Source organism: Ruegeria sp. CDSA221, from assembly GCF_059611825.1.
The window spans coordinates 224,987-280,877 of record NZ_JBXWPK010000005.1 but is presented as its reverse complement, the minus strand read 5'-3'; the positions used below and the strand labels follow the sequence as shown (position 1 = coordinate 280,877).

Here is a 55,891-nt window from a genome sequence, read left to right as displayed (position 1 = left end):
TGCGACTGGACCCCGGCCGCCAATGCGATTTCCGGCCGGTCCCTGTTTACCTTAGGTCGCGGTCCATCGCTGGCGATCTCGAATGAAGCGGCGCTGAAGATCAAAGAGACCTGCCAGATCCACGCCGAGAGCTATTCGACTGCCGAAGTTCTGCACGGGCCGGTCTCAATCGTTGAAGAAGGGTTTCCAACCATTGTGTTCGCCGCCGGTGATGCCGCTGAACAAACAACGGCAGAAGCGGCTGATGCTTTGGCGGCAAAAGGGGCTACCGTTTTTGCCGCAACCTCGGCGGTGAAACGGGCGCAGCCTCTGCCGGTCGTCAGAACGGACCATTGGCTGACCGATCCCATCAGCACCATCACATCGTTCTACAGCATGGTTGAATCGGTCGCCTGCAATCGCGGAATTGACCCAGATGCCCCGCGTCACCTTAAGAAAGTTACGGAAACTGTATGACCTCTGAGACGGTTGTATTCAGAAACGGCACCTATTTCGACGGCACACGCCTGCTGGAGGGGCAGGCGGTTGTGTTTCGCCAAGGTAATTTGTCCGAGATCACCCCGGCAGACGGAACCGAAATCGCCGGGCAGCAGGTCGATCTGAACGGTGATATTCTCTGCCCCGGATTTGTGGACCTACAGGTCAATGGCGGCGGTAGTGTCATGTTCAACGATGATCCTTCTGTCGAGACTATCCAGCGCATTTCTCAAGCGCATAGAAAGCTTGGCGTCGCATCCTTTTTGCCCACCCTGATTACCGACACTGCGGCTAAGACCCAGCAGGCAATAGAGGCCGCGATCAAGGCTGTGGATGTCGGTGTTCCCGGTGTCGCTGGATTGCATCTGGAGGGACCGCATCTTTCGTTGGCGCGAAAAGGGGCGCATGACGCGGCGCTGATCCGCCCGATGGATGAAGATGATCTGACCACCCTGATAGCCGCGGCCAGCCGATTGCCTTGCCTCAAAGTAACCCTGGCGCCAGAAGCTGTGTCTGAGCGACAGGTTACCTCTTTGGCTGAGGCCGGAATTCTGGTGTCTCTGGGTCATAGCAATGCGGATTTTGCGACCTGTCAACGTTATGCTGCGGCGGGCGCGCGCTGTGTCACACATCTGTTCAACGCCATGAGCCAGCTTGGAAACCGCGAGCCTGGACTTGTAGGGGCGGCGCTGGCCAATGCGGGTTTGTCTGCGGGTCTGATTGCCGACAGTATACACGTACACCCTGAGGTCATGAGGGCGGCATGGGCGGCAAAGACCGGGCCGGCCCGGATATTTCTGGTCAGCGATGCCATGGCTGTTGCCGGAACAGAGGATGCCGAATTCAACCTTGAAGGGCGCCGTATTACCAGAACGGATGGCCGCCTGACGCTTGAAAATGGAACGCTGGCAGGGGCTGATCTGGATTTGACGACGGCTGTTCGCATCCTTGTCAAAATTGTCGGTGTCCCGCTGAAGGATGCGCTGAGCGCCGCAACGACCTATCCTGCGAAGCTGATTGGCTTGGCCGAATCTTCCAGTATGAATCTGGCATCCATGATCCGTATTTCGGCGGATCTTGAATCTTGCGATTGGGCGAATACCGCGCGCTGAATAAGCCGCGCGCTGCCGAAACGACCCCGGGAATACCGATGCACCGGGGTCCGTCCCCGGGTGTCATATGATTTTGTATTTCACGTGCGAACTGTGCTTGACGACACCTTGGGCATGGCATAAACCAGCCACCGCTGAGCGGGCGTCGTATACTGGCTATTACCTCAGCCTTCCAAGCTGATGAAGCGGGTTCGATTCCCGCCGCCCGCTCCAAATCAGCCCCAAAAATCTGCGTCAAATAGCCTTTCGTTTGGGCCATTCGGCTGCACCGCTTGACCCGGCGGGTTGTAGACGCCAAGAAGCGGGATACCGGAATTCGAACACGAAGTAAGGGCCTGACATGGCAAAACCCGTCTCAGCCAGTCCAGCAGCAAAACCCGCACCCGGTGCGGCTGAGGAACGGGCCAGGTCCAGGAAGATCGGTGTTCTGGCTTCGCTCTGGCCATTCATGAAGCCTTATCGATTGCAAATGATTGGGGCCTCTTTGGCCTTGGTTCTGACCGCCAGCATGACGCTGACATTGCCTTTGGCTGTCCGCCGTGTGGTCGACAACTTTCGGATCGAAGACGGAGAGCTACTGGATTGGTACTTTCTGGCGGCGCTGGGCATCGCCGCGATTCTGGCCGTCGGAACAGGTATCCGCTACGCGCTTGTTACGCGCCTGGGCGAACGCGTTGTCGCCGATATCCGCAAAGCCGTTTTTGATCGCGTCATCGGGATGAGCCCCGAATTCTATGAACGTATCATGACGGGTGAGGTGCTGAGCCGGATCACGACCGACACCACGCTGATTCAATCCGTGCTGGGCTCGTCAGTCTCGATCGCTCTACGCAATATGTTGATGTTTCTGGGCGGGCTTGTGCTGATGCTGCTGACCTCGGCCAAGCTGACCGGGATGGTCTTGTTGCTGATTCCGCTGGTTGTGGTTCCGATACTGGTATTGGGGCGGCGCCTGCGGGTTATTAGCCGGGAAAACCAAGACTGGATCGCAGCCTCATCGGGCAACGCCGGTGAAGCGCTGAGCGCAGTTCAAACCGTTCAGGCCTTTACCCATGAGCAGGCCAGCCGAAATCAGTTCGGTGAGATGACCGAAACGTCCTATACTGTCTCGCTGCGCCGAATTCAGACCCGGGCCGTGTTGACCGTTATCGTTATATTCCTGGTGTTTTCCGGAATCGTCGGCGTGTTGTGGATGGGGGCGAATGATGTCCGCAACGGTGTCATGACCGAGGGCGTTCTGATCCAGTTCGTGATCTATTCGATCATCATGGCCGGTTCGGTCGCGGCCCTGTCCGAAATCTGGAGCGAATTGCAGCGTGCGGCCGGTGCGACCGAGCGGTTGGTCGAGTTGTTGAATGCTCAGGACACCGTGAACGATCCCGGCCAAGCGCAAGCTTTCCCCGCGCCCGTGCGCGGCGAGATTCAGTTCGACGATGTGACTTTCCGCTACCCGGCGCGTCCGGATGTCGTGGCATTGAATGAACTGTCGCTGACAGTCAACCCCGGGGAAACCGTCGCATTTGTCGGCCCCTCGGGGGCTGGAAAAACAACCGTGATCCAGATGATTCAGCGATTCTATGATCCTGACTCGGGACGCGTTTGTTTGGATGGCATTGACCTGCGAGATTTGGATCGTTCCAATTTCCGCCGTCATATGGCACTTGTGCCTCAGGATCCCACGATATTCGCAGCATCGGCGCGCGAAAATATCCGATTTGGGCGGCTCGATGCGACGGATGCCGAGGTTGAAGACGCAGCTCGCGCAGCTGCGGCCCACGAATTCATCTCGACGCTGCCCGAAGGCTATGACAGCTTTGTAGGAGAGCGAGGCGTCATGCTGTCCGGGGGACAAAAACAGCGGATCGCCATCGCCCGCGCCATTCTGCGCGATGCTCCGATCCTGTTGTTGGATGAGGCGACATCGGCATTGGACGCTGAAAGCGAGCGCGCTGTGCAAGGGGCTGTCGACAGGTTGCGTGCAGGGCGGACGACGCTGATTGTTGCGCACAGATTGGCAACCGTGAAAAAAGCCGACCGCATCATCGTCCTGGAGAACGGGCAGATCGTTGCGCAGGGAACGCATGACGATCTGGTATCGCAGGATGGGCTGTACGCGCGTTTGGCACGGTTGCAATTTACCGATGGTGTTGCAGCAGAGTAACCTGATGGCGAGATATTTTGTTTTGCGCCCCAGCGTCATTCTACATTCTAAGTTGTTCTGCCGTTAAGCCCTTACTTGCACATGAGCGGGTTTTACTTTCATCCTAGATGAGAGCCTGCGCGTGACGCAGTAAAAGTACAGGGAGGAACTAATGGCATTCGCGGGATTAGACGATAAGGCAAGAATAGAAAATGAAATGCCGTGGGAGGATCGAGACGTACCGGTAACCTTTCATCAGTTACTTTCTCGAACGGCGGCCAAGTTCCCCGACCACAAGGCCATTAGCTTTCAGCTGTTTTCCGGCCCAGCCGATAAGGCCGAGACACTGACGTGGTCTGATCTGCTGGGTAAGGTCAATCAGGCCGCCAATCTTTTCAGATCTCTGGGTATCGGTGAAAACGATGTGGTGGCCTATGTTCTGCCCAACTGCAACGAAACTCTGGTGACCCTTATGGGAGGGGCCGTCGCAGGGATCGTGAACCCGATCAACCCGTTGTTGGAGCCCGAGCAAATCGCAGCAATTTTGCGCGAGACGAAAGCCAAGGTTGTTGTGACGCTAAAGTCATTTCCCAAAGCCGATGTTGCACAGAAGGTGGAAGAGGCCGTACGCCACGCGCCCGGTGTGAACACAATTCTGGAAATCGACCTGAATCGCTATCTGACGCCTCCGAAATCGTGGATCGTGCCCCTTGTGCGTCCCAAAATGGGCGACAAGGCTAAATTGGCTCATGCGGATTATTTGAATTTCAGCAAAGAGCTGGCGAAACAGCCCAAGACACTGACATTCGAAGACAGTAAATCAGACCGTGTTGCGTGCTATTTCCATACTGGTGGTACAACCGGCATGCCCAAGGTTGCACAACACAAATATTCCGGCCTGATCTATAATGGCTGGTGTGGTGGCACCTTGTTGTTCGACGAAAACGATGTGGTCATGTGCCCACTGCCCATGTTCCACGTCTTTGCTGTGCATGTGATCGTCATGGCTGCGGTGAGTTCGGGTGCACATGTGGTCTTCCCGACGCCTCAAGGATATCGCGGGGATGGCGTTTTCGACAATTTCTGGAAACTGATCGAGCGTTGGAAAGTCAGCTTTATCATCACGGTTCCGACAGCGATCTCCGCCAAAATGCAGCGCCCTGTCGACGCTGATATCTCGTCAGTGAAAACAGCCTTCTCAGGCTCGGCTCCTTTGCCGGTTGAACTGTTCCGTCGCTTTGAAGAGGCCACCGGCGTCACTATAGTCGAAGGCTATGGCCTGACCGAAGCCACCTGCCTTGTGTCGTGCAATCCGGTGGATGGCGAAAAGAAGATCGGTTCGATTGGCGTTCCGTTCCCTTATACGGATGTGAAAATCCTGCAGGATGGACCCGACGGTCCGACCGAATGTGGAACTGATCAGATTGGTGAGATCTGTATCTCGAACCCCGGCGTATTTGCGGGCAACACGTATACAGAGGTCGAAAAGAACGTGGGCCTGTTCCACTATGACAAATATCTGCGCACCGGTGATTTGGGCCGGTTTGACGATGATGGCTATTTGTGGATCACCGGTCGTGCCAAGGATTTGATCATTCGCGGCGGGCACAATATCGACCCGGCCGAGATCGAAGAGGCGCTGTTGGGGCATGAGGCCGTGGCATTTGCCGGTGCGATCGGTCAACCAGACGCCCATGCGGGCGAAGTGCCCTGTGCCTTTGTCGAACTGGTCTCTGGGGCCAGTGTGACAGAGCAGGAGCTGATGGAATACTGCAGGGTTCACGTTCACGAGCGTGCCGCGCAACCTAAGCACATGACCATTCTGGACGAACTTCCCAAGACGGCAGTGGGTAAAGTCTTTAAGCCCGAGCTACGTAAGCAGGCGATCACACGCATCTACAATGGTGCGCTTGAAGACGCAGGCGTTGCTGCGCGTGTGGTTTCGGTTCTGGATGATAAAAAGCGCGGGCTTGTCGCGCAGCTTGACGCCAACGGTTCCTCGGACGACGATGTCAGCAAATTGCTGGGATCGTTCACCCGGCCATGGGAGTGGGCTGCCTGATCGCGGAGGGGCTATGAACTATGAACGTCTGATTGATGAAGAAACCTGGGCGTTCATAAGACGAACGGCTGAAAGCTATCCTGATGACGCGGTCGAATTGTCGATCGAAGATCAGCGCGGCGTCTATGACGTAATGTGCAAGGATTTTCGCCAACCTCGCCCAATGGGTGTTGAAACAGAAGACAGGCGCGCCGATGGCGTGCCTGTTCGCATTTACACCGCAGGCAATCCAAGCCGGACGGTGATCTATTTCCACGGAGGCGGGTTTGTCGTCGGCGGACTGGACAGTCACGACGATGTCTGTGCCGAACTTTGTGCACAAACTGGGTATCGGGTGATTGCCGTGGATTACCGCCTGAGCCCCGAACATATTCATCCTGCCCAGTTTCACGATAGCTGGGCGGCAACCAACTGGGCGGTGCAAGAGTTCCAGGACCCTTTCGTTCTGGCGGGCGACAGCGCGGGTGGAAATCTGGCCGCCGCAGTTTCACAGCACGGACGGACGCAGTTCGACAATCTTCTTGGTCAGGTCCTCATCTATCCAGGCTTGGGCGGAGATTCATCCCGTGGTTCCTATAAGGAACATGCCCATGCGCCTTTGCTGACGCTGGAGGATGTAAGTTTTTACGAGAAGATGCGCTGTGGTGGAGATGTGCCGGAAAACGACCCGACATTCGCTCCATTGCATGACACGGATTTCTCGGGGCTGCCCCCAACCGTGGTGGTAACTGCAGATTGTGATCCCTTACGTGATGATGGTGCGATCTATTGCGAGCAGATCAGGGCTGCAGGTGGGCAAGCTCATTGCATCAATGAACCCGGCCTTGTGCACGGCTATCTGCGGGCGCGCACCATGGTCAAACGTGCGGCGGACAGCTTCGAGAGGATCTCGGTGGCGATAGAGGCGTTGGGCCAGCAGATCTGGCCCTACGACTGATTCCCTACTTCAAGAAGGGCTGACCCTTCATGGTTTCGGCAACCGGGGCACCCAAACGGCCCAGAATCGTGGGCGCCAGTTGTAGCTGGTCGATCACAGCGTCCGCATCGGGGCCTTCGGCGTCACCGAAGTAATACAGCGCGGTTTCCTGCTGCAATGCGCCACGCCCACCGTGATGGCCACGATCGTCCTGGCCGTGATCTGCGGTAACGATGACGTCGTAACCCAACTGCCGCCAGCGCGGGATAAACGGGGCCAGCATTTCGTCCATCACGAAACAGGCATGGTCCATCTCTTCACATTCATGAAAGAATCTGTGACCCATGCTGTCCAAAGTGCTGGTATGCAGCAATCCATAGTCCAAGCCATGGCGTAGGCAGAGATTTGTCAGCGTCGCGAACAGATCGACGTCACAGGGCGTCATCTGGTTGGCTTTGCCATAGCCTGTCATCGTGTGGAACCGACCATGATTGATCGTTTTGCTGTTGGGCTCGTCGTATTCAACATCGCGGACATAGTCGAATGGATGGCGGTTAAAAAATTGCGACCAGAAGCTGTGGGCCACAGCCCCAGTCACGCCGCCGGCTTCGCGCACTTGGCTGAAGATGTCCTTCTGACTCAGGCGGAACACGTTGCCATTGCCGGTACAGCCATGCTCCTGCGGTGTAACACCGGTATGGATCGAGGCATAGCAGCTTGCCGAGATTGACGGCAGCACAGCGCGCTTCTTCCAAACGCGCGCCTCGCCGGTGTCGACCCAGCCTTCCAGATTGCCGAACAAACGACGGAAATTGCGCCATGGAACACCGTCCAGAATGATGAGGAGAAGTTTGCGGTCCATGCTCTGACCCTTTTTCAGATTGCTTCAGCCGACCCTAAAAGATTCGGTGCGGTCTGGCTGCCTGATCCCGCCCCAAATGGCAAAATCCCGACACCTTGATCGAATGGCGCCGGGATTTCATAAACTTACAGGAAGGGCCGGGATCAGTTCCCGGCGCTTTCCATTTTGCGGTGGGCGACGACCTCTTCCAGCCAGCCCAGATGCATTTCGGGGACAGAGCTGAGCAGTAGGTCGGTATAGTCGTCAAACGGTGGGCTCAGCACCTGCGACTTGGGGCCGTAGCGGACGACTCGGCCCTGATACATCACCGCAATACTGTCGCTGATCGCGCGCACTGTTGCCAGATCGTGGGTGATGAACAGATAGGCCACATCCTCGATCTTTTGCAGGTCCAGCAGCAGTTTGAGGATACCATCCGCGACTAGCGGATCCAGCGCCGAGGTGACCTCGTCACAGATGATCATCTTGGGCTTGGCCGCCAATGAACGCGCAATGCAAACACGCTGTTTCTGGCCGCCAGACAGTTCCGCCGGATAGCGATCCATGTACTTCTCGCCCAGCTCGATCTCATCCAGCAGTTCCACGATCCGCTTGCGCTTTTCGGCGCCGCGCATACCGAAGTAGAACTCCAGCGGGCGCCCGATGATCGTGCCGACGGTCTGACGCGGGTTCATCGCCACGTCTGCCATCTGATAGATCATCTGCAACTCACGCAGGTCTTCACGGCTGCGGCCCTTCAGATCGCCACTGAGCTTGCGTCCGGCGAAATTGATCTCGCCATCGCGCGGTGGAAGCAGCCCAGTGATCACCCGTGCCAGCGTGGACTTGCCAGAACCGGATTCGCCCACAACCGCTAATGTTTGGCCCGGATGGAGCTCGACATTGACGTTGTGCAGCACGTCGAAATTCAGCCCCTTATAGCGCGCAGTGATCCCGTCAACTGTCAGCACTGGTTCGGAAGTTGGCTTCTTTTCTTCATGTTCGATGGAGCGGACCGAGACCAGCGCCTTGGTATACTCTTCCTGCGGGTTGTTGATGATCTGATCGGTGTTGCCGTACTCGACCGTGTTACCCATGCGCAGAACCATGATGTCGTCGCTGACTTGCGCAACGACTGCCAGATCGTGGGTGATATAGAGCGCGGCAACGCCGGTATCACGAATGGCTTCCTTAATGGCCATCAGAACATCGATCTGGGTGGTCACATCCAGCGCAGTTGTCGGTTCGTCGAACACCACCAGATCAGGCTCAGGACAAAGCGCCAGCGCTGTCATACACCGCTGTAGCTGACCGCCCGAAACTTGGTGCGGATAGCGATCACCAATATTGTCCGGATCGGGAAGCCCCAGCTTGGCGAACAGTTCCCGCGCGCGGGCTTCGGCCTCTTTACGCGAAAACTTCTTGTGCTCCACCGCGGCTTCGATCACCTGATCCATGATCTTCTTGGCTGGGTTGAACGATGCTGCGGCGGATTGCGAAACATATGCTACTTCGCCTCCGCGCAGATTGCGGATATCGCTATGCGGGGTTTTCAGGATATCGCGCCCGTTAACCCAAACCTCTCCGCCGGTGAGTTCAACACCACCTCGGCCATAGGCCATTGAGGCCAGACCAATGGTGGATTTACCGGCCCCGGATTCACCGATCAGCCCCAACACCTTGCCGCGTTCAAGGTCAAAGCTGACCCCGTGCACGATTTCGATATCATGGGGTTTTTCACCCGGTGGATAGACGGTCGCGCCGATTTTGAGGTCGCGGACCTTGAGAAGGGTATCACTCATCCCCGGCCTCCTTTCAGCGATGTGGTACGGTTCAGGACCCAGTCAGCTACAAGGTTGACCGAGATGGCGAGGGTCGCGATGGCAACAGCCGGATATAGCGCCGCGCCGATGCCATAGACGATACCGTCTTTGTTTTCCTTCACGATTCCACCCCAATCCGCCAGCGGCGGTTGGACGCCCAAACCCAGGAACGAGAGGGTCGAGATAAACAGAACCATAAAGATGAACCGCAATCCGAACTCGGCCACCAGAGGCGACAGAGCATTGGGCAGGATTTCCCGGAAGATGATCCAGATACGACCCTCACCGCGCAGCTTGGCAGCCTCAACATAGTCCATCACATTGATATCCACAGCGACAGATCGCGACAGGCGATAGGGGCGTGTGGCATCCAGCAGGCCCATCACCAGGATCAGGATCGGGACAGTCACCGGGACAATCGCCAGAATGACCAGCGCCAGGATCAGTGTCGGGATCGACATGACCAGGTCAACCGCTCGGCTGAGGACCTGATCGGCCCAGCCACCAAGAACAGCGGCCAGCAAGCCCAGCGTGGTGCCGGTGGCAAAGCTGAGGATTGTGGCAGCAGCAGCGATAAAGATGGTCGTGCGCCCGCCATAGATCATGCGAGTTAGCAGATCGCGCCCGATATTGTCCGTACCCAACAGGTGTTTGGCACTGGACGGTTCCCAGACATCACCGACCACCTCAGCCATGCCGTAAGGAGCGATCAGGGGTGCCGCGAGCGCCACGAAAAAGTACAGCCCGGTGAAAAACAGACCGATCATGGCCGAAATAGGAAGATTCTTCATCATTTCGGGTGCCTCAGTCTTGGATTGGCAAGGATGGACACGATATCGGCAACCATGTTCAGCCCGATATAGACCGCAGCGAAGACAACGCCGCAGGCCAGAACCACAGGCACGTCACGCTTGGTCACCGAGTCCACAAGATATTGCCCCATGCCAGGGTAAACGAACACCACTTCGACCACGACGACGCCCACGACCAGATAGGCCAGGTTCAGCATAACAACGTTGACAATGGGCGAAATCGCGTTGGGGAAGGCATGTCGCGCGATGACCTGAAAACTGGACAAACCTTTCAGCTCAGCCGTTTCGATATAGGCCGACTGCATCAGGTTTAGGATTGCGGCGCGGGTCATCCGCATCATCTGTGCCAATACCACCAGCGTCAGCACAAAGGCCGGCAAGGCGATTGCATAGAGCTTTTCACCGAAGGACATCGAATCGTTGATCATCGCAAGCGAGGAAAACCAGCCCAGTTTTACGGAAACGAAATAGATAATCACGTAGCCGATCAGGAATTCGGGGATCGAAACCGTAGTAAGTGTAACGGCAGAAATCAGTTTGTCCGGCCAGCGATTGCGGAACCGGACGGCCAGCAGGCCCAGAAATATGGCTAGCGGTACGGATACAACGGCGGCGGCACAGGCCAAAAACAGTGTATTGCCCAGTCGTTTGCCGATGCTTTCTGCGATGTCGAGTTTGTTGGTGAGTGATTGACCGAGATCGCCCTGAGCAATTCCTCCAAGCCATTCAGCATATCGGGTTAGGGCAGGGCGGTTGAGGCCCATTTCTTCGCGCAGGTTCGCCAGCGCTTCTGGGGTTGCGGATTGACCGAGGACCGCTTGTGCAGCGTCGCCCGGCAAGGCTTCGGTGAGGCCGAAAATCAGAGCCGATGCACCGAAGAGAAGCAGGAATCCCAGCGCAAGGCGCTGGGAGACCAGTTTGATGATAGGATGCATAATCCGATGCCCTTATCAGGCGAACCACATCTTGCGCGACATCTGGCCGTTCATCATCTCTTGTCCTGGGTCGGTTTCCCAACCAGCAAGTTGATTGCTGACGCCTTCGACAAAATCATTGAACATCGGGCAGATTACGCCGCCTTCGTCGCGGACCATCATGCCCATCTTTTTGTAGATGTCCTTGCGCTTGTCGTTATCCAACTCGGCACGGGCTGCGAACAGCATCTCGTCAAATGCCGGAACCTTGAACCGGGTGTCGTTCCAGTCCGCAGTCGACAGATACGCGGTCGAATACATCTGATCCTGCACCGGACGGCCACCCCAGTACGAGGCGCAGAACGGCTGAACGTTCCAAACCTCGGACCAATAGCCGTCGTTGGGCTCGCGCTTGATTTCCAGCGGAATACCAGCCTGAGCGGCGGTTTGCTGGAACAGAGCGGCCGCATCCACGGCGCCCGGGAAGGCACCATCCGCAACGCGCAGAATGATCGGCGAGCCGTCATGGCCGGACTTCTTATAATGCTCGGCAGCTTTTTCGACGCTGAACTCACGCTGCGGGATCGAACCGTCAAACAGCGGATAGGCTGCGTTAACCGGCATGTCGTTACCGACAGAGCCATAGCCACGCAGAACCTTGTCGACCAATTCCTGACGATTAATAGCGTACTTCAGTGCAAGACGCAGTTCGTTGTTGTCGAATGGGGCGGTGTCACAATGCATGATGAACACATAGTGGCCACGGCCTGCGGTCGAATTCACCGTAAGGTTTGGCGCGCGGCCTAACAGATCGGCTACCTTGGGTTCAACGCGGTTGATCGCGTGAACCTGACCGGATTGAAGCGCGGCGGTTCGTGCGGTTGCATCGTTGATGACAACCACTTCGACACTGTCGAAGTTGCCGTAGTCGCTCCAATGGTTAGCGAATTTCTTGAACACGTGGCGCACGCCAGGTTCGTCGACTTCCAGCTGGTATGGGCCGGTACCAATGCCTGCACCAGGATTGTCCATGCCGCCATCCGGCTGAATGATCAGGTGATAGTCTGCCATCAGATAAGGCAGATCGGCATTCGGCTCGGTCAGAGTAACCTGGAAGTTGTCTCCGTCGGCCTTCATCGACTCGATACCCTTCATGATGCCCAGGGCACCCGATTTGGAATCTTCATTCGAGTGGCGTTCCATGGTCTTCAGCACGTCTTCGCTGGTCATGGTCTTGCCGTTGTGGAATTCTACGCCCGGGCGCAGCTTGAAGGTCCAGACCTTGGCGTCAGCACTGCCTTCTACGCTTTCGGCAAGACGTGCTTCGATCGATCCATCGGGCGCAACCTCGACCAGCGTGTCGCCGAACTGTTTGCCGTTCTGGAACGGGACCGAGCTGGCATAGGTGGCCGGGTCCAGCGAGTTGGTGGATTCCCCGCCCTGCAGGCCAATCTTCAGATCACCGCCCTTTTTCGGATCGGCCGCGCGTGCAGCATCGGCAAACATTGTGCTGGCCATCGCAGCAGACACACCAAGTGCTGCAGCTTTCCCCATAAATTCGCGGCGGGTCAGCTTGCCGGCTGTAACCTGCTTGGCCATGTGAGTGATTTGTTCGTTCATTCAGATATCTCCCAGTGATTTATCTCGTCAGCCCCTGACGGGTTTTTTTATTGACGCGCCAGTCAAGTTAGGCGCAATTCGGTTGGTCGAGCAAGAAAAAAGTCCGGCTCAGACCTGCTTGAATTTCACATATGATTACGCGGTACGGTATCCTCCTTAGTCTTTGAAAATACCAAACTGCCGTTTTCAAATGCCTTGAGTTCAGCACAGAGGTAGAAGTTTCCGGCGTCTGACCACATTTCGCAAGATGTTTCTGTACGCAGCTCTGTGCCATCACGGATTATCTCTTGTGTCCAATGGCAATATCCGCGCGCAGATAACGGGTCATCAGGGCGAATCGACCAACGTTCAAAGGCTGTTCCGCCATGTGTCAGGCCGTGGTGCTTGTCTGTAACAAGGCCAAAGTCATCTTCTATAATCAGATGAGTTTCCCCCGAGTTCATGTCAGTTTCGACCTGTCGAGAGTTCCGGCTGTCTCGGACAGTCGTGATGTCGTGTGCGGCCTCGGCATCCGGGGGAGGGAATACATATGCCTCGCTAGCCGCGTGACGGATGGGCAGCTTGATTTGGCCCTCGGTCAGATGCAGTTCTGCAGACTCGGGCGAAGGCCAGATCAGCGGCCAATAGGCGCTGGATACCGCAATCCGCAAGTGGTGTCCCTTTGGCACCCGATAAGCGATATGGTCCAGATCCAGCGTGACCTCGTAAACCTTGCCAGGGACCAATTCGGTCGGTTGCGAATGGGTATCGCGATGGCACAGGTTAAGGACACCGTATGTTATGCGTGTTGTTGCCCCATCGGGATGGACGTGATTCAAGCGCACGGCCATCTGGGCATAGGGACGGTCGGCACTGATGTGCAGGCATATTTGCGGCGCGCCCACGATGTTCAAATCATTGGCCAGTGGGGCGCTGTCGAAACAGGCCGAAAATGCATCATCCACACGCTGATCGCCCGGCATATCCGGCCCCAACCAGATGGCGCAGTATTCTCCGCCTTCCATCCCGCAGGTCTGGGGGGATCGGATGCACGTGTCCAGGGGTCCGGGTTGGTCCAGCCCAGCATTAGAAATATTCAGAGTTTGAATAGGAAGATGCGAGGTCGCGCCTTTATCCTCGGTTATCCAGCAACCGGGGCGTTCCTTGTACCAGCGCTGGGGGCGTACCCCATCCATAAGATATGCGCGATAGTCGGGTTCCTGGTCGATGCCAGTATCCTGGCTTTTCAACCAATGGTCCCACCAACGCAGGGCCTCTTGCAGAAATCCGATTCGGGGCTCGGGAACAGCAAAATGCGGATACTTGTGAACCCAAGGTCCGACGATCCCCTTGACCGGAGAATCAAGCTGTTCAACCAATAAAGGCACCGAATTCTTATAGGCGTCACCCCAGCCGCCAACAGCCAAAGTCGCCGCCCGGATAGCGCTGAAATCCTCGCAGACTGACCCGTGACGCCAATAGTCATCTCGCGTCTGATGGCGCAACCAGACAGAGGGCAGAAAGGGCTCGTTCTCAAGGCGGTCCAGCCACAGCTCGCGCCAGTTCGGACGCAGGGCCGGATCGGGAGCGCGCGATGAATAAGACCACATGGTCGCACCCCAGCCGAGATTTTCGTTCAGCAGGCAGCCACCCTTGTAGTGGATGTCGTCCGCATACCGGTCGGCGGTCGAGCACAGCGTGATAATCGCTTTCAGCGCCTCTGGCTGTAGTGCTGCCACCTGCAATGCATTGAAACCGCCCCAACTGATCCCCATCATGCCTACAGAACCAGAACACCACGGTTGCTGCGCCAACCACTCGATAGTTGCAACTGCATCGTCAAGTTCCTGCTGGGTATACTCATCCGCCATCAGCCCTTCGCTGTCACCATTGCCGCGCATGTCCACTCGGATGCAGGCATAGCCGCGCTTGGCAAACCAAGGATGGGTCAGGGCGTCTCGTGTCGCTGTGCCGTCGCGCTTGCGATAGGGCAGAAACTCCAGAATGGCAGGTACAGGGTGGCTTTCTGCATTCGACGGCTTCCATATCCGGGCTGAAAGCCGGCACCCATCCGGCATGTGAATGCCGACATCTGGCAGGTCTTCGATGTCGAGTAGCGAATTGTCGGCTGGATTCATTCGGTCAGTCTCGGGGCCAAAAGGGATTTGGTGCAGGTGAAAATCGTCAAATCAGCCTCGGATTGCGACAATAAGGTCCATTACGTTGGTTCCGGTCGGTCCGGTGACGAAAAGAGCATTTACGCGTTCCAGATAGCTGCCGCTGTCAGCATCCCGCAGCGCCATTTCCGCACCATCGCCCCAGGTGGTCCCGTCAACAATCGCCCCCGCGGCCTGGGTCGGCCCGTCGGTGCCGTCGGTGCCCCCGACAAGCAGCGTCAGCCCAGCAATACCCGCGATTTCTCTGGCCAACGCTAAAGCGAGGGCCTGATTGCGCCCACCCTTGCCTGGATTTCTGGGCAGCACGACAGTTGGCTCTCCACCGAAAACCATGACGCCTTCGGGCATATTGCGCAGCTGTGGCCCCAAACGGGCTGCTATGCTTTTCAGGTCATCGTGCAGGCATTCCTCATTCGCTAAAACGGGTGCGCCCTCGGCCATGGCCTGTCGGACGGCGGCAGCACGGGCATGCTTGTTCGATGCAACGATGCGCGCAACTCCCTGAAAATCGCGCGGCTCAGGAAGTGCGCCAATGCCCGATCCGATAACGTTCAGGTCATCGCCGGGCACATCGGAAATCGCCAGAACAGTCGCCTTCGCTCCTTTGAACTGGGCCAACAGGCCAGACCCTTTGATTTGGGACAGTTTGCGCCGTTCGGCGTTCATTTCAGAGATATTCAACCCTTCCGACAGCAGTTTTCGGTTCAACTGCTCCAGATTCGCCAGCGTTTTGCCGGGTACAAGGTCCTCAGCCAAAGACGAGGCCCCGCCCGAAGCCAGCAGCAGCAAATGCGAAGATGATCCCATCGACTGGACCATCTCACGCAGTGCGCGGCCCGCTTGCAGACTGCGGATATCAGGAACGGGATGAGAGGCCTCGATCACCCTGACATGGTCAGGCAGGGCGTCCCCGTGGCCATCCTTGGTGACAACCAAAGCGGGGAGGGGGCCGAAATGGTCCAGCGTTGCGCGGGTCATCGCCGCCGCAGCTTTGCCGACAGCCAGAATTTGGTTGGGCTGCTCTACATCGTTCAAGGCGGATAACGTCGCCGCATATCCACCAACCGCGTCAACCCCGGCCTGCCATATTCGGGTTGCCTTTTGCCTTTGCTCCATCAGCTTTCGACCCAGATCGTGACCGGTCCGTCATTGACCAGTTCCACGGCCATATCCGCCCCGAACTGGCCGGTTTCGACAGGGACGCCAAGACCACTTAGCCGATGCGCGAAAACCTCATACAAGCGTTTTCCAACCTCTGGCGGTGCGGCTTCAGAAAACCCCGGGCGGTTCCCGCGCGAGGTATCAGCGGCAAGTGTGAACTGGCTGATTACTAGGGCCGAGCCGCCCATATCCAGAACCGACCTGTTCATCTTGCCGGCCTCATCCTTGAATATCCGCAGCTTCGAGACCTTGGCAGCAAGCTGTTCGGCCTTTTGGTCGTCGTCTCCTTGCATCGCGCAAACCAGTATCAGCAGGCCCGGACCGGTTTGTCCGATCACCGTACCCTCGACCGAGACTTTTGCCAGCGAGACCCTCTGCAACAGCGCACGCATTTGGTTCCTCCATTTGATGGTCAGTCGACCCACTCGACAAACGCGTCGGGCGCGGCGCGACTGGTTCTGAACCCGTTGGCCGGGTGGTCTTTGTCTGCATAGCCGAAAGAGATCGCACATAGGATCAGACGGTCATCCGGGATTTTGAAATATCGGTGCAGAAAAGGGCCATAGCTGGCCACTGCGGCCTGCGGAATTGTCGCTATGCCCAGAGCCTGCGCCGCCAGCGTGAAGGCCGTAACAAAGCCACCACAATCCATGGCGCCATAAGCGCCGAGTTCCGTTGGGCTGGATATGATTGCACAATGGGGCGCTCCGAAAAGGGCGAAATTCTCCATCATCTGCCGGGTGGACCCGGCGCGATCTCCGCGTTCAACGCCAACGGCTTCGTAAAGGGCCCAGCCGCATTCACGGCGTCGTTCCTGGTAGATGCCCGAATAGGAGGCAGGAAAGGGCAGGTCCGGGGATGGCGTGTCCGCGGTTACCTCATCCTGCAGTGCCTTCCGAAACTTATCGGTCTCTGGCCCGCTGGTGATGGTCACGTTCCAGGGCTGCGCATTGCACCAGCTTGGAACGCGGGCTGCGCTGGTCAGGATCTGATTAATCTGATCCTTTGGCACCGGGTCAGAAAGGAAGGCGCGGCAGGAATGCCGTTGATCCAGTAGATTGTTCAGAGCGGATAGTGTCACACAGGCCTCCCCATCGGCGTTGACAGGGCGCAGGATGATGTCAGACCGGCGGATGTTCAAGGGCTGATGCGGTCGGCAGGGTCACTGTTGACCGGTTGCCACCAGATAGCCAACACCGGCTGCCACCAGCAGGCCAAGGCACACGGCGACCGAGATTTTGAGCGCTGACCAGGGACGTTCACCCTGAACGCGCCCGGTGCGGCCGTTGACCACAAACCTGTAGGTCTGCCCCCGATATTTGTAGGCGGCCATCCAGATCGGCAGAAGGATATGCTTGAAGGTCACATCGCGCACATCGGTCTCAACCGCGTGAATGCGCTGCCGATCGCCACCAATATCAAAGCGTACATCCCGTTCTATCACGCGGGACATATGTGTGCGGGCTTCGGTGTAGCCGTCATTCAATTCGACTGTATAGGCCTCGGCCCGGAAACCGGCGAGGTACTCAGGCTGATACGGTTCCAACGCGGGTAAATCCCAGGGTTCCAGCGCGTCGGTGTACTTCTTGGGCAAAGACTGCGATGCCAAAACCAGAACGTCATCAAAGAACCGTGCGACCTGGCCCGATTTCGGGGACCATCTCACCTTGGCGACCCTTTGCTGTACACGCTTGCCATCGCGCATGACACTGCGTGTTTCATAGTAAACTATACCGCGCTCGCCCCGATATGTGGATTTCGTATCCGCATCGAAGGTCCAGTATGGAACATAGATACCCTGCATCTTGCGCCCTTTGCGGGCATAATCCTTCAACCCGTTTGGGGCGAACCATAACCGTCCCAGCCAGTCTCCCATCGCTTTATGCGCAGTGCGTTCATCCAGCGCAAAGGGCAGCACGCCGCGGGGTTTGATGTGACGGCTGATGCCGGTATCCGTTACTACTGGGGTTGCGCAAAAGGGGCATTCGGCTGCGTGCGTGGCCGGGTCAAATTCAACTTGAGCCGCACAGTTGGGGCAGGTCAGAACACGCGTTTCCTCGATCTCATCGTCAGGCAGCTGATCCGAAAGCGCACTGTTGAAATCCAGCTCTTTTAGGCTGGAACCGCCCCACGGTCCGGCGCCAATTGCCTCTGAGTGACCGCAATGGTCACAGGTGAGCGTACCATCACCGGGATTGAACCGATAATCCGCCCCGCATTGATCGCAGGGAAAGCGGTGTTCGTCTACAATGTTAGGGTCGGTAGGGGCCATTGAAGTCTCGAATTTACGTTATCGGCCAGAGGACAGGCGCATCCGGTTCAGCACCCCGTCCCGTTTGATGAAATGATGCCAGATGGCAAAAGCAGCGTGACCTAATGCGACGAACAACAGGGCATTGCCCACGGTTTCGTGGACCTCACCAGCAACATGGATACCCCCGAACCAGGCCAACATGCCGAAGATTGGCACCGCCACCATCAGCGCATAAAGCAAGAGATGTCCCAACTTTGCTGCAGTCGCCATCAGGGCCGAGCTTTCCTCGACCGGGGCAGGCGCGCCCTGTCGCCACCGAAGAAGAATGCGGACCAGGATCAGTGCAAAGACGATGCAGCCAAGCCAGACATGAGGGGTGGCCCATTCTGTCCAGACCGTGTTGTCCTCGAGCCGGGCGTGCAGGGCCCGTACCATGCCATCGCTGCTGATCCATTCGCCGATGATGATCACAGCGATCAGCCAGTGCAATACGATTTGGGGCATTGAGTAGCGGTCCAAAGTAGACATTCGTTTGCTCTTTCAGAGAGGTTGCGGATACGCGTTAAACGTTGCTGCCTAGACTTTCCGTCACTTCAGGTTCCGGGCGGGGGTGGCGGCAGGATCGTGAACAACTGCGCCAGTTCCTGTACCTCACCCGCCTTTTTCCAGCCGTCCTGACCGGCGGTCCAGACATGGGTGTCTCGGGTGATCTCTCCGTCTGTCGCCATGCGGCCCATCTTGGCCTTGGAAAATGGCCCGCTGGTTTGCCCGTCAACGGCGATATGCCAGACATGTTCCACTGGCGGTGGCGGCGGAGGCGCCGTATGCGCCGCAGGTTGCTGGGCAGCGGGGGCGGAACCGCCCCACGGACCGCTCGGCTGACCCGCTGCCATGTTCGACATCTGCTGTGCCATGGCCATGCCCAATCCCATGCCAAGGCCAGCACCCATGCCACCACCCTGACCGGGATTGTTGGCTGCTGCTGTCATCGCCTCGGCAGCCGAATACTGGGTGAATTTGCCCAGATCGCCGGCCAGCCCCATCGAGGTCCGCTTGTCCAGCGCCGCTTCAACCGCGGGCGGCAATGAGATGTTTTCGATATAGAATTCGGGCATCTCCAGCCCGTAGCCATCCAGCACCGGGGTCACTTCTGCTGCGATCAGCTTGCCCAGATCGGCGGTATTGGCGGCCATATCCAGAACCGGAATGCCCGATCCTGCGATCACCCGGCTGAATTCCTGCACGATGATGTTGCGCACCTGAAAGCTGATCTCGTCCATCGTGAACTCACCATCGGTGCCGACGATTTCGATCATGAATTTTGCTGGGTCTTTGACCCGGGTTGTATAAGTACCGAAAGCGCGAATGCGGGTCGGTCCGAATTCCGGATCGCGCAGCATGATCGGATTCTTGGTGCCCCATTTCAGGTCATTGAAGCGAGTCGTGTTGACGAAATAAATCTCGGATTTGAACGGAGACTGAAAGCCATGGTCCCAATGCTGCAGTGTCGTCAGGATCGGCATATTGTTGGTCTCAAGCATATAGAGACCGGGAGTGAAAACATCCGCCAGCTGCCCCTCATGCACGAAAACGGCCGCCTGGCCTTCGCGCACGGTCAGTTTGGCACCGTATTTGATCGCATGGCCCTCGCGTTCGAACCTCCAGACCATCGTATCGCGGGTGTCGTCGACCCAGTGGATGACGTCGATGAACTCGCCGGTCAGAAAATCGAAAATACCCATTTGGGGTCTCCTTATCTTGGGCTCACAGCTGCTGGCCCATCAGTTCGCGCGCAATGATCCGCACCACAGGACGCGCGTCTTCGACAGCCACGCCAGGCTCAAGACGCGGGTCATAGAGCATTGTCAGTAATTTCTCGTCATGGCTGGTCAGCAGCGCAAATTCATCGTCATCATTAAAGATGGATGGTCGCGCAGCGTTGCTGTCATTGGAGAGTCCCAGCCCCTGCGCCATTTCTTCGTGGATGCAACTGCGCCGCAGCATATCAGGCAATTCAGCACGGATCAGCACCACCGCTCGAACAAACCGGTGCAGGGACCGGTTGGTCGGAGACGCGATGACAAAACAGTCAATATTTGAACGCGGGTTTGCAACCAGGTCAAGCAATGGCTGATCGATGCCAGGTACAAGCTGTTTCAGGCGGGAGACCACGTATGCACTGTCATCCTTTCCCGCGAAAAAGACATGGAAATTTGCCTTGCGGGTAACGACTGACATCGGATGACCGGTCACTTTGGACAGCCGCGCGGTAAAGGTCTCGACCTGTTCGGCATCCTTTGCCCGCATTTCGGGGGACACAGACGGGGCGAATTCTGTCTGAACACGGATGGGGGCGGACCATCGGCTAAGCTGGCCCTCGGTCGAGTATGTGGTCGCGGTGACGGCGTGATCTGGATACTCGTTGAAAAAGGCAATCGTCTCGAAATTGCGCTCCAGATCGCTGGCATCATAGGGTGTGTCCGGCCCGCCGCCATCGCTGCGCAGCATACCACGCGTTAGCAGGTCACGTTCTACCCGCTGATAGAACCGCGCCAGATCCTGACTGGCCGCAGATGGAGGTACATAGGCATTAGGGGCAGGCGCTGGGGGGACTACGGGGCGCGGTTGAGTGGCAACCGAAGACGTCAGGGCCTCGTCGCAGTTGGCCAACGCCAGCAATGCGACCAGACCCAATACGGGCTTCAGATATCCCAGTGACCGCACCTTCAATCCACCATTAGCCCGGAACAGCTGTTCCGGCGTTGTCACCGATACCGTCCTTGCGCGCTTTGGCTGCGGCCAAAGTGTCGCGCAGTTCGGTTTCCATCTTCTGCAGCTCTTGCTCGGCAGCGGCGCGTTTGGCCTTGCCTTCATCCGCGATCTCCAGGCTTTCATTGATGGTTCCGATCAGATCGGCATTGGCCTGTTTTACGGCCTCGATATCAAAGACACCGCGCTCCATTTCCTGACGGATCACCTTGTTCGACTCGCGCAGGTTGGCGGCATTCGCGGTCAGAAGGTCGTTGGTTAGGTCATTCGCATCGCGCACGGCGGCGGCGGCCTCGGCGCTGCGCTGAATGGTGACGGCTTGTGCCAGCTGGGTTTCCCAGAGCGGTACGGTGTTCACTAGGGTCGAGTTGATCTTGGTCACCAGGGATTTGTCATTTTCCTGAACCAGACGGATCGAGGGCAGCGACTGCATGGTTACCTGTCGCGTCAGCTTCAGATCATGCACCCGGCGTTCCAGATCATCGCGCGCAGCACGCAAATCGCGCAGCTCCTGCGCTTTCATCACCTGATCCTCTTCGGGCGCGGCCTGAACCTCGGCCTCTTTCTGAGGAATGTCCCGGCTGTCCAGTTCGTTCAATTTCTCTTCGCCGGCCGCGATGTAAAGCGCCAGCTCATCATAAAAGCCCAAGGTTTTTTCATACAGGATGTCCAGGGACTTGATGTCCTTCAACAGCGTATGTTCATGCGAAAGCAAGTCATCCGTGATCCGGTCGATCTGGCCTTGAACCTGTTCGTATTGGGCGGTGAACTTGGCGAACGGGGCGGCCTTGCCCAACAGTTTTTCCCACCAGCTACGCTCGCGCCGCACGTCGAGTTCGCTGACCGAGAAACCACGGATCGTGGTCACGATATTACGCAGGCTGTCACCTGCCGGACCGACATCCTTGTTGCGTACATCCGCCAGCATCGCCTGGCTGATTTCCTGCAACTCGGCCTGCGCACCCGAGCCGAAGGACACGATCGAGTTCGTGTTCCCCATGTCGATCTCGCCCATGCGTTTACGAATTTCAGCACCTACAGGCTCGTCGGCCTCTTTCAGAAGGACAACTTCCGCCGTGGGGTCGGGCAGGGCTACGGCGGTCACTTCCTGTACCAGCGTTTCGGCTTCGACCGCCTTGTTCTTTACTTCCTCGGACATGGGGTAATCCTCTCTGTATACTTTGGGCCGGTCAGTCCAACCGAACGCCTTCGCGCTGCAACCGTTCGCGCAGCACGTCAATTTCAACCGTCAGATCGCTGCGGTCATCCAATAGCATCTTACGGGTCCTGGCAGAGAAATTCTGTTCCAGGTCATCCAGTAGAGACGAGTAATTCTGCAGCGACTGTGCATCACGTGTTCTGGCATAAACATCCGAGAACTTGACCGTCGCGTCACGGGCACCCTGCAGATAGACGGTCAGGTATTTTCTTGCTCCGGCCAGATCGCGCGGGTCTTCTTCGACGGTGCGAAACAAATCGCGGGCAGTTTCCTGAAATCGCTCGACCCGCGCTTCGATCCGGCGGTCCCCAGCACGTTTGATGGCGTCGGTCATTTCGGTCAGATGCGCCTCAGCGTCTTCGACTACCCGTGCGACACGGTCCTGCTGAAATGTATCGATGCCTTCCATGCCTTTGTCTGACATAGGGTCCAGGCCGAAGGAAACGGAATGCAACACAGCAGCGGCGGTGCCGAATAAAGCTGGGGCGATGAGACTGGCGTCAGACACGGTTGCCGCATCGAGAAACTCGGATCGGTATGAGGCCAACCCGGCGCCAAGGCCGGTCAGAACGCTGGAAAATATCTTGCGGGGAATTGCCGGGCGCCGTGCGGTGCGCCGCGCGTTATAGGCCGCTTCGGCCCGCAACCCTTCGCGCAGCAGAAAGGCCGCCCCGGTTAGCAAACCAGCGGCAACAAGTCCAATGGTCATCCCGATTGCACCGTCGTTCAGCGACAGAAACACCAATGGAACAGCCGGGATAAACAGGATATTAGCCCGCGCGCCAGCCGGTTCGACGCGCGCGCCATCAAACTGACCGCGCGCCGGTTGATCTGTCGACGAATCTGAGTCGTGTGGGCTGTATTTGCCGCCAAAGCGTTTGGCCATGTGCTTACAGCCCTCCCAGTAACCCGGTGCAGACGCCGAACAACAGAACCAATAAGGCCACGTAGGCCAGTTTTTGTACTCCGGACCCGGACATGATGCTCCCTGAGTTTCTCTTTGCGGAAAACTTAGGGGATGCGCGGCCCCGGCGCTAGGGGGAAGGTTACCTAACCCTTATCATTTGCGAGATTTCTTGCCGATCGGAGGCCGTTTGCGCTGTGGTCGTGCAGGGCGTTTGGCCGGAGCCTCGGGCTCAGCCTCAAGACCAAGCTGATCACGCATGACCCGGCGGCGAATTTCCTCGACCTCTCCGGGTTTCAGTTTGCCCAACTGAAACGGGCCATACGAGACGCGCAGCAACCGGTTCACGGTAAAGCCGATATCCTCGATGGCGCGGCGGATTTCGCGGTTTTTACCTTCGCGCAGGCCAATGGTCAGCCAGGCGTTTGCGCCCTGTTGTCGATCAAGTGTTACGTCCATCGGTTGGAACCGTTCACCCTCGATCACCAGCCCCTTTCGGAGCGGCGCGAAATCCTCGTCTTTTGGACGCCCGTTTACACGGACGCGGTATCTGCGCAGCCATCCGGTGGCAGGAAGTTCCAGCTTGCGCTTGATGCCGCCATCATTTGTCAGCAACAGCAACCCTTCCGAGTTCAGGTCAAGCCGCCCGACGCTCATGACGCGGGGCATGTCCTCGGGCAACTTGTCGAAGATCGTCGCGCGGCCTTTTTCGTCCTTCGTCGTCGTAACCAGACCGGGTGGCTTGTGGTACAGCCAAAGACGTGACGGTTCCGGCTCGGACACCGGCTTGCCGTCGACGGTGATCTTGTCTTTGGCGGTAACGTTCAGCGCGGGGCTGTCGATCGTCTTGCCGTTCACAACCACACGACCTGCTTCGATCATGCGTTCCGCTTCCCGGCGCGAGGCGACGCCAGCGCGGGCAAGGACTTTGGCGATCCGGTCGCCTGGAGGAGGGGTATTAGTCATTTGCAGCCCATAGCGCATCCCGCCGCCTTGCGAAAGGCAGGTTTCTGATGCAGTCAGAGGCATGGAGTTCAAATCGTACATGGATATCGCGCTTGAGCAGGCGCGCGAAGCCGGTGAACGCGGCGAAGTTCCGGTAGGGGCTGCTATCGTGCTGGGCGACCGGGTTGTCGCCGTGGCAGGCAATCAGACACGCGAGTTGAACGACCCAACCGCACATGCCGAGATTCTGGCCCTGCGCGCCGCCTGTGCTGCGACCGGATCGGAACGCCTGATTGACCACGACATCTATGTCACACTGGAACCCTGCGCGATGTGCGCCGCGGCTTTGGCCGCCGCTCGTGTTCGGCGGATCTATTACGGGGCCTCTGATCCCAAATCGGGTGGGGTAGCTCACGGGGCGCGGGTGTTTTCCCATCCACAGTCGCACCATAAACCCGAAGTGTTTGACGGTATTGCCGCCAAGGATTGCGAAGCCCTGCTGCGCGAATTCTTCACCAAAAAGAGGGACAGTAAATAATCTGGGTTGGGACCGGCCTGCGGTGCTAGGGTTTGGCCCAGTCCACGCGATAGACCGTCTGTGGCCCACCGAACCCCTTTAGTTGAGCGGAAATCGGAGCGCTGAACTGTAGCCCGGCGGTCGCGCCCAGCAGCAATCGGGTAACGTCGGTGACAAGAATTTCATTCGCGCCACAAAGGCCAGTTACCCGTGCGGCCTTATTGACCACCGATCCAAAGAAATCCTCGTCCCGCTGAATGACATCGCCGGTATGAATGCCAACCCGAAGACCCAAGGGTATATCCGACTGTAGGGCCGCATTTTCCCTTTGGAATTCGGTCGCCGCTTGGATCGCGTCGTGGACAGAGGAGAAGATCGACATCGTGCCATCCCCAAGTGATTTGACCAGTCGGCCGCCATGGGAGTGAATCAGGTTTTCAGCCAGATCGAAATGGCTGGATATGAGCGCGGTCCATTTGTGATCTCCGACCTGACGCGTGATTTCAGAAGAACCCGCGATATCAGTAAACATGACCGATGCCGCGCCCTCTTGTTGATCCTGAGTGAATTCCTGCCGAGCTGCCGCGATCAATGCGTTCAGCGCTTCATGCTCGATCCCGATTTTCTCCATGTTCGAAGTCGGGTTGGAGACATGCATCTGGATCATCTTCCAGACACCGTTTTCCAGATGCAATACAAAGGTGAACCTATGGAGCGTGGCTTTGCCGTTTGATGTGAATGCAAGTGTTGCTTCGCAATGGGCCCATCCTATGTCACCGCATTCAAACGCCTCGAGCGAATGTTCGTCCCAGCTGAAATCCGGAATTTCACGGGTGTGGTCGGCAAAGCCCCGGCGGAACACCTGTCCGGACCAGCTTTCGCCATCTGCCGACCCCTGATACCGCAGATGTTCAGATGACGAGAGCAGGTTCATCAGCGCGGCGCGATCCTTGAGGCGAACCGCATCATTCCAGCGCCGTATGACGGCGACCAGTTCTGGAGAGGGTGTTACCGCGTTACTCATCAAGCGGCTACAGCTTGATGGCTTGCATCAGCTGCGGTTCGATCACCTCGACACCCGGCAAACCGTCCGCCAGCACCTGCGCGGATTGTTCCAGAATCGGGAAGGTCTTGTAATGGCAGGGAATCACGGTTTTGAAATTGAAATAGCGCTTTGCAGCATAGGCGGCGCCTTTCATGTCCATGGTAAAGTGGCCCCCTGCGGACAGGATACCTATATCGGGTTTATAGTAATCCCCCATCCAGTCCATATCGGCCATGATATCGGTGTCGCCCGAAACATAGAGCATGTGCCCCTCGGATGAGATCATGAAACCGACCTCGCTGCCGCCGGTGCGCAGCCCGTCTGGGGTTGAAAATGTCGAGCTGTGCGAGGCGGGTACCATCGAGACCATAACACCGTTCAGGTTGACCGTGCCGCCTTTGTTGAAGCCGACTGTTTCCAGACCTTCAGCTTCGCTCCAGTACCCCATCAGGTCATACTGACCGACCACGGGGACGTTCAGATGTTTGGCCAATGAGACAATGTCAACGACATGATCGAAATGCGTGTGTGTCAGCAGGATATGTGTCGCGCCTTCCAAAGCAGCGTCATGCTGATCTTCAGGCAAAACGGGGTTGCCGGTCAGCCAAGGGTCGATCAGCAGAACCTGTCCTGCTGTTTCAATGCGAAAGCTGCCATGCCCAAGCCAGATGATATTCATGAAAAGCACTCCCAAATGAACTGTTGGCAGCAGACTAGCATCGGGTATGTAAAATTTCATGGATTGGTTTCGGGAAATTGACAGCTATTGTGAGCGTTTATCGCCTGCCTATTGGGCAGAGCCGATAAATGCGGTTACGAATACCGCCTTTTTGATTGCGGCTTTCATTATGTGGCGGCGGGTGCGCGGGCCGGGGATGCCATTGGCAAAAATGCTTGTGGTTATCCTGGTCGGCATCGGAATTGGCAGTTATTTGTTTCACACCCATGCACAGGTCTGGTCCGCGTTGGCGGATACTGCACCCATCCTGCTTTTTATTCTGACCTATATTTTTGCAATGAATCGCGACGTCTGGCAGTTGCGGCCGCTTTACGCGGGGATCGGCGCGGCCCTGTTTGTGCCATATGCCGCTGTGACGATTCCGGTGTTCCAACTGATTCCGGGTCTGGGCGGATCGGCCGCCTATGCTCCGGTGCCGCTATTGATCCTGATTTACGCAATCCTGTTGTCGAAACGCCGGCCTGATACCGCCCGCGGGCTGGCGACCGGCGCAGTGATCCTGATCGTGTCGATTACCTTTCGCGCTTTGGACGCACCGATTTGCATGCAGTTCCCGACTGGTACGCATTTTCTGTGGCACATCCTGAACGCCACGATGTTGGGCTGGATGATCGAAGTCTACCGCAGGCACCTAAGCCGTGCGTCTCAGGCCTGAAACGCAGCAGCCAGTTCTGCGGGCAGGTCAAATTCGGCCAGAACCCTGGTGCGTGCATCGGATGACATCTTACGCGCGGTTTTCTCGACTATGCTGAGGATTTTTTCCTGCGAGTGCTTTTCGGCGAAGGGAGCGAAATACCATTTGAGGAACACAAAACAGGCCACATCTTCCAGCGCCTGCACCTCGTTGTCACGTTTGATACCCTGCTTGCGCACCATGCGTCCGGCGTCTTGGATTTCGTTTTCTTCAAATCCGCACTGCTTCATCAAGGTCATGACGGTTTGCGCATGGTGTTCGCCCTGCGCCTTGCGCCAAGCCAGATACCCGGCGCGCCCTTCGGGATATTCACTTCGGGCCAGCTTCCAGCGTTCAACATGTTGCCCGCGTGCGGCGATCTCAAGCGAGTTCGATGCATCGGGAAAAAGCCTGGCCAGTTCAGCGCTCATGCGTTGTCCGTAAAGCAACGCTGCGGGTTGGCCGTTCTCTAAGGTTGGATCTTGGGTGTTGGCTGCGTCGATTGCGTCCAGGACTGCCTGTTTTCGCGCGCTCATACTATGCTCCGTGGGCTTGCCGGAAATCCGGCGGTGTGTTCGGACGCATCGTAGCGAGTCGGCAAATCAAACGCAGCAGTCAAATGCGAAATTCCGGGTCGGAGAGGGGGATCCGACCCGGACGAAGTTGTGGCGTCAGTTACCCAGCTTCGTTTTGTCCTGTGTAACTGGTTCGGAAACCTGATCGGGGAAAGACAGGTCGCGGGTTAGCGAACCCATGGTGGGTCCGAATGCCTGAGCTTGCGCAGCAAGAACAGTAGTGGCCAACACAAATGCGGTCATGAGCGTTTTCATCATCTTACTCCAGTTAGTGGCTGTGCCATGCTGTAAGAAGTGAACGGCGCAGTTCACTTTTTCAAGGCGAATTCTGAACTAATTGGTTTACTTTTGTGCATAGGCGCTATGCATTTTTGTATGGCTAAGCCACCTCCTTGCATAGAAGGGGCAGAACAACCGCCTGCTACCCTTGCGACCGAGGCATCAGACAGGTAAATGCCCCCTGACGCATATGAGGTTTTCCGATGTCGATTGACCAAAGCACCGCCGCAAAGGTGGCCAAACTGGCCCGGATCAAGGTCGAGGATGACGCGCTGCCTGCGCTGGCATCCGAGTTCAACACCATTCTTGGGTTCATCGAACAGTTGAATGAAGTGGATGTCGACGGTGTCGAGCCGATGGTTTCGGTCGAACCGATGCGCCTGAAGCGCCGCGAGGATGTGGTCACCGACGGCAGCCAGCAGGACAAGGTTCTGGCCAATGCCCCCGACGCACGCGAGGGTTTCTTCGCAGTCCCCAAAGTGGTGGAGTAAGACATGAGCGAACTGAACAAACTGGGCCTGGCCGAGGCCCGCGACGCGCTGCGTGCCGGTGATGTCACCTCGGTTGAGCTTACCGAAGCCTGCTTGACCGCCATTGATGCCGCCGATGCGCTGAACGCTTTTGTCCACAAAACGCCAGAGCTTGCGCTGGAACGCGCCAAGGCTGCGGATACGCGGATCAAAGCAGGGGATGCCCCGTCGATGTGCGGTCTGCCGATCGGCATCAAGGATCTGTTCTGCACCAAGGGCGTGCCCTCGCAGGCGGCCTCGAAGATTCTGGAAGGCTTCAAGCCGGAATATGAATCCACCGTTTCGCAGCAACTGGCCGACGCCGGTGCCGTGATGCTGGGCAAGCTGAACATGGATGAATTCGCCATGGGCAGCAGCAACGAAACTTCGGTCTATGGCAATGCGGTTAGCCCGTGGCGCCGTGGCAATGACGACGCACAGCTGACACCGGGCGGGTCCTCCGGCGGATCGGCTTCGGCGGTGTCGGCTGATCTGTGTCTGGCCGCCACTGGCACCGATACTGGCGGCTCGATCCGTCAACCAGCGGCTTTTGTCGGGATTACTGGCATCAAGCCGACCTACGGCCGGTGTTCGCGCTGGGGCATCGTGGCCTTTGCATCCTCACTGGATCAGGCCGGGCCGATGACCAAGAATGTCCGCGACGCGGCGATCATGCTGGAAACCATGTGCGGTCATGACCCCAAGGATTCCACCAGCGCCGAGTTGGCCGTCCCGAATTTCGAGGCTATGCTGACCGGCGACATCAAGGGCAAGAAGATCGGTATCCCCAAGGAATACCGGATGGACGGCATGCCCGCCGAGATCGAAAAACTCTGGGCAGATGGCGCGGCGATGCTGAAGGACGCAGGGGCCGAGATCGTCGACATCTCGCTGCCGCATACCAAATACGCGCTGCCCGCCTATTACGTGATTGCGCCCGCCGAGGCGTCCTCGAACCTCGCGCGTTATGATGGTGTCCGCTATGGCCGCCGCGCGAAGATAGGGCAGGGCGACGGCATCACAGAGATGTACGAAAAGACCCGCGCCGAAGGCTTCGGGCACGAGGTGCAGCGCCGCGTGATGGTCGGGACATATGTTCTGTCGGCGGGTTTCTATGACGCCTATTACAACCGCGCCCGCAAGGTCCGCACGTTGATCAAGAAAGATTTCGAGGACGTCTTCGCCGCCGGTGTCGACGCCATCCTGACCCCGGCCACGCCGTCGGCGTCGTTCGGTCTGGGTGAAATGACCGAGGCGGATCCGGTTCAGATGTATCTGAACGACGTCTTTACCGTGACGGTCAACCTTGCTGGTTTGCCGGGTATTTCGGTTCCTGCGGGTCTTGATTCTCAGGGTTTGCCGCTTGGTCTGCAGCTGATTGGCCGTCCATGGGACGAAGGCGATTTGCTGAACACGGCCTATGCGCTGGAAAGCGCTGCGGGCTTTGTGGCCAAGCCGGGGAAATGGTGGTAATCCTCAGATCAATAAGACAACGTAGAACGGAGCAGCTGGATGCGCTTTTCGATTCTGATCCCCGCAATCGGGTTGATGGCCGCCTGTAACACGGTGGCCCCGGTTCAGGGTACAGGGTTCAACACCCCGACTTATCAGGCGCAAAGAGAAGCTGAGCTGGCAGGGCAGGGCGGCACCGGAAGCCCTCTGCCGGAACCTTATGAGGTCTCGCAGCAACCCTTGGGCTCGCCCACATCCGGCGCGGATGGCGCTGACCTGGCCACGGCCACTGCTGCAGCGCTTGCAAGCACCTCGACGCAGGCGACCGCCGCTTCAGCATCGGTGCCGACTGCGAGCAACAGCGGCATCTCTGACGAACAGGATTTTGCTGCGGTTTCTGAACGTCGCAGTATCGAAACCGATGCTGCTCGAATCGAACAGAACAGCCAAACCTATGAGGTTGTCGCCCCAACCGCGGTTCCGCAACGCGGAGCGGATGGTCAGCCAAACATCGTCCAATACGCGCTGAGCACATCCAATCCGGTCGGTGCCCAGCTTTACAGCCGTGCGGGGTTCAACCTGCAGGCCAAGGCACAGCGGAATTGCGCGAAATTCCCATCGGCGGACCAGGCGCAGATCGAGTTCCTGTCAAATGGCGGTCCCCAGAAGGACCGCAAGGGGCTTGACCCTGATGGCGACGGATATGCTTGCGGCTGGGATCCCAGCCCGTTCCGCAGTGCCGTCAACAACTGATCCAAAGCCCATCTGGCACCCATCCCCCAATTTCGGAGATCGCCGGGATGGGCTGACGCCGTCTTTGGTGGTTCTCCACTACACAGCAATGGACAGCGCGCAGGCTGCGCTGGATCGCTTGTGTGACCCGGCCTTCGAAGTCTCTGCGCACTACCTGATCGGTTCCGATGGCACGCTTTGGCAATTGGTACGCGAAGAGGACCGGGCCTGGCACGCCGGGGCAGGGGAGTGGCGCGGGCGAACCGATATCAATTCGCGTTCGATTGGGATAGAACTGGATAACACTGGGCTGGTTCCGTTTTCGGAGCCGCAAATGGCTGCTTTGGAGAACTTGTTATCGGATATTCAAGACCGTCTGGGAATCCAACCATGGAATGTTATCGGCCATTCGGATTTGGCCCCCCAGCGAAAACTTGATCCTGGTTCCAAGTTCGATTGGGATCGCCTTGCGCATCTTGGGTTGGCCGTAGGGCCTACTGTCCTCAAGGGTATTTGCCTGGATCAAATGCCTCCAGATGAGAAACACTTCGCATCTATTGCGATGAGAGTAGGCTATCCAGAGGCCAGCACCGAGGATTTACTGAAAGCGTTCAGAAGCCGGTTTTCTCCGGTGCGGCGCGGCCCGCTTTCCAAGGAGGATATGGGTGATATCGAAAGATTGGCAGGGTTCATGGAACATCTTGACGGTATCCGAGCAGAAGTTTAGTCGGGTCTTTGCGCGGAGGGCCGGATGGCTGCTGGGGCGTAAGCCCGAGAGGAAAGTCCGGACTCCACAAGACAACGGTGCCGGGTAACGCCCGGGCGGGGCAACCCGACGGAAAGCGCCACAGAAATCAGACCGCCATGCGTGCATGGTAAGGGTGAAACGGTGGGGTAAGAGCCCACCGCGCCCCTGGCAACAGGGGTGGCACGGCAAGCCCCACCGGGAGCAATGCCAAATAGGGTCCCCACGCGGGCAGGTCGGCGTCCGCCGATACCGCCGCTAAGTGCGTCTTGGCCGAGAGGGACCGGGTTGGCAGCTTGAGCCATGCAGCAATGCACGGCCTAGAGGAATGGTCATCGAAGGGGGCAACCCTGGAACAAGATCCGGCTTACAGGCCCTCCGCGCGTTAATATTGCTAAGACGAATCGCGTTGTTCCGCAGGTGGGTCACGGCTGGAGTCATCCTTTGATACAGGTCTTGCTGTGGCTGCTGAGCTGGCATCCCTTGTGGCCGAAATGGCCGCGTTAAGGTCTGCGATAAGCTGGGTGCAGGGACGATCTTGTGTTTTGATGAAATCTGCGCCGATCTACCCGAATTCAGGTTGACTCGGCTGCATGACCGGGTAAAAGCGCACGCTCATAGGAATTCAACCGAAAGGCCCCTGCCTTTTCGGACGCAGGAGATAACCATGGCGAAGCCGACGACAATCAAGATCCGTCTGAACTCGACCGCGGGCACGGGCCACTTCTATGTGACCAAAAAGAACGCGCGCACCATGACCGAGAAAATGACCGTTCGTAAATACGATCCGGTCGTTCGGAAGCATGTCGAGTACAAGGAAGGCAAGATCAAGTAATCTGCCGTCCTGCTTGGACAGAATGACAAGGGTCCTGTTTCGACAGGGCCTTTTTCGTTTGCGCGACGATGTTTCATACCTGAATCTATCGGCTCAAGGCAGCCGGAGCGCGCTTGGAGGCCGTTGCAGCTAAGCATCAGCAGCCGAGGCATTCGTTTGCCCGCTGGGTTGCTTTTTGGAATGTATTGCAACTACGCTTGAGCTAATCGTTCCAAAATGTTGGCCGTCATGAAAAAAATCTTGTTATCCACAGCAACTATTCTGGCTCTCGCAGCCTGTGAAGACCCCTATAACCGCGAGGGTGTTGGCTTTACGGGCATTGATGGTGAGCCGCGGAGCATCAGCGAAGTGCCGGGTGCGGCGGCGTTTGTTCCAGAGTCCACCAATGTTCCGGCAGAGTTGGCAGAACTGCCCCCGGTCCGAGTTTCAACGGGCGAGACCGATCCGGGTAAAATTGCACGTGTTGCAATAGAAAATGGCGCGCGCAGCGATACCAGCGCAGTAGTCGTTTCCGGCTCAGATACAAACCTGTTCCTGAGCACTGTTGAAGTGAACGGAACGCTTTTCGGCGTCGTGCGTACTGAAAATAGCCGCACCAGGGTTCCGAATACGATTGGTGCAAACTTTGGTACTGGCGCTGAACAATTCACTGGCTGCTTGCCTGTCGGCGACGTTTATCGCAAAGGTTCAGAAAAGCGCAGTTCCGGATTTGCTGTTCAGTTGAACTGCAGCTAGATTCATATTACTGTGGAATTGAAGGGCCTCTTATCGTCAGGATGAGAGGCCTTTTTTGTTGCGGCATTTGAGCCTAAAGCCAGTGCGCTAACCAGAAAGAACAAAGGCGGACCAATCGGCCCGCCTTTGACATTTTCAAAATGGTTGGTGGTCCGGACTATTCACGGCTTCCAAACAACTGCAGCAGGAACATGAACATGTTGATAAAGTCCAGATACAGGCTCAGCGCGCCCATGATGGCTGCTTTGCCCAGCCATTCCTGATCGCCGGTATGTGCCATCTGCAAGTAGGTGGTTTTGATCTTCTGGGTGTCATAGGCGGTCAGACCGGCGAAGATCAGAACACCCAGAACCGAAATCGCGAACGTCATTGCAGACGAGGCCAGGAAGATGTTCACGACCGAGGCAACGATCAGCCCGATCACACCCATGATCAGGAAGGTGCCCATTGCGGACAGGTCTTTCTTGGTCGTGTAGCCGTACAGGGAAAGCCCCGCGAAAGCGATTGAGGTGATCAGGAAGACCTGAATGATCGACTCGCCGGTGAAGACCAGGAAAATCCAGCTGATCGAAACGCCCATGACTGCAGCAAACAGGTAGAACACTGTTTGTGCCGTTGCAGCCGACAGGCGGTTGATGCTGGCGCTGAAGCCAAAGACAAAGGCCAGCGGGGCAAACATGATGACCCAGCGCAACGGCGAGGCGAACAGCGAATACCCAAGCGACGTCAGATATTTGTCAGAGCTCAGCTGTGCCGCAGCCGCCGAAGGGTCGGTTGTGGTCGCTAGGCCAGCAATGGCCCAAGCCGCCATGAATGTAATCAGCATACCCACGGACATTGTGCCGTAGACTTTGTTCATATGGGCGCGCAGGCCCTCGTCAATCTGGGCAGCGCGCGTACCGGTCGCCGTCCGGATCGTGTCAAATTGTGCCATTAAAAGGTCTCCCTCCACATATTCTTTTTGCGTCCCGATGTCAGGCCGCGCTCCTCGCAAATATCGGCAAGTGCGGGCTGTGTTTCAAGGGTTTAACGCGGGAAACAGGCTAAAACACGCAACAAAAATGGCGGCTTCGAGGTGTCAGCCGCCATTCAGTGGTAAAAGTAGTGGATTAGGTTCATTTTTGCCAGAATTCCGGAGCATCCCATATGCGGCGTTTTGCTTCGGCTTCGGCCTCTTCACGGGTAATGCCGATATCGAGAAGGGCGCGGTCGTCCAATCTGGCGAGCTGACAGCGTTGGCGCCGTAGCGATAGCGCATCCAGAACAGAAGTGAGCTTAAAGCGCTGCCGTGGCTTGCAATATGTTGAAGCTGTGATTTGCGTCATAGCCTTGTCCTTTCGGTTTTGCTGATGTGTTGTGCCTATTGCATCAACTTCCTTGATTTATATGGAGGGCTGTGACACATTTTGAAAATGAATATTATTGAACACATCCATAAGGAATCGTGAAGATGCGAAATCTGGACATCACCACTCTCCGCTCCTTTGTGGCAGTTGCCGATCAGGGTGGCGTGACGCGGGCAGCCGGTTTCCTGCACCTGACACAATCTGCCGTATCGATGCAGCTAAAGCGGTTGGAAGAGCTTTTAGGTCTGGAGCTGCTGGACCGAAGTGGCAGAACCATCGCGCTGACAGCGTCGGGCGAACAGCTTTTGGCCTATGCCAGACGCATGATCTCGTTGAATGACGAGGTGATGTCCAAGCTGACGGATCAGGCCTATGAGGGCGAGGTCGTTCTTGGTGTGCCGCATGATATCGTCTATCCGGCGATCCCCCGGGTGCTGCAGCGGTTCAACGCGGATTTCCCACGCGTCCGTGTGCAGCTTATCTCCTCCTATTCGCTGCAACTGAAGGATATGTTTAAGCGCGGAGACTGCGATTTGATCCTAACGACCGAGGCGACAGTGGGGCAAGGGGCCGAGACGATTGCCGAGCTTCCTTTGCGCTGGATTGGTGCGCCGGGCGGGTCTGCCTGGCGAAAACGCCCCATTCCGCTAGCGCTTGGGCGTCGGTGTCTGTTCAGGCCGCAGGTCATTGCTGCGCTGGACGCGGCTGGAATTCCCTGGGAGCTTTCGGTGGAAACCGAAAATGACCGTACTATCGAGGCAACGGTCAGCGCCGATTTGGCGGTTCATGCCATGCTCGAAGGGACAGAGGCCGCACATCTTGCCCAGATCGATTCGGGTGGCGTCCTGCCAGAGCTTCCCGCGCATATGATAAATCTGTATGGCGGCGAAACTGGCCGCGGGGCCGTGGTTGAGGCGTTGGCGACGCTGGTGCGCCAGAACTTTCGTTTGCTTGGGGGGGTGCCGCTCAAAGCCGTTGTCGGTTGATCATCCCTCAGGGGGTTATGACGACTTTCCCGGTGGCCGTCCTGTCGCGCAGCATGGCCAGTCCGCGTTCGGCTTCGGACAGGGGCAGAACATGGCTGATATGCGGTTTGATGCGGCCCTCGCTATGCCAGCGAAACAGCGTTTCAAAGCTGTCCGTCACAATCTGAGGTCGAAACTTCAAGTAGCCTCCGATGTAGAGCCCGATGACTGTCAGGTTCTTGACCAGTAGGTGGTTGGCCGGAATTTGCGGCACCTCACCGCCCGCAAAGCCAATGGGCAAGATGCGACCTTCGGGGTTGGTTGCGCGAAAGGCGGCTTTAAACACATCGCCGCCGATCGCGTCATATACGACATCCGCGCCTCCTAATGCCTGGACACGGGCGCGGAGATCTTCGGATGCGTCGATCAGATGATCGGCCCCGGCCCTCTGTGCCACCTTGAGTTTCTCACTGCCGCGCGCCTGCGCAATAACCGTGGCGCCCATAAGCTTGCCGATCTCTACCGCCGTCAGGCCGACGCCACCTGCCGCACCGGTCACCAGCAGGGTTTCGCCGGGCCTGAGCCGCGCACGATGACCCAAAGCAATATGGCTGGTGCCATATGTGATCTGAATTGCGGCGGCGTCTTCAAAGCTCATAGAGTCAGGGATTGCGATTGCACGATCGGCGTCGAACACTCCGAATTCAGCAAGGCCGCCCTGGCCGGAATAGACAGCGACGCGGTCACCCGGGTTCAGGTGGCGTACATTGTTTCCAATTTCGCGAACAATCCCTGCGACTTCCATGCCCAAGGAAAAGGGCGCCACCGGGGTGTCCTGATACGTCCCCTTCTGCATAAGGAGATCCGCAAAATTCAAACCGCAGGCTTTGATTTGAATGCAGACCTGGCTGTCGCCGGGTTCTGGCGGGTCAATATTGCAAAGCTGGGCCTTGGCCCCGTTGGTCTGGATATGAAACGCCAGCATGATTTGGCTCCGTCTTTTCGGGCATAGGTCAGTGCTGTCGTGGTCTTGTCAATCTGTTACCCTGCTGAAGACCCCGTTAATCCGGTGTTGATCAGGTGATTGTTTCCAGATTGGAGTCAACGTGTGCGCGGTATTCACAACACAACTATAAACCATTGTTTGTGGAATCAGATTCAACCTTCTTGAAAAAAGCGCCAAAAAACGTAATAGTGCGCTATGGTGCTGATTTGGGGGGCATGTTCCAAATTAGGGAGTGGTTAAGTCGGGCTCGCTAATGTTGCGGTAACAAAGCATGTTGCGCACCCGTATCAGTTGTGTGTGTAAGGGAGGATAGTACCAATGACCCATCACGTCGATGTCCATGTGGGCAAACGCGTCAGGCATCGCCGCTGGCTGATTGGCATGACCCAACAGCAGTTGGCACAGCAAGTTGGTATCAAGTTTCAGCAAATCCAGAAATATGAAACCGGTGCCAATCGAATCAGCGCGTCTCGTCTTTGGGACATTGCCGAGGCATTGGATGTTCCCGTCAGTTTCTTCTTTGAAGGCCTGGAAGAGGTCGAGAAAGGAAGCTCGGATAAGAAATCGGTACCTGCAGACCTTATGGGCGACAAAGAGGCCCTGGATCTCGTCCGCTCTTACTATGCCATACCGGAAAACCAGCGTCGCCGCCTGTTCGAGCTTGCGCGCGTTCTGAGTGATGTTGCCTGATTTCACGGGTTGACTCTGATCCCGACGGAACGCACGGGTAGCGTATGGATAAGATGTCGCTGAGTGATCTTGAAGTAGCTGAAGAAATGGCCGACGCGGCGCGTGCGGCCATTCTTCCTTTTTTCAGGCAGTCTAATCTTGAGACTTCGAATAAGCTGGATCAGGGATTTGATCCGGTCACTGTCGCCGACCGCGCAGCTGAAAAAGCTATGCGCGCGGTTTTGGCCCGACATCGGCCCCAAGATGGAATCTTTGGCGAGGAATATGGGCAGCACGAGGGGCAAAGTGGCCGAACCTGGGTTCTGGATCCGATCGACGGCACCCGAGGGTTTATCAGCGGGACACCGACATGGGGGGTTCTGATTGCGCTTAGCACGCAGGACGGGCCAATCATGGGGATCATCGACCAGCCGTATATCGGGGAACGCTTCATCGGCTCGGCGGATATCGCGCGAAGCCATGGTCCTACGGGCGATATGTCCCTGAAGACCCGTTCAACACCTTCTCTGGACCAGGCAATTCTGTTCACGACCTTCCCCGAGGTCGGCGCGTCGGAAGATCGTGCCGGGTTTGAGGCTGTGTCACAGCACGTACGCCTGACCCGCTATGGGATGGATTGCTATGCTTATGCTCTGCTTGCAGCGGGTCAGGTGGATTTGGTGATCGAAGCAGGTCTGAACGCCTATGACATTCAGGCGCCAATCGCCGTGATTCATGCGGCTGGCGGTATCGTCACAGACTGGCAAGGCGGCCCCGCCCATAATGGCGGTCGGGCTCTGGCGGCGGCAAACCCGGATATTCACGCAGCTGCGCTGGAAATTCTGCGCAACTTCTGAAAACTGTTGCGGCGACCCGGCGAGCGGATTAGCCTTGAACCGGCTGGTTCTTGTGCCCGTTTTCCGCCAGCTTTTGCACTCCATGCATGAAACGGGCGATGCAAGGAGAGCAAGATGACTGATATCCTCATCAAAAATGCAGACACGATCCTGACCATGGATGACCAGCGCGGTGAGCTTTCTGGCGCGGATATTCTGATCCGAGATGGACAGATTGAACAGATTGGCCATGGGTTGCAGGCGAGCGCTGAGATCCATGATGCAAGCGGATGTGTGGTTACGCCCGGCCTCGTGAACACGCACCACCATCTGTACCAGACCCTGACCCGCGCCGTGCCTGGCGGGCAGGATGCGCTTTTGTTCGGATGGCTGAAAACGCTCTATCCGATCTGGTCGCGATTTGGCCCCGAAGAGATGTTCGTATCCGCCCAGATCGGTTTAGCCGAGCTGGCGTTGACGGGATGCACGCTCAGTTCCGACCACTTGTATCTATATCCGAACGGTGCGCGTCTGGATGACACTATTGCTGCGGCTGCCGAGGTTGGCCTGCGGTTCCACCCAACACGCGGTGCCATGAGTATTGGTGAAAGTGATGGTGGCTTGCCGCCGGATTCACTTGTCGAGGCCGAAGCAGCCATTCTCGAGGACATGATGCGTGTGGTCGACGCCTTTCATGACCCGTCAGAGGGTGCAATGTGTCGGGTCGGGCTGGCACCTTGCTCACCGTTCTCTGTCAGTCGTGACTTGATGCGTGACACGGCCATTCTGGCCCGTGACAAAGGCGTAATGCTGCACACACATCTGGCCGAAAATGACGAGGATATCGCCTATTCTCAGGAACAATTCGGGTGCCGTCCTGGTCAATATGCCGAGGATTTGGGATGGACCGGGTCAGACGTTTGGCACGCCCATTGCGTGAAACTGGACGGGGCAGAGATTGATCTATTTGCCCGGTCCCGGACTGGCGTGGCCCACTGTCCCTGTTCGAACTGCCGGTTGGGCTCGGGGATAGCACCGGTAAGGTCGATGCGAGATAGTGGCGTGCCTGTGGGTCTTGGCGTCGATGGGTCGGCCAGCAATGACAGTGGCAATCTGATCCTCGAGGCGCGGCAGGCCATGTTGTTGCAGCGTGTCGCCAGCGGTGCCGATGCCATGTCCTCTCGCGAGGCGCTTGAAATTGCCACGCGGGGTGGGGCGGATGTCTTGAACCGACCTGATTGCGGCCGTCTGGCTGTCGGAAAGCGTGCCGATATAGCCATTTGGGATACGCGCGGCATCGAAAGCGCGGGCAGTTGGGATCCGGCAGCCCTGTTGCTTGCCGGTCCGACGAGGGTAAAGCACCTGTTTGTCGAAGGCCGTCAGATCGTGCGGGACGGGCAGATCGCAACGCTGGATCTGCCCCGGGTGATTGAACGGCAGAACCGATTGGCCCTTGCCTTGCAATCCTAGGTCCTGACAGGTTTACCTGCGATCCATACCTCGGCGATCGCTCTGTCATCGCCCATCATGATGGTGGGAAAGATGGCCTCCCACAGGTCATCGGCGCAGGCCTCGCGCTGAGCTATGGCCGGGGTGGAGGCGAGATCGAGCACGATCAGGTCGGCCTCCATCCCCGGGGCGATATTGCCGATGCTGTCGTCCAGCCTCAGCGTTCGGGCCGACCCTACGGTGCCCAGCCACAGCAGTTGCGCGGCGTGCAGCGGGGTTCCGCGCAGCTGTCCGATCTCATAGGCCGATGCCATCGTGCGCAGCATCGAGAAACTTGAACCGCCACCAGTATCCGTTGCCAGACCAACCCGGTGTCCGTCGCGCATCAACCCTGCCATGTCGAACAGGCCTGACCCGATAAAGGTGTTTGAGGTCGGACAATGGATCAACGCAGCGTCGACCTCACGCAGTCGGTCGCGTTCACGTGCCTCAAGGTGGATGACGTGGCCATACAGGCCGTTGGGACCAAGCAGGCCGAACTTTTCATAGGTGTCCAGATAATCGCGGGCGTCGGGGAACAGGTCGCGTACCCAGGCAATTTCATCAGTCTGTTCGCTGAGATGGGTTTGCATCAGGCAATGGGGATGCTCTGCCCATAATGCGCCCATGGCCTCTAACTGTTCGGGTGTGGAGGTGGGTGAGAAACGCGGCGTAATCGCATAGGACAGGCGGTCGACCCCGTGCCATTTCTCAAGCAAAATCTGGGATTGGTCATAGGCAGTTTGCACGGTATCTCTCAGGCCATCGGGTGCGTTGCGATCCATGCAGGTTTTGCCCGCAACCACACGTTGACCGCGTTGTTTGGCCGCAATGAAAAAGGCATCAACACTCTCGGGATGGATGGTGCAATAGCTGCACATCGTGGTGGTGCCATGTGCCGCTGTCAGGTCCAGATACCTGTTGGCAATCTCAGCGGCATAGGCTGCATCGCCGAATTTCATCTCTTCAGGAAAGGTATAGGTGTTCAGCCAGTCGATCAGGCGTTTGCCCCAACTGGCGATCATGGCGGTCTGCGGATAATGCACATGCGCATCAACAAATCCTGCAAGGATCACGTGCTGACCATGATCCACGACTTTTGCCTCGGGGTGGGCATTGTGCAGACTGTCGGCATCCGATACGCTGGAAATCCGACCGTTTTCGATCAGAACCGCTTCGCTGATTTTGACAGCCTCGGTCGGTTCGCCCTCGAACGGGGTGCCAGTGAAACTCAGGACACGCCCTTTCAGCAGCGTTTTTTGCGCCATACTCATTCATCTCCGCCTGTCTGGGACTGCGAAACAGCATAGGGGCAGGAAAGTTGTCGGTAAATCGGCGCATTGTCATTGTTTTCCGGTAGCTGCTTCTTCTATTTAGGGGCCAATGGGCGAACAGAGCGGGGGCAGATATGACAACAGGTATTAACGAACCCGTAAGTGAACCGACTTCTGATGATGACGCCTATGCGCTGGATCGTCGAACGGTAGCATCCATTCTGTATGCAGTTGATGTCGATGACCGCGACAAGCTGGTCGAATTGATGGACCCGCTGCACGCTGCCGACATCGCCGACCTTCTGGAACAGATCAACCCCTATGACCGCGCCCGGTTGATCCGTCTGTATGACAAAGAGTTCGACGGCGATATTCTGTCTGAACTGGACGAAGGTGTCAGGGAAGAAGTTATTGAAGTCCTGCGTCCCGATGTTCTGGCGGATGCCGTACGCGACATGGAAAGCGACGATGTCGTCGATCTGCTGGAAGACCTTGAAGAGCCGCAGCAAGAAGCCATCCTGGGTGCGCTGGAGGATTCCGAACGGATCGCGGCCGAACAGGCGTTATCCTACCCGGAAAACTCGGCCGGACGGCTTATGCAACGCGAAGTCGTCATGGCGCCCGAGCATTGGACAGTTGGGCAGGCCATTGACTTTATGCGTGCCAATGACGGACTGCCAGAACAATTCTACCATTTGGTTCTTGTTGATCCGCGGCTGAAGCCAACAGCACAGGTAACACTGGGCAAACTCATGGCCACCCGGCGCGAGGTGCCTCTGCACGAAATTGCCGAAGAAGAGTTCTATACCATTCCCGTCGATCAGGATGAAGAGGACGTGGCCTATGCGTTCAATCAGTACCACCTGATCTCGGCCCCAGTGGTGGATGGTGACGGACGGCTTGTTGGTGTGATCACCATTGATGACGCGATGGTGGTGCTGGATGAGGAATACGAAGAGGATATGTTGCGCCTAGCCGGTGTCAGCAACGAAAGCTCGCTGTCCGACAGTGTGGCCGCGACCAGCAGGCGACGCCTGCCGTGGTTGGCGGTCAACCTGTGTACTTCGATCTGCGCCTCGCTGGTGATTTCCCAGTTCGAAGCGGCGATTGATCAGTTGGTGGCGTTGGCCATTCTGATGCCGATTGTGGCCTCGATGGGGGGCAATGCGGGGACACAATCGCTGACCGTCGCAGTGCGAGCCCTGGCAACGCGCGACCTGACAGGTGCGAACGTGATGCGGGTGATCCGACGGGAACTGCTGGTGGGCATGTTGAACGGGCTGTGTTTTGCCACCGTTCTGGGCGTGGTGGGAATGTATTGGTTCGGCTCGCCGTTGCTGGGTGTCGTGATTGGCTCCGCTCTGGTCGTGAACATGGTGATCGCAGGCTTTGCAGGTACGGTAGTACCGGTCGTGCTAGACCGGATGGGTATTGACCCGGCGCTGGCGTCAGGAACCTTTGTGACGACAACGACGGATGTCATGGGATTCTTTATCTTTCTTGGGCTTGCCAGCGTGGTGCTATTGTGACCGATCTGACCGAAATCAAAGCTGCCGCGCGCAAGGCGGCCTTTGCCCGGCGCAAATCTGCGTTTGATGCAAATCCGCCCGGTGCCGCCGGGCGACTGTCTGAAATTCTGGCCGGGCACCGCGGAGTACCCCTGTCGGGTTATATGCCCATCCGGACCGAGAGTGACCCGCTGCCCGCCATGGCCGAGGCGTCCGCTTATGGCCCGGTGGGCGTACCGGTTATTCAGGCTGCCGGGCAGCCGCTGAAATTCTCTCGTTGGACGCCCGAAGGCAGGCTGAAGGATGGCCCGTTTGGCGCCAAAGTGCCCGAGGTCGATGACTATTTCGATCCCGAAATTCTGATCGTTCCGCTGGTGGCATTCGATGCAAATGGAGGGCGTCTGGGTTATGGGGGCGGGTTCTATGACCGGACATTGGAAGGGCTGCGCGCGAAACGCCCGACTCTGGCCATCGGTTTTGCCTTCGATGCGCAAGAAGCAGACGGGCTGCCGCTGGAATCGACGGATCAGCCGCTTGATATGGTAGTAACTGAAAGCCGAGTGTTGACCTTTTAACGAAGGTATCAGCCCTGGTTTTTAGCGCGAAAATATTCCCAGGCATTTTTTTCGGTGCCATCAGGCAATATGCACACGCCGGTCTGGCCATTCTCTCCGTCCCGAATTTCATACCGCCCACCGCTGTCGATGCAATAGATGGCCGAGGGGTTTGGCAGCTGTGGGTTTGAGTTGACCGCTTGCTCTTCCGAGCAGGCAGCAAGCGTGGCACAGACACCAAAGATCAGACCGATCCGAAACATAAAGAATCTCCTAAATAAAGAGTTTTGCCGTTCATTGGGTCAGCTTAACGGCTTGTACTTGCGAATTGCCACACTTAGACGGTTTCTATGAGGATACTTTTTCTGGGTGACGTTATGGGCCGCGCTGGACGCGCGGCTGTTCAGCAACATCTGCCACGTCTGCGCGACGAATGGCGGCTGGATTTCGTGGTGATCAATGGTGAGAACGCCTCGAACGGAATGGGTTTGACTGGGGATCATGCCAAGCTGCTGTTAGATGCAGGGGCGGATTGCCTGACGCTGGGCGACCACGCTTTCGACCAGAAGGACATGTTGCAATTCATCGAGAGCGAACCGCGCATTGTGCGCCCTGTTAACTTTGCCAAGGGTGCTCCGGGACGCGGGCATCGTCTCTATACCGCCCTTGGCGGACGCAAGGTTTTGGTCGTACAGGTGCTGGGGCAGGTCTTTATGAAGCGGCCCTTCGATGATCCGTTTTCGGCGATCGAGCCAATTCTGAAGTCGCACCCGCGCGGCGGTCAGGCCCAGGCGATCATCGTTGACATGCATTGCGAAGCCACATCCGAGAAGATGGCGATGGGGCATTATTGCGACAAGCGCGCCAGCCTCGTGGTGGGAACACATACGCATGTGCCGACCGCAGATGCTCAGATCCTTCCGGGGGGAACAGCCTATCTGACCGATGCCGGGATGTGCGGGGATTACGATTCTGTCATTGGTATGGAAAAGCTGGAACCGATGCGCCGGTTCATCACCGGCATGCCCAAGGCGCGGTTTACGCCTGCAAATGGCGAAGCAACGCTAAGCGGTGTGTTCGTGGAAACCGATGATCGCAATGGTCAGGCAAAATCCGTGCAAATGGTGCGCGTTGGGGGTCGCTTGCAACAAGCCGGGCCGCAATAGCGCGACGTTGGGCTTGCCCTGCTGCCCGCAATACGGGAAACTGCCCGACGGGCGCGCAAGCTGGGCCAGGGTTCGGACTGAATACCACGAATGCAATTTCTTCAACTGACAGAAACGGGCAGCGCGATCGTGGCGCTATTGGTTGTCGCAGGCATGTTTGTCATGTTCCTGCGCGAGGCTTACCCGACCGAGGTTGTCGCCATCGCGGGCGTTGCCCTGATGCTGGTGACCGGTATCCTGCCCTATCAAAGCGCGTTGGCAGTTCTGTCCAATCCTGCGCCATGGACGATTGCGGCGATGTTCATCGTCATGGGGGCTCTGGTCAGAACCGGGGCATTGGATTCCTTTACCGCAACTGCGCAGAAACAGGCGCAGGTTAACCCGCGTATCGCGATTGCCATGCTGATGGGGTTTGTGGTCTTGGCCTCGGCGGTGGTGTCAAACACACCCGTGGTCGTCGTGATGATCCCGGTTTTTGTACAGATTGCCCGCACGTTGAACGTGCCGGCCTCGAAACTGCTGATCCCGCTCAGCTATGCTGCCATCATGGGGGGGACGCTGACACTGATCGGCACCTCGACCAACCTGCTTGTGGATGGTGTCGCGCGATCTCAGGGTCTGGCTGCATTCACGATTTTCGAAGTCACGCCCTTGGGCATCGCAGTGGTGATCTACGGCATGATCTATCTGCGCTTTGTTGCGCCGCGCCTGCTGCCTGAACGCGATAGCATGGCCTCGCTTCTCAGTGATCGCTCTAAGATGAAGTTCTTCACCGAGGCCGTCATTCCGCCCGACAGCAACCTGATCGGGCGCGAGGTGACAGGGGTGCAACTGTTCAAGCGTCCCGGCGTACGCCTGATTGACGTGGTCCGCGGGGACGAGTCTTTGCGGCGCAACCTCAAAGGGGTGACGCTTGAGGTTGGGGACCGCGTGGTTCTGCGAACCGAGATGACCGAGTTGCTGAGCCTGCAAAGCAACAAAGAACTCAAGCGCGTCGATCAGGTCTCCGCGGTCGAGACCAAAACGGTCGAAGTGCTGATCACACCGGGGTGCCGTATGGTTGGGCGAACGCTGGGCGTGATGCGCCTGCGCCGCCGCTATGGTGTCTACGTACTGGCGGTACATCGGCGGAACCAGAATATCGGTCGTCAACTAGACGACCTCGTGGTGCGAGTCGGGGATACTCTGCTGTTGGAGGGATCACCCGCCGATATCCAGAAGCTTGCCGCTGATATGGATATGGTCGACGTGACACAGCCCTCGGCGCGGGCGTTCCGCCGCAATCACGCTCCGGTGGCGATTGGCGCATTGATCGGGATCGTTGTATTGGCCGCTTTAGGTGTGGCGCCAATTCTGCTGCTCTCCATTCTTGCGGTCGCTCTGGTTCTGGTCACTCGCTGCATAGACGCGGATGAGGCGTTTTCCTTTATCGAAGGGCGGCTTCTGGCGCTGATATTCTCGATGCTGGCCATTGGGGCCGCGCTTGATAAGTCCGGGGCGGTTTCCCTGATCGTCGATGCAATCGCACCTGGGCTAAGTGCGCTGCCGCCGTTCCTGATCGTTTGGGCCATCTATGTTTTGACCTCGGTGCTTACCGAACTCGTCTCCAACAACGCCGTTGCGGTAGTGGTCACGCCGATCGCAATTGGGTTGGCACAGGCCGTCGGCGTAGACCCAAGGCCGCTGGTAGTTGCGGTGATGTTGGCGGCATCTGCATCCTTTGCGACACCAATCGGATATCAGACCAACATGATGGTCTATGGTCCGGGGGGATATCGGTTTGTCGATTTCATGAAGGTTGGCATCCCCTTGAACCTGACGGTTGGGCTGCTTGCTTCGTTGCTTATTCCGATCATCTGGCCGTTGTGACACCGGCGCGAACCCGCCGGTTTTGCGCTGACGGTCTTGTAAAGGCTGATCCAGACACAATCTTTTCCTCTAGAACTTGGACGAAAGGACGGGATTATGCCTTTTCCAAAATTTGGTCAGTTGATCGTAATGGGTGCGATTATGGTGGCGCTGATTGGCAGCGATGTATCGGCTGGTTCGGTGACCGGTACCGCCTCCTATCGCGAACGGATTGCCGTACCTGAAGACGCGACGCTTTATATCGAGCTGCAGGATATATCGCTTGCGGATGCTCCAGCGGTAACGCTGGCTGCGCAGCGCTACGTGCTGAGCGGGGTGCCTGCCGAGTTTGAACTGACCTATGATGATGCTCTGATCCGTGACGGGATGACCTATGCGGTGCGGGGGGCAATATATCGTGGGTCACAACTGCTGTTTACGACCGACACGGTGTATCCGGTCCTGACCAATGGTGCGCCGGATACAGCCGACCTTTTGTTGGTCAAGACTGGCGGCCCCACGTCGGCGGGGCTGGAAAACACAAGCTGGACGGCGATTGGTGTGGATGGGGCCGTGCTGAACAGCGAACGCGCCCCGCAGCTTGAGTTTGCGCAAGGCGGTGCCTTTAGCGGCTCAGGCGGTTGCAACCGGTTCACCGGGCAGGCCGAGATATCGGGCACTTCGCTGACGTTTCCAGACAATATTGCGGCCACTTTGATGGCCTGCCCGCCCGAGATGGAGCAGGTCGAGGATCAGTTCTTTGCCGCCCTGCAAAACGTGGTGTCCTATGCGGTGGCGGGCGATAGCCTTGCGCTGCTGGACAGCGCAGGCGACCCGGTTCTGAAATTCATACGCACGCAGTAATCAGGCCACAGCGCGCGACCGTCCTGCGTTGCGCCCGGAAAAGATGCAGCCGCCCAGAAATGTGCCTTCCAGCGCGTTGTATCCGTGATAGCCGCCGCCGCCGAAACCGGCGACCTCTCCTGCGGCGAACAGCCCGGGAACGACCTGACCGTTTGCACCGATCATCTGACTGTCGAGGTTGGTCTGCAAACCGCCCAGCGTTTTGCGCGTCAGCATGTGAAGTTTGACCGCGATTAGCGGCCCATTGGCAGGATCAAGGAACTTGTGTGGTTTGGCGGTGCGGATCAACCTGTCACCCCGATAGTTGCGGGCCGCCAGAATAGCCGCCATCTGCGCGTCCTTGGTAAACGGGTTGTCGACCTGTGAGTCCCGCGCTTCGATCTGGGCGCGCAAATGCGCCTCATTGATCAGATCGCCACCCAGTTGGTTCATGCCGCTGACCAGTTCGGTCAGAGTGTTGGCAACGATGAAATCTTCCCCGTGTTGTTTGAAGGCCTCGACCGGCGCGGTGGCTTGAGATCCTGACAAAATGCGCTGACGGATAACCTCTTTCCAGCTGCCCGAGGTGAAATCCGGGTTCTGTTCCGACCCGGAGAGCGCAAATTCCTTTTTGATGACTTTCTGCGTCAGTACAAACCAGCTGTATTCATAACCGGTCTTCAGGATCTCTTTCAGCGTGCCCAACGTGTCGAACCCCGGCAAACAAGGGGGCAACAGACGATTGCCGCGCGCGTCAAACCACATAGAGCTTGGGCCGGGCAGGATACGAATTCCGTGCGATGGCCAGATCGGGTTCCAGTTTTTGACGCCCTCGGTGTAATGCCACATCCGGTCGCCGTTGATCACATGTCCACCGGCCTTTTCGCTGATGGGGATCATGCGGCCGTCAACGTGGAACGGCACGCCCGCGATCATGTCTTTGGGTGGTTCGCCCAGGCGGTCGCGCGGCCAGTTCTTGCGCACCATTTCGAAATTGCCACCAATACCGCCCGAACTGACGATGACCGAAGGAGCATAGACCTCGAATTCCCCAACCTCTTCTCGGTTGGTCTTGGCGCCATGCGCGGCTGCGTCCTCAGCCAAGACCTCTCCCGAGACGCCTTTGGCACAGCCGTTTTGCATAATGATATGGCTGACTTGGTGGCGGAACTTCAGCTCGATCAGGCCTGTGCTGACATGTTCGCGCACGCGACGGATGAAATGTTCCAGAACACCAGGGCCGGTGCCCCATGTGATGTGGAACCGAGGTACCGAATTGCCATGCCCATCGGCATAAGAACCTCCACGTTCGGCCCATCCAACCACAGGAAACCATCGCAGCCCCATATCGTGCAGCCAGGGCCGCATTTCACCGGCGGCGAATTCGACATAGGCCTCGGCCCATTTGCGGGGCCAAGCGTCTTCTTCGCGGTCAAATTGCGCGCTGCCCTGCCAGTCACGCAAGGCCAGTTCTTGGCTGTCCCTGATGCCCATCCTGCGCTGTTCCGGCGTGTCGACCATGAACAATCCACCGAGGCTCCAGAACGCCTGACCGCCGAGGAAATGACCGGGTTCCTGATCCAGTATGATCACCTTTTTTCCGCGGTCGCCTAGCTCGGCCGCGGCCGCAAGCCCGGCCAGCCCAGCCCCAACGACAATGGCATCTGCGGTGTTATTGGTCATGTTTTTTCCTCTCAGCTGCGGCGCAGCCAGGCGATAAATGGCAGGGCGACGACATACATCAAGATACCATAGACGGCCGATGGCAGAGCAAGAGGGCTTAGCCCGTTTTCCGTGCTGGTAATCAGCGCTGCCAATGTGATGCCAAGAGTCGAGTTTTGGATGCCAGTTTCGATCGAGATCGTCTTGCTCTCGTTCCATGACAGGTTCACGGCGCGGGCCAGTCCCAGCCCGATCAGCAGCAGCGCAATGTTCAGGGTGATCAACGCCGACCCCATCAGCCCCAAATTTTCGACGAACATTTCCCAGTTCCCGGCCAGCGCGGCGAGAACGATCAGGACGAAAAGAATCGAAGCCAGTTTGGACAATGGGGCATCGACACGTTCTGCGAATCCTTTTGCGAAATGCCGTATACTGACGCCGATGGCGACGGGCAGGGTGGTGATCAGGAACATCGCTATGGCCAGCCCGGCGATCGAAACCTCGGGTGCGTCCTCGCCCATGAAGTGATTGATCGACCATGCGGCCAATACGGGTACCGTCACCATCGACAACAAGCTGATGATGGCTGTCAGGCTGACGGAAAGAGCGACATCACCCTTGGCCAGTTTAGTCAGGATATTGCTGGTAACACCGCCGGGGCAAAAGCTGAGGAGCATAACACCGACTGCTATTTCCGGTGGCAGTGCAAAGAGTTTGACCGTCGTAAATGCCGCAATGGGAAGCAAGATCACCTGGCAGAACGCCCCTATCGCAAAAGGGTATCGTCTGCTGACAACCCGGCGGAAATCGGCGATCTCAAGCCCGACACCCAAGGACAGCATGATTATGGCCAACGATAGTGGCAGGCCGACATTAATAAGCAGATCCAACTACAACTCCTCCCAAAGCCGTTCGGACCAGCGTAAGCGAGGGTCAAAGCCGCAGGCAACCGCGCCGTAGGGTCAGCCGTAGCGTTGGGCGAACCTGCGCAGGATTTCACCGGGCAGAGTGACATTGGCGGCGTGGCAAATGTCGATCAGACGCTGCGCATCTTCGGGCGGGAAATAGCCGTGGTGTTTGTAAATAGTGATGCGCTCTTCAAAGTCGCGGGCATCAGCCTCGGGGTGGAACTGTGTGGCATAGACATTCTGGCCCCAGCGGATCATCTGGAACGGGCAAGGGTCCGAGGCAAGCAGATGCACGCACCCATCTGGCAGGGATTGCACAGCCTCTTTATGGCCCACAAAAGCATCAAAACTCTGACCTAGCCCCGAGATCAGTGGATCGGTGGCACCGTCCTCTGTCACGTGGCAGGTTGAGGGGCCGACGGGCTCTCCGAACTGGTCCTTGCTGACATCGCCACCCAAATGCGCGGTAAGAATACCCAACCCATAGCAGCACCCCATGAACGGATGATCGCGCCCGGTGATCTGTGACATCAGACCCATGATGGCGGCTTCGGTGCGGGCATCCGTCGGCGATTTTGTCGCCGGATCATCGCTGACACAGCCGGGGCCACCGCCGACGATCACCCCGGCATAGTCGGTCACGTCCAGACCGTCGGGCAGGTCTTCGCAGTCCAGCCGGATGCGGTGGGTCTGTTCGGGGCTCAAGCCGGTTTTGTCCAGAATCGAGGCATATTCGGCATCGGACGCATCGGTTTCCGGGCGTAACTGCAGGATCAGAAATTGTTTCATGAAACGGCTCTTACCCGTCACAGCGGCCAGAACACAAGGATGGCGGGTATCGAAACCGCAATGATCAGGATTTCCAGCGGCAGGCCCATGCGCCAGTAGTCTCCGAACCGATAGCCACCCGGTCCCAGAACCAGCGTGTTGTTTTTATGCCCGATAGGCGTCAGGAACGCAGCCGAGGCTGCAACGGCGACCGTCATCAGAAACGGGTCGGGGGAAACCTCAAGCGTGCGGGCCATCTGAATGCCGACCGGGGCCGCCACAATCGCCGTGGCGGTGTTGTTCAACACGTCCGACAGGGTCATGGTGACCACCATCAGAACGGTCAGAATAGCCCATGCAGGCAGGCCGTCAGTTAACTGGATCAGCGCATTGGCGATCAGTTCGGTGCCGCCCGAGGTTTCCAGCGCGCTGCCCAGCGGGATCATCGAGCCCAGCAAGACGACCACCGGCCATTCGATGTGAGTATAGAGATCCGCGATTGGCATGATCTTGGTCAGCACATAGGCAACCACAACCAGCCCCAATGCGACCGGCAGGTAGATCAGCCCAACACTGGCTGCCAGTACCGCGGTGGCAAACAGGCCAATCGCAAGCCAGGCCTTTTCATTGGCGGTGACGTTCAGACCGCGTTGGGCCAGCGGTAGGCATCCCAGCCATTCGGTCACATCGGCGCTGCGATCACGCGGGCACAGCAACAACAAGATGTCACCTGCTTCGACCTCGGTTTTGCGGACCTGTTCGGTGATGCTGCGGCCTTGGCGCGAGATCCCCATCAGAACAGTGCTTTGCCGCCATGCCAATCCCAACCCCTGCGCCGTACGCCCGGTGATGCGGGCGTTTTCGGTCACGACAACCTCGACGACTTCCAGCCCGTCGCCTTCAGCGGTCAGAAGCTCCTGTCGACGTGTGTCCGAAAAATCCAGCTTCAGCGCCGCGCGGAATTCATCCAGCGCCTCAGGGCGGGCCTCAAGCACCAGCGCGTCACCCTGATTCAGTGTTGCATGGGCTGACCGGCCATAGCGGCGCTTGCCGTCGCGGATCAGGCCGATGATGGCGACGTCGGATTTTTCGGCATCTTCATAAAGCTCGCTGACCCGTTTGCCGATCAACGGCGATTCCGGTGGGACGGTCAGTTCTGCGATATATTCGGCCAGCGCCTCAGAGGTTTCGGTTTGCGGTCCCCGGTTCGGAATCAATCGCCAGCCCACCAACGAGACAAAAGCAAGCCCGGCAATCGCAGCAATGCCACCCACAGGGGCGAAATCGAACATACGAAAGGGCTCGCCCAGAGTTTCTGCGCGGATTGAGGCGATGATGATGTTCGGTGGCGTGCCAATCAGGGTCGCCATCCCACCCAGTATTGTTGCAAAGCTGAGCGGCATTAGGGTCAGGCCGACGGCTCGTCCGGCTTTTCGTGCGGTCTGAATGTCGACCGGCATCAACAGGGCCAAGGCAGCGACGTTGTTCATGAAGGCGGACAGAACAGCCCCGATACCGCCCATCAAGGCGATATGGGCCCCAAGGCCGCGTGACGCGTCAACCAAGGATCGCGTGATCAGGAATACCGCACCGGACCGGACCAGTCCGGCCGAAACGACCAGAACCAGCGCGACGATGATGGTTGCCGAGTGACCAAAACCGGCAAAAGCGTCATGGACGGGTACTACCCCCAACACCACTCCGATCAGAAGCGCGGAAAACGCAACAAGATCATAGCGAAACCGCCCCCAAAGCAGCATTCCGAATACAGTGGCAAAGAGAGCGAAAAGTATGATCTGATCTGTCGTCATACCGCCAACATACTCGTAGAAGAAGCCGTCGCAAGCCGGTCTCTTGATCCCATGGCCCGCAAACGTCTATATGGGCGCCAAATACGCAATCACTATCACGAGGACGCACCATGGCAGGCCACTCCAAATGGGCCAATATCCAGCACCGCAAGGGACGTCAGGACGCCGCGCGGTCCAAACTGTTTTCCAAGCTGTCAAAAGAGATCACTGTTGCCGCTAAGATGGGCGACCCCGATCCCGACAAGAACCCGCGTCTGCGTCTGGCGGTGAAAGAGGCCAAGTCAAACTCGGTCCCCAAAGACGTGATCGACCGGGCGATCAAGAAATCGCAGGCGGGCGATGGCGACGAATACGAAGAAATCCGGTATGAAGGCTATGGCCCCAACGGCGTGGCCGTCATCGTCGAGACGATGACCGACAACCGGAACCGGACCGCATCGACCGTGCGCTCGACCTTTTCCAAGAATGGCGGCAATCTTGGCGAGACCGGTTCCGTCGGATTTATGTTCGAACGCAAGGGTGAAGTGGTCTATCCGGATACGGTTGGTGATGCCGACACCGTGTTCGAAGCGGCCATCGAGGCAGGCGCGGAAGATGTTGAAAGCTCGGACGAAGGTCATATCATCTGGTGCGCCGACACCGATCTGAACGACGTCTCGAACGCGCTCGAGGCCGCGCTGGGTGAAACGGAATCCACCAAACTGGTTTGGAAGCCAAGCACCACGACCGAGCTGGGGCTTGAGGATATGCAAAAGCTGATGAAGCTGGTCGATGCGCTGGAAGATGATGATGACGTTCAGCGTGTCACAACCAATTTCGAAGCCTCGGATGAGGTGATGGCGCAGCTTTGATCTGCCCCGCATCTTGAGATTTGGAAACCCGGCCGTCAGGCCGGGTTTCTTGTTGGTTGGAGGATAGGGCTATTGGCCGATCAGGTTCGAACCCATAGGCTGGGTCGAATAGCTGAAGCAGCGAGTCAAAGAGCAGATGACCGAACCTCAATTTGATTTGGCCAAACGCAATGTGCCTGTTTTGACCGGGCAGAGTATTCTGTCGCAGGTCGCCTGGACCCTTGGCAGCCCGTCCATTGTCTTGCCGTTTCTTGCCGTTTCGCTGGAACTTCCGATGTTCATCGCCGGCGCGCTGGTTTCAATCCGCATGGTCGGCAGCATGATCGCCGACGTGTTTCTGGCCCAGGTCATTGCGCTGCGCGAACAGAAGAAACGCAGCATCGCGATGACCGAAGTATTGATCGGGGCCTGCCTTGTCATGGCTCTGGCGGCGGCCGCGACGGGCAGTCTCGTGTTCACGGCCACAGCCTTTATCACCGCATTTTTTTTGATCGGTCTTGTGGGTGAGATCCAGACATTGCTGCTTACTGACCTGCTGGGCGCGCACGTTCAGTCCAGGTCACGGATGATCATGCGATATCTGCAGTTAGGCGCCGGCGGATTGGGCGCAATCGGTCTTGTTCTGTTGGTCCATCAAATCACGCTGGGCAACCCTCCGTTTGCGCGCCATTCGGTTGTGATCGGAGTTGCAGTGGTGTTTTTTCTGTTGTCTGGCCTATCAATCCTGGCGATGTCCGAAGTTCCGCATCAGAAAATTTCCACAGCGCCTGAGGACGAAAGCAAAAGACATTGGTCCGAATATTTCACCGATATTCTGGCGATGTTCAACCAGACCTGGTTCCGGCGCTATATGGTCATGCGCCTTCCGATTGTGGTTGTCAGTCTATCGGTTCCGTTCTTTGCCCTGATGGCGGCCGAGGCACATCACAGTTCGGCCAAAGGTCTTACCGCAATGATCATTTCGTCGGCCTCTGGATATCTGGTCTCTGCGCCTTTGTGGCAGTTTGTTAACCTGAAATCCCACCGGGCGGTCATGGTATCCGGAACTCTGATGGTGGCCTTGACCGGAGCAGGGCTGCTGGCGGTCCATTACCTCCATATCGATCATAAGGTGCACACCCATGCGATTGCCCTGTTTGTGGTGACCGTGGCGGTCACGGGTATCAGCAGTGCTCGAAAGCTGTATTTTCTGGATGTCGCCCCGTTTGATCAGCGGGTCAAAGGCGCGGCTGCGGTGAAAAGCATCTCGCGGATTGTTGCGGTCATCGTGTCGGCGGCGCTGGCTGGTCTGGCACATATGCACGAGGTCTCGGCGGCGGTTTTGATCGTTGTCTTGGTGAGCCTGATCGCAGCTTTTGCCTGTTACCGGGTGGTCACGCCAATTCCTAAAGCGCCCGAGCCATCCTGATCGGCCAATCCTGTCTATCGTTGAATAAGCGCGTCGACAGCCGCGCGCTTTACAGCGGCGGTCAGCGGCGAAAGGGCCGAGGATAAGACACGCCCGACCTGCCAGGTCAGCGGCACATCAAGGGGTGCGTCTGGTATCAGAGGGCAGAGCCGACCATCTGCCAGAGCCTGCTGGACTAACCCTGTCGGGTTCATTCCCCACCCAAGACCGGCAATCGTTGCATCCACAAACCCGTGTGAGGATGGCAGAAAATGCGATGGCGGGGAAATGTGGTGCCCAAACTCTCTCGCAAACCAGGCTTTCTGAAGACCGTCCTTTTGATTGAAGGTCAGGCACGGTGCCATGGCAAGGCTGCTTTTGGTTACACCGTCCCGGAACCATTTATGCATAAAACCTGGGCTGGCCGTTGGAATATACCTGAAATCCCCAAGTGGATGGGCATCGCAGCCAGAGACCGGTTGCCCTCCGGTGGTAACAGCCGCGCTGACCTCACCGCGGCGCAACCAATCGGCCGAATGGTCCTGGTCATCAATTACCAGATCGAACAGCAACTCATCTGTTTGGGCCATCGCAGCGATGAACCATGTGGCCAAACTGTCTGCAGGAATTGCAATGCGCACCTGGGTCGGGCCAGAGGTTCCCTCCAACGCAAGTTCACGGGCCAGCTGTGCCTCAAGCAGCCCGATATCCTCGGCGTATCTGGCAATGCGCAGGCCGGCGGGTGTCGCTGTGCAGGGCGCACCACGAGTGATCAGAGCGGCGCCTATCCGATCCTCTAATGACTTGATCCGCTGCGATATCGCCGAAGGCGTCACCGACAGCTCTGTGGCGGCGGCGTCAAAGCTTCCGTGGCGTAGAATGGCCGAAAGTGCGGCAAGGTGATTGGGATCCAGCAACATTAGCAGAGCTTAACCAGGTGTAACTTCTTTAATTTGATAAGTCGACTGACTGGCTCTAGTCAATCAAATCGAACACAGGAGGTTTCATGTCCGCATCTCTGATTTCCGGATTCGCTCTGGGCTTTAGTCTGATTTTGGCCATTGGTGCGCAGAACGCCTTTGTCCTGCGTCAAGCGCTGCGCCGCGAACATGTTTTTGCCCTATGCCTGACCTGCGCCGTATCGGATGCCATTCTGATTGCGGCAGGGGTTGCCGGGTTCGGAACGCTTGCTCAGACTGCTCCTTGGTTCGAGCCGGTCATGCGCTATGGCGGGGCTGTGTTTCTGACCTGGTACGGGTTGCGCAGCCTGCTATCGGCCTGGCGCGGCGGGTCTTCCATGGATGTCAGTGAAGGGACACGTTCAAGTCTGAGGTCTGTCCTGCTGACCGTGCTGGCATTCACCTGGTTGAATCCGCATGTCTATCTGGACACGGTGGTTCTGATCGGGTCGATATCTGCACAATATGATGACCGGTTGGCCTTTGCTATTGGAGCGATGCTGTCCAGCTTTGTCTTCTTCTTCTCGTTGGGCTACGGGGCAAGGATTCTGTCGCCGGTCTTTGCCCGCCCAAGGGCATGGCAGGTGCTGGATGTTGTTATCGGTTTTGTCATGCTGGCGATTGCGGTCAAGCTGGTGGCGATCTGAGGTCTTGTTCCCACCTGTGTTTCGGTGTTGAACCGTTAACATGACAACTCAACCTAACACCTATCGGCCATTGGCGGGAATGTTCTGGATGTTTTCCGCCGGTCTGTCCTTTGTTGTCATGACTGCGCTCGTCAAATCTCTGGGCACCTCCATGGACCCGATACAGGCCGCATTTCTGCGCTTTGTCTTTGGGTTGGTGTTCCTACTGCCAGCGTTAAGGCTGATCGTTACGACACCTCTGACACGTAGGCATCTGACACTGTTCGGCATCCGCGGGGTGGTTCACGCCATTGCCGTGATGCTGTGGTTTTTTTCCATGACCCGAATTCCGTTGGCCGAAGTCACGGCCATGAACTACATGACGCCAGTCTATGTCACATTGGGTGCTGTCCTGTTTCTAGGCGAGAAACTAGCCTTCCGCCGGATTGCCGCCA

The 55,891-nt window shown here is 57.5% G+C and carries 55 protein-coding genes, 1 tRNA gene, 1 other RNA gene and 1 pseudogene (2 of these 58 cut by a window edge); 28 read left to right on the top strand and 30 right to left on the bottom strand.

Annotated elements, in window-relative coordinates:
- The 6 genes from AC2FJ5_RS10345 to AC2FJ5_RS10320 form a co-directional block, all read left to right on the top strand.
- Positions 1–456, top strand: partial view of an SIS domain-containing protein gene (locus tag AC2FJ5_RS10345; protein WP_496793294.1) — the final stretch only. It extends 573 nt beyond the left edge of the window; the window shows 456 of its 1,029 coding nt (coding positions 574–1,029); the start codon falls outside the window, past its left edge; the stop codon is at positions 454–456.
- The gene (gene nagA / locus AC2FJ5_RS10340) at positions 453–1,589 is read left to right on the top strand and encodes an N-acetylglucosamine-6-phosphate deacetylase (RefSeq protein WP_496793293.1); all 1,137 of its coding nucleotides are present in this window, start codon (positions 453–455) and stop codon (positions 1,587–1,589) included. Before AC2FJ5_RS10345 ends, nagA begins: the two co-directional genes overlap by 4 nt.
- 138 nt (positions 1,590–1,727) lie before the next feature.
- Positions 1,728–1,802: transfer RNA gene (locus AC2FJ5_RS10335), tRNA-Gly, on the top strand.
- Positions 1,803–1,929: 127 nt separating this feature from the next.
- Positions 1,930–3,750: an ABC transporter transmembrane domain-containing protein gene (locus tag AC2FJ5_RS10330; protein WP_281972701.1), complete on the top strand. Its 1,821-nt coding sequence runs from the start codon at positions 1,930–1,932 to the stop codon at positions 3,748–3,750.
- 151 nt (positions 3,751–3,901) lie between these two features.
- The gene (locus AC2FJ5_RS10325; protein WP_496793292.1) at positions 3,902–5,791 is read left to right on the top strand and encodes an acyl-CoA synthetase; all 1,890 of its coding nucleotides are present in this window, start codon (positions 3,902–3,904) and stop codon (positions 5,789–5,791) included.
- A gap of 13 nt (positions 5,792–5,804) precedes the next feature.
- The gene (locus AC2FJ5_RS10320; protein WP_496793290.1) at positions 5,805–6,728 is read left to right on the top strand and encodes an alpha/beta hydrolase; all 924 of its coding nucleotides are present in this window, start codon (positions 5,805–5,807) and stop codon (positions 6,726–6,728) included.
- 4 nt (positions 6,729–6,732) lie between these two features.
- Here AC2FJ5_RS10320 and AC2FJ5_RS10315 read toward each other — a convergent pair whose 3' ends face one another.
- The 16 genes and pseudogenes from AC2FJ5_RS10315 to AC2FJ5_RS10240 all read right to left on the bottom strand — a co-directional run.
- Positions 6,733–7,569: an alkaline phosphatase family protein gene (locus tag AC2FJ5_RS10315; protein WP_496690969.1), complete on the bottom strand. Its 837-nt coding sequence runs from the start codon at positions 7,567–7,569 to the stop codon at positions 6,733–6,735.
- A 143-nt stretch (positions 7,570–7,712) separates the two neighbouring features.
- On the bottom strand, positions 7,713–9,350 hold the full coding sequence (locus tag AC2FJ5_RS10310; RefSeq protein WP_496677699.1) for an ABC transporter ATP-binding protein: 1,638 nt from the start codon (positions 9,348–9,350) through the stop codon (positions 7,713–7,715).
- Positions 9,347–10,162, bottom strand: a complete 816-nt coding sequence (locus tag AC2FJ5_RS10305) for an ABC transporter permease (RefSeq protein WP_142636698.1) — start codon at positions 10,160–10,162, stop codon at positions 9,347–9,349. The genes AC2FJ5_RS10310 and AC2FJ5_RS10305 overlap by 4 nt, the downstream gene beginning before the upstream one ends.
- Positions 10,162–11,118, bottom strand: a complete 957-nt coding sequence (locus AC2FJ5_RS10300; protein WP_496793289.1) for an ABC transporter permease — start codon at positions 11,116–11,118, stop codon at positions 10,162–10,164. The genes AC2FJ5_RS10305 and AC2FJ5_RS10300 overlap by 1 nt, the downstream gene beginning before the upstream one ends.
- 15 nt (positions 11,119–11,133) lie before the next feature.
- Positions 11,134–12,717: an ABC transporter substrate-binding protein gene (locus AC2FJ5_RS10295; protein ID WP_496793287.1), complete on the bottom strand. Its 1,584-nt coding sequence runs from the start codon at positions 12,715–12,717 to the stop codon at positions 11,134–11,136.
- A 125-nt stretch (positions 12,718–12,842) separates the two neighbouring features.
- Positions 12,843–14,834 carry a CocE/NonD family hydrolase gene (locus AC2FJ5_RS10290; protein ID WP_496793286.1) on the bottom strand — a complete coding sequence of 664 codons (1,992 nt, stop codon included), beginning with the start codon at positions 14,832–14,834 and terminating at the stop codon, positions 12,843–12,845.
- Between the two features lie 51 nt (positions 14,835–14,885).
- Complete coding sequence (locus AC2FJ5_RS10285; protein WP_496793285.1) at positions 14,886–15,989, bottom strand: glycerate kinase type-2 family protein; 1,104 nt, start codon at positions 15,987–15,989, stop codon at positions 14,886–14,888.
- Complete coding sequence (gene dtd, locus AC2FJ5_RS10280) at positions 15,989–16,426, bottom strand: D-aminoacyl-tRNA deacylase (RefSeq protein WP_496701979.1); 438 nt, start codon at positions 16,424–16,426, stop codon at positions 15,989–15,991. Before dtd ends, AC2FJ5_RS10285 begins: the two co-directional genes overlap by 1 nt.
- 20 nt (positions 16,427–16,446) lie before the next feature.
- Positions 16,447–17,115, bottom strand: a complete 669-nt coding sequence (locus tag AC2FJ5_RS10275) for a nitroreductase (RefSeq protein ID WP_496701981.1) — start codon at positions 17,113–17,115, stop codon at positions 16,447–16,449.
- An 81-nt stretch (positions 17,116–17,196) separates the two neighbouring features.
- Positions 17,197–18,306, bottom strand: a complete 1,110-nt coding sequence (locus AC2FJ5_RS10270) for a TFIIB-type zinc finger domain-containing protein (RefSeq protein WP_496793284.1) — start codon at positions 18,304–18,306, stop codon at positions 17,197–17,199.
- A gap of 18 nt (positions 18,307–18,324) precedes the next feature.
- Positions 18,325–18,816, bottom strand: a complete 492-nt coding sequence (locus tag AC2FJ5_RS10265; protein ID WP_496793283.1) for a cytochrome b — start codon at positions 18,814–18,816, stop codon at positions 18,325–18,327.
- Positions 18,817–18,881: 65 nt separating this feature from the next.
- On the bottom strand, positions 18,882–20,030 hold the full coding sequence (locus AC2FJ5_RS10260) for an SPFH domain-containing protein (RefSeq protein WP_496793282.1): 1,149 nt from the start codon (positions 20,028–20,030) through the stop codon (positions 18,882–18,884).
- Positions 20,031–20,052: 22 nt separating this feature from the next.
- The gene (locus tag AC2FJ5_RS10255) at positions 20,053–21,057 is read right to left on the bottom strand and encodes a DUF2927 domain-containing protein (RefSeq protein WP_496701987.1); all 1,005 of its coding nucleotides are present in this window, start codon (positions 21,055–21,057) and stop codon (positions 20,053–20,055) included.
- Entirely contained in the window at positions 21,026–22,216 is a 1,191-nt protein-coding gene (locus tag AC2FJ5_RS10250; RefSeq protein WP_281994942.1) for a toxic anion resistance protein, read from the bottom strand. Before AC2FJ5_RS10250 ends, AC2FJ5_RS10255 begins: the two co-directional genes overlap by 32 nt.
- A 31-nt stretch (positions 22,217–22,247) precedes the next feature.
- Positions 22,248–23,162: a 5-bromo-4-chloroindolyl phosphate hydrolysis family protein gene (locus tag AC2FJ5_RS10245; RefSeq protein ID WP_496793281.1), complete on the bottom strand. Its 915-nt coding sequence runs from the start codon at positions 23,160–23,162 to the stop codon at positions 22,248–22,250.
- A gap of 177 nt (positions 23,163–23,339) precedes the next feature.
- A pseudogene (locus AC2FJ5_RS10240) lies at positions 23,340–24,146 on the bottom strand (pseudouridine synthase); the annotation flags it as partial.
- Positions 24,147–24,207: 61 nt separating this feature from the next.
- On the opposite strand from AC2FJ5_RS10240, the gene AC2FJ5_RS10235 reads away from it, so the two are divergent.
- Positions 24,208–24,663: a nucleoside deaminase gene (locus AC2FJ5_RS10235; RefSeq protein ID WP_496750252.1), complete on the top strand. Its 456-nt coding sequence runs from the start codon at positions 24,208–24,210 to the stop codon at positions 24,661–24,663.
- Between the two features lie 25 nt (positions 24,664–24,688).
- On the opposite strand, the gene AC2FJ5_RS10230 is transcribed toward AC2FJ5_RS10235, so the two are convergent.
- Together AC2FJ5_RS10230 and AC2FJ5_RS10225 are read right to left on the bottom strand one after the other, a co-directional pair.
- A complete protein-coding gene (locus tag AC2FJ5_RS10230) occupies positions 24,689–25,666 on the bottom strand; it encodes a nuclear transport factor 2 family protein (RefSeq protein WP_496793280.1) in 978 nt (325 codons plus the stop codon).
- Between the two features lie 7 nt (positions 25,667–25,673).
- A complete protein-coding gene (locus AC2FJ5_RS10225) occupies positions 25,674–26,366 on the bottom strand; it encodes a metal-dependent hydrolase (protein ID WP_281972713.1) in 693 nt (230 codons plus the stop codon).
- Positions 26,367–26,424: 58 nt separating this feature from the next.
- Here AC2FJ5_RS10225 and AC2FJ5_RS10220 point away from each other — a divergent pair, with 58 nt between their 5' ends.
- Entirely contained in the window at positions 26,425–27,081 is a 657-nt protein-coding gene (locus tag AC2FJ5_RS10220) for a ceramidase domain-containing protein (RefSeq protein ID WP_496793278.1), read from the top strand.
- Here the strand turns inward: AC2FJ5_RS10220 and AC2FJ5_RS10215 are convergent.
- Both AC2FJ5_RS10215 and AC2FJ5_RS10210 read right to left on the bottom strand, forming a co-directional pair.
- Positions 27,072–27,635, bottom strand: coding sequence for a DUF4202 domain-containing protein (locus tag AC2FJ5_RS10215; protein ID WP_496694766.1), 564 nt, complete (start codon positions 27,633–27,635; stop codon positions 27,072–27,074). The genes AC2FJ5_RS10220 and AC2FJ5_RS10215 overlap by 10 nt on opposite strands.
- A 135-nt stretch (positions 27,636–27,770) precedes the next feature.
- Positions 27,771–27,929 (bottom strand): hypothetical protein, encoded by a 159-nt coding sequence (locus AC2FJ5_RS10210; RefSeq protein WP_496677714.1) that lies wholly within the window; start codon positions 27,927–27,929, stop codon positions 27,771–27,773.
- 227 nt (positions 27,930–28,156) lie between these two features.
- Here AC2FJ5_RS10210 and gatC point away from each other — a divergent pair, with 227 nt between their 5' ends.
- The 7 genes from gatC (at position 28,157) to AC2FJ5_RS10175 (ending at position 32,961) form a co-directional block, all read left to right on the top strand.
- Positions 28,157–28,444 carry an Asp-tRNA(Asn)/Glu-tRNA(Gln) amidotransferase subunit GatC gene (gene gatC / locus AC2FJ5_RS10205; protein ID WP_170562049.1) on the top strand — a complete coding sequence of 96 codons (288 nt, stop codon included), beginning with the start codon at positions 28,157–28,159 and terminating at the stop codon, positions 28,442–28,444.
- Between the two features lie 3 nt (positions 28,445–28,447).
- A complete protein-coding gene (gene gatA / locus AC2FJ5_RS10200) occupies positions 28,448–29,935 on the top strand; it encodes an Asp-tRNA(Asn)/Glu-tRNA(Gln) amidotransferase subunit GatA (RefSeq protein ID WP_496793277.1) in 1,488 nt (495 codons plus the stop codon).
- A 39-nt stretch (positions 29,936–29,974) separates the two neighbouring features.
- Positions 29,975–30,667: a hypothetical protein gene (locus AC2FJ5_RS10195; protein ID WP_496793275.1), complete on the top strand. Its 693-nt coding sequence runs from the start codon at positions 29,975–29,977 to the stop codon at positions 30,665–30,667.
- The gene (locus tag AC2FJ5_RS10190; protein ID WP_496793360.1) at positions 30,618–31,373 is read left to right on the top strand and encodes an N-acetylmuramoyl-L-alanine amidase; all 756 of its coding nucleotides are present in this window, start codon (positions 30,618–30,620) and stop codon (positions 31,371–31,373) included. Before AC2FJ5_RS10195 ends, AC2FJ5_RS10190 begins: the two co-directional genes overlap by 50 nt.
- A gap of 12 nt (positions 31,374–31,385) precedes the next feature.
- An RNA gene (gene rnpB, locus AC2FJ5_RS10185) (RNase P RNA component class A) lies at positions 31,386–31,777 on the top strand.
- A gap of 281 nt (positions 31,778–32,058) precedes the next feature.
- Positions 32,059–32,226 carry a 50S ribosomal protein L33 gene (gene rpmG / locus AC2FJ5_RS10180; protein ID WP_007799108.1) on the top strand — a complete coding sequence of 56 codons (168 nt, stop codon included), beginning with the start codon at positions 32,059–32,061 and terminating at the stop codon, positions 32,224–32,226.
- Positions 32,227–32,454: 228 nt separating this feature from the next.
- Positions 32,455–32,961, top strand: coding sequence for a hypothetical protein (locus AC2FJ5_RS10175; protein ID WP_496793274.1), 507 nt, complete (start codon positions 32,455–32,457; stop codon positions 32,959–32,961).
- 157 nt (positions 32,962–33,118) lie between these two features.
- Here AC2FJ5_RS10175 and AC2FJ5_RS10170 read toward each other — a convergent pair whose 3' ends face one another.
- A complete protein-coding gene (locus tag AC2FJ5_RS10170) occupies positions 33,119–33,895 on the bottom strand; it encodes a Bax inhibitor-1/YccA family protein (protein WP_496793273.1) in 777 nt (258 codons plus the stop codon).
- A gap of 181 nt (positions 33,896–34,076) precedes the next feature.
- Entirely contained in the window at positions 34,077–34,286 is a 210-nt protein-coding gene (locus tag AC2FJ5_RS10165; protein ID WP_142636743.1) for a DUF1127 domain-containing protein, read from the bottom strand.
- A 125-nt stretch (positions 34,287–34,411) separates the two neighbouring features.
- On the opposite strand from AC2FJ5_RS10165, the gene AC2FJ5_RS10160 reads away from it, so the two are divergent.
- On the top strand, positions 34,412–35,293 hold the full coding sequence (locus tag AC2FJ5_RS10160) for a LysR family transcriptional regulator (protein ID WP_142636745.1): 882 nt from the start codon (positions 34,412–34,414) through the stop codon (positions 35,291–35,293).
- A gap of 7 nt (positions 35,294–35,300) precedes the next feature.
- On the opposite strand, the gene AC2FJ5_RS10155 is transcribed toward AC2FJ5_RS10160, so the two are convergent.
- Complete coding sequence (locus AC2FJ5_RS10155; RefSeq protein WP_496690951.1) at positions 35,301–36,257, bottom strand: NADPH:quinone oxidoreductase family protein; 957 nt, start codon at positions 36,255–36,257, stop codon at positions 35,301–35,303.
- A 339-nt stretch (positions 36,258–36,596) separates the two neighbouring features.
- On the opposite strand from AC2FJ5_RS10155, the gene AC2FJ5_RS10150 reads away from it, so the two are divergent.
- The 3 genes from AC2FJ5_RS10150 to AC2FJ5_RS10140 all read left to right on the top strand — a co-directional run bounded on the left by AC2FJ5_RS10150 (position 36,597) and on the right by AC2FJ5_RS10140 (position 39,253).
- On the top strand, positions 36,597–36,968 hold the full coding sequence (locus tag AC2FJ5_RS10150; RefSeq protein WP_142636749.1) for a helix-turn-helix domain-containing protein: 372 nt from the start codon (positions 36,597–36,599) through the stop codon (positions 36,966–36,968).
- Between the two features lie 44 nt (positions 36,969–37,012).
- On the top strand, positions 37,013–37,804 hold the full coding sequence (hisN, locus tag AC2FJ5_RS10145; protein ID WP_496750247.1) for a histidinol-phosphatase: 792 nt from the start codon (positions 37,013–37,015) through the stop codon (positions 37,802–37,804).
- A gap of 114 nt (positions 37,805–37,918) precedes the next feature.
- On the top strand, positions 37,919–39,253 hold the full coding sequence (locus AC2FJ5_RS10140) for an 8-oxoguanine deaminase (RefSeq protein ID WP_496793271.1): 1,335 nt from the start codon (positions 37,919–37,921) through the stop codon (positions 39,251–39,253).
- Here the strand turns inward: AC2FJ5_RS10140 and guaD are convergent.
- Positions 39,250–40,539: a guanine deaminase gene (guaD, locus tag AC2FJ5_RS10135; protein ID WP_496793359.1), complete on the bottom strand. Its 1,290-nt coding sequence runs from the start codon at positions 40,537–40,539 to the stop codon at positions 39,250–39,252. The genes AC2FJ5_RS10140 and guaD overlap by 4 nt on opposite strands.
- A gap of 140 nt (positions 40,540–40,679) precedes the next feature.
- Between guaD and mgtE the strand changes: the two genes are divergently transcribed.
- Both mgtE and AC2FJ5_RS10125 read left to right on the top strand, forming a co-directional pair.
- Positions 40,680–42,074 (top strand): magnesium transporter, encoded by a 1,395-nt coding sequence (gene mgtE, locus AC2FJ5_RS10130; RefSeq protein WP_142636755.1) that lies wholly within the window; start codon positions 40,680–40,682, stop codon positions 42,072–42,074.
- On the top strand, positions 42,071–42,628 hold the full coding sequence (locus AC2FJ5_RS10125; protein ID WP_142636757.1) for a 5-formyltetrahydrofolate cyclo-ligase: 558 nt from the start codon (positions 42,071–42,073) through the stop codon (positions 42,626–42,628). Before mgtE ends, AC2FJ5_RS10125 begins: the two co-directional genes overlap by 4 nt.
- An 8-nt stretch (positions 42,629–42,636) precedes the next feature.
- Here AC2FJ5_RS10125 and AC2FJ5_RS10120 read toward each other — a convergent pair whose 3' ends face one another.
- Positions 42,637–42,870, bottom strand: coding sequence for a putative hemolysin (locus tag AC2FJ5_RS10120; RefSeq protein WP_496793270.1), 234 nt, complete (start codon positions 42,868–42,870; stop codon positions 42,637–42,639).
- 87 nt (positions 42,871–42,957) lie between these two features.
- Here AC2FJ5_RS10120 and AC2FJ5_RS10115 point away from each other — a divergent pair, with 87 nt between their 5' ends.
- From AC2FJ5_RS10115 to AC2FJ5_RS10105, 3 genes are all read left to right on the top strand, one after another.
- On the top strand, positions 42,958–43,773 hold the full coding sequence (locus tag AC2FJ5_RS10115) for a TIGR00282 family metallophosphoesterase (RefSeq protein WP_496793268.1): 816 nt from the start codon (positions 42,958–42,960) through the stop codon (positions 43,771–43,773).
- 90 nt (positions 43,774–43,863) lie between these two features.
- The gene (locus AC2FJ5_RS10110) at positions 43,864–45,642 is read left to right on the top strand and encodes an SLC13 family permease (protein ID WP_496689672.1); all 1,779 of its coding nucleotides are present in this window, start codon (positions 43,864–43,866) and stop codon (positions 45,640–45,642) included.
- Positions 45,643–45,738: 96 nt separating this feature from the next.
- Positions 45,739–46,485: a YbaY family lipoprotein gene (locus tag AC2FJ5_RS10105; RefSeq protein ID WP_496701602.1), complete on the top strand. Its 747-nt coding sequence runs from the start codon at positions 45,739–45,741 to the stop codon at positions 46,483–46,485.
- On the opposite strand, the gene AC2FJ5_RS10100 is transcribed toward AC2FJ5_RS10105, so the two are convergent.
- From AC2FJ5_RS10100 to AC2FJ5_RS10085, 4 genes are all read right to left on the bottom strand, one after another.
- The gene (locus AC2FJ5_RS10100; protein WP_496793267.1) at positions 46,486–48,147 is read right to left on the bottom strand and encodes an FAD-binding dehydrogenase; all 1,662 of its coding nucleotides are present in this window, start codon (positions 48,145–48,147) and stop codon (positions 46,486–46,488) included.
- A gap of 11 nt (positions 48,148–48,158) precedes the next feature.
- Positions 48,159–49,016 (bottom strand): bile acid:sodium symporter family protein, encoded by an 858-nt coding sequence (locus tag AC2FJ5_RS10095; RefSeq protein ID WP_496708746.1) that lies wholly within the window; start codon positions 49,014–49,016, stop codon positions 48,159–48,161.
- A gap of 72 nt (positions 49,017–49,088) precedes the next feature.
- The gene (locus AC2FJ5_RS10090; protein WP_496712799.1) at positions 49,089–49,823 is read right to left on the bottom strand and encodes a glutamine amidotransferase; all 735 of its coding nucleotides are present in this window, start codon (positions 49,821–49,823) and stop codon (positions 49,089–49,091) included.
- Positions 49,824–49,840: 17 nt separating this feature from the next.
- Entirely contained in the window at positions 49,841–51,613 is a 1,773-nt protein-coding gene (locus AC2FJ5_RS10085) for an SLC13 family permease (protein WP_496793265.1), read from the bottom strand.
- Between the two features lie 110 nt (positions 51,614–51,723).
- On the opposite strand from AC2FJ5_RS10085, the gene AC2FJ5_RS10080 reads away from it, so the two are divergent.
- Positions 51,724–52,464 carry a YebC/PmpR family DNA-binding transcriptional regulator gene (locus tag AC2FJ5_RS10080; protein ID WP_142636775.1) on the top strand — a complete coding sequence of 247 codons (741 nt, stop codon included), beginning with the start codon at positions 51,724–51,726 and terminating at the stop codon, positions 52,462–52,464.
- 136 nt (positions 52,465–52,600) lie between these two features.
- Positions 52,601–53,872 carry a permease gene (locus AC2FJ5_RS10075; protein WP_496793264.1) on the top strand — a complete coding sequence of 424 codons (1,272 nt, stop codon included), beginning with the start codon at positions 52,601–52,603 and terminating at the stop codon, positions 53,870–53,872.
- Between the two features lie 14 nt (positions 53,873–53,886).
- On the opposite strand, the gene AC2FJ5_RS10070 is transcribed toward AC2FJ5_RS10075, so the two are convergent.
- A complete protein-coding gene (locus AC2FJ5_RS10070) occupies positions 53,887–54,771 on the bottom strand; it encodes a LysR family transcriptional regulator ArgP (RefSeq protein ID WP_496793263.1) in 885 nt (294 codons plus the stop codon).
- 86 nt (positions 54,772–54,857) lie between these two features.
- Here AC2FJ5_RS10070 and AC2FJ5_RS10065 point away from each other — a divergent pair, with 86 nt between their 5' ends.
- Complete coding sequence (locus tag AC2FJ5_RS10065; RefSeq protein ID WP_496793261.1) at positions 54,858–55,457, top strand: LysE/ArgO family amino acid transporter; 600 nt, start codon at positions 54,858–54,860, stop codon at positions 55,455–55,457.
- A gap of 40 nt (positions 55,458–55,497) precedes the next feature.
- A protein-coding gene (locus AC2FJ5_RS10060) for a DMT family transporter (RefSeq protein WP_496793260.1) crosses the window boundary here: on the top strand, positions 55,498–55,891 show its 5' portion. It continues 515 nt past the right edge of the window; the window shows 394 of its 909 coding nt (coding positions 1–394); its start codon is at positions 55,498–55,500; the stop codon falls past the right edge of the window.

What these genes read in the sequence shown, in the direction of transcription:
- AC2FJ5_RS10225 (WP_281972713.1), bottom strand. Translation starts at nt 26,366, where the DNA reads ATGAATATCATCTGGCTTGGGCATGGCAGCTTTCGCATTGAAACAGCA.
- AC2FJ5_RS10285 (WP_496793285.1), bottom strand. Translation starts at nt 15,989, where the DNA reads ATGGAGCAAAGGCAAAAGGCAACCCGAATATGGCAGGCCGGGGTTGAC.
- AC2FJ5_RS10315 (WP_496690969.1), bottom strand. Translation starts at nt 7,569, where the DNA reads ATGGACCGCAAACTTCTCCTCATCATTCTGGACGGTGTTCCATGGCGC.
- AC2FJ5_RS10325 (WP_496793292.1), top strand. Translation starts at nt 3,902, where the DNA reads ATGGCATTCGCGGGATTAGACGATAAGGCAAGAATAGAAAATGAAATG.
- AC2FJ5_RS10165 (WP_142636743.1), bottom strand. Translation starts at nt 34,286, where the DNA reads ATGACGCAAATCACAGCTTCAACATATTGCAAGCCACGGCAGCGCTTT.
- gatC (WP_170562049.1), top strand. Translation starts at nt 28,157, where the DNA reads ATGTCGATTGACCAAAGCACCGCCGCAAAGGTGGCCAAACTGGCCCGG.
- AC2FJ5_RS10065 (WP_496793261.1), top strand. Translation starts at nt 54,858, where the DNA reads ATGTCCGCATCTCTGATTTCCGGATTCGCTCTGGGCTTTAGTCTGATT.
- AC2FJ5_RS10105 (WP_496701602.1), top strand. Translation starts at nt 45,739, where the DNA reads ATGCCTTTTCCAAAATTTGGTCAGTTGATCGTAATGGGTGCGATTATG.
- nagA (WP_496793293.1), top strand. Translation starts at nt 453, where the DNA reads ATGACCTCTGAGACGGTTGTATTCAGAAACGGCACCTATTTCGACGGC.
- rpmG (WP_007799108.1), top strand. Translation starts at nt 32,059, where the DNA reads ATGGCGAAGCCGACGACAATCAAGATCCGTCTGAACTCGACCGCGGGC.
- AC2FJ5_RS10195 (WP_496793275.1), top strand. Translation starts at nt 29,975, where the DNA reads ATGCGCTTTTCGATTCTGATCCCCGCAATCGGGTTGATGGCCGCCTGT.
- AC2FJ5_RS10070 (WP_496793263.1), bottom strand. Translation starts at nt 54,771, where the DNA reads ATGTTGCTGGATCCCAATCACCTTGCCGCACTTTCGGCCATTCTACGC.
- AC2FJ5_RS10230 (WP_496793280.1), bottom strand. Translation starts at nt 25,666, where the DNA reads ATGAGTAACGCGGTAACACCCTCTCCAGAACTGGTCGCCGTCATACGG.
- AC2FJ5_RS10290 (WP_496793286.1), bottom strand. Translation starts at nt 14,834, where the DNA reads ATGAATCCAGCCGACAATTCGCTACTCGACATCGAAGACCTGCCAGAT.
- AC2FJ5_RS10085 (WP_496793265.1), bottom strand. Translation starts at nt 51,613, where the DNA reads ATGACGACAGATCAGATCATACTTTTCGCTCTCTTTGCCACTGTATTC.
- AC2FJ5_RS10265 (WP_496793283.1), bottom strand. Translation starts at nt 18,816, where the DNA reads ATGTCTACTTTGGACCGCTACTCAATGCCCCAAATCGTATTGCACTGG.
- AC2FJ5_RS10080 (WP_142636775.1), top strand. Translation starts at nt 51,724, where the DNA reads ATGGCAGGCCACTCCAAATGGGCCAATATCCAGCACCGCAAGGGACGT.
- AC2FJ5_RS10320 (WP_496793290.1), top strand. Translation starts at nt 5,805, where the DNA reads ATGAACTATGAACGTCTGATTGATGAAGAAACCTGGGCGTTCATAAGA.
- guaD (WP_496793359.1), bottom strand. Translation starts at nt 40,539, where the DNA reads ATGGCGCAAAAAACGCTGCTGAAAGGGCGTGTCCTGAGTTTCACTGGC.
- AC2FJ5_RS10175 (WP_496793274.1), top strand. Translation starts at nt 32,455, where the DNA reads ATGAAAAAAATCTTGTTATCCACAGCAACTATTCTGGCTCTCGCAGCC.
- AC2FJ5_RS10270 (WP_496793284.1), bottom strand. Translation starts at nt 18,306, where the DNA reads ATGGCCCCTACCGACCCTAACATTGTAGACGAACACCGCTTTCCCTGC.
- AC2FJ5_RS10250 (WP_281994942.1), bottom strand. Translation starts at nt 22,216, where the DNA reads ATGTCCGAGGAAGTAAAGAACAAGGCGGTCGAAGCCGAAACGCTGGTA.
- AC2FJ5_RS10150 (WP_142636749.1), top strand. Translation starts at nt 36,597, where the DNA reads ATGACCCATCACGTCGATGTCCATGTGGGCAAACGCGTCAGGCATCGC.
- AC2FJ5_RS10220 (WP_496793278.1), top strand. Translation starts at nt 26,425, where the DNA reads ATGGATTGGTTTCGGGAAATTGACAGCTATTGTGAGCGTTTATCGCCT.
- AC2FJ5_RS10310 (WP_496677699.1), bottom strand. Translation starts at nt 9,350, where the DNA reads ATGAGTGATACCCTTCTCAAGGTCCGCGACCTCAAAATCGGCGCGACC.
- AC2FJ5_RS10115 (WP_496793268.1), top strand. Translation starts at nt 42,958, where the DNA reads ATGAGGATACTTTTTCTGGGTGACGTTATGGGCCGCGCTGGACGCGCG.
- AC2FJ5_RS10235 (WP_496750252.1), top strand. Translation starts at nt 24,208, where the DNA reads ATGGAGTTCAAATCGTACATGGATATCGCGCTTGAGCAGGCGCGCGAA.
- AC2FJ5_RS10260 (WP_496793282.1), bottom strand. Translation starts at nt 20,030, where the DNA reads ATGGGTATTTTCGATTTTCTGACCGGCGAGTTCATCGACGTCATCCAC.
- AC2FJ5_RS10170 (WP_496793273.1), bottom strand. Translation starts at nt 33,895, where the DNA reads ATGGCACAATTTGACACGATCCGGACGGCGACCGGTACGCGCGCTGCC.
- AC2FJ5_RS10110 (WP_496689672.1), top strand. Translation starts at nt 43,864, where the DNA reads ATGCAATTTCTTCAACTGACAGAAACGGGCAGCGCGATCGTGGCGCTA.
- AC2FJ5_RS10155 (WP_496690951.1), bottom strand. Translation starts at nt 36,257, where the DNA reads ATGCTGGCGTTTCATATCCAGACCAACGGGGCCAAGGCCCAGCTTTGC.
- AC2FJ5_RS10300 (WP_496793289.1), bottom strand. Translation starts at nt 11,118, where the DNA reads ATGCATCCTATCATCAAACTGGTCTCCCAGCGCCTTGCGCTGGGATTC.
- AC2FJ5_RS10190 (WP_496793360.1), top strand. Translation starts at nt 30,618, where the DNA reads ATGCTTGCGGCTGGGATCCCAGCCCGTTCCGCAGTGCCGTCAACAACT.
- AC2FJ5_RS10140 (WP_496793271.1), top strand. Translation starts at nt 37,919, where the DNA reads ATGACTGATATCCTCATCAAAAATGCAGACACGATCCTGACCATGGAT.
- AC2FJ5_RS10090 (WP_496712799.1), bottom strand. Translation starts at nt 49,823, where the DNA reads ATGAAACAATTTCTGATCCTGCAGTTACGCCCGGAAACCGATGCGTCC.
- dtd (WP_496701979.1), bottom strand. Translation starts at nt 16,426, where the DNA reads ATGCGTGCGCTGTTGCAGAGGGTCTCGCTGGCAAAAGTCTCGGTCGAG.
- AC2FJ5_RS10100 (WP_496793267.1), bottom strand. Translation starts at nt 48,147, where the DNA reads ATGACCAATAACACCGCAGATGCCATTGTCGTTGGGGCTGGGCTGGCC.
- hisN (WP_496750247.1), top strand. Translation starts at nt 37,013, where the DNA reads ATGGATAAGATGTCGCTGAGTGATCTTGAAGTAGCTGAAGAAATGGCC.
- AC2FJ5_RS10075 (WP_496793264.1), top strand. Translation starts at nt 52,601, where the DNA reads ATGACCGAACCTCAATTTGATTTGGCCAAACGCAATGTGCCTGTTTTG.
- AC2FJ5_RS10305 (WP_142636698.1), bottom strand. Translation starts at nt 10,162, where the DNA reads ATGAAGAATCTTCCTATTTCGGCCATGATCGGTCTGTTTTTCACCGGG.
- AC2FJ5_RS10330 (WP_281972701.1), top strand. Translation starts at nt 1,930, where the DNA reads ATGGCAAAACCCGTCTCAGCCAGTCCAGCAGCAAAACCCGCACCCGGT.
- AC2FJ5_RS10120 (WP_496793270.1), bottom strand. Translation starts at nt 42,870, where the DNA reads ATGTTTCGGATCGGTCTGATCTTTGGTGTCTGTGCCACGCTTGCTGCC.
- AC2FJ5_RS10215 (WP_496694766.1), bottom strand. Translation starts at nt 27,635, where the DNA reads ATGAGCGCGCGAAAACAGGCAGTCCTGGACGCAATCGACGCAGCCAAC.
- AC2FJ5_RS10210 (WP_496677714.1), bottom strand. Translation starts at nt 27,929, where the DNA reads ATGAAAACGCTCATGACCGCATTTGTGTTGGCCACTACTGTTCTTGCT.
- AC2FJ5_RS10160 (WP_142636745.1), top strand. Translation starts at nt 34,412, where the DNA reads ATGCGAAATCTGGACATCACCACTCTCCGCTCCTTTGTGGCAGTTGCC.
- mgtE (WP_142636755.1), top strand. Translation starts at nt 40,680, where the DNA reads ATGACAACAGGTATTAACGAACCCGTAAGTGAACCGACTTCTGATGAT.
- AC2FJ5_RS10295 (WP_496793287.1), bottom strand. Translation starts at nt 12,717, where the DNA reads ATGAACGAACAAATCACTCACATGGCCAAGCAGGTTACAGCCGGCAAG.
- gatA (WP_496793277.1), top strand. Translation starts at nt 28,448, where the DNA reads ATGAGCGAACTGAACAAACTGGGCCTGGCCGAGGCCCGCGACGCGCTG.
- AC2FJ5_RS10245 (WP_496793281.1), bottom strand. Translation starts at nt 23,162, where the DNA reads ATGGCCAAACGCTTTGGCGGCAAATACAGCCCACACGACTCAGATTCG.